The sequence below is a fragment of the Micromonospora globosa genome (assembly GCF_000717585.1).
Classification (GTDB): domain Bacteria; phylum Actinomycetota; class Actinomycetes; order Mycobacteriales; family Micromonosporaceae; genus Micromonospora; species Micromonospora aurantiaca.
In genome coordinates this window covers 1-55821 of record NZ_JNZR01000017.1, presented here as the reverse complement: position 1 = coordinate 55821, position 55821 = coordinate 1, and the positions used below count along the sequence as shown (strand labels likewise).

The window sequence follows — 55821 nt, the reverse complement described above, 5'->3', positions numbered from 1 at the left end:
TCGGCGCGGCGGCGTAGAACTCCACCATGTTGCCGAAGATGTCGCTGGTGGACTCGTTGAGGCCACCGGACTCACCGGAGTAGACCAGCCCGGCCAGCGCCTCGGTGACGCCGTGGCTCATCTCGTGACCGGCCACGTCCAGCGAGACCAGCGGGCGGGAGTTGCCCGAGCCGTCGCCGTAGGTCATCTGGGAGCCGTCCCAGAACGCGTTGACGTAGTTGTTGCCGTAGTGCACCCGGCTCGGCACGCCCTGGCCGTTGCCGAAGATGCCGTTGCGGCCGTGCACGTTCTTGAAGTAGTCGAACGTCTTGGCGGCGCCGAAGTGCGCGTCCACGGCGGCCGACTGCCGGTTCGAGGTGGCGCCGTTGCCCCACGCGTTGTCCGCGTCGGTGAACGTGGTGCAGGTGGAGGTCCCGTTGTTCATGTCGCAGGTGCGGCCGTTGCCGCGCACCGGGTCGATCATCTGGTACGTGCTGCCGGAGAGCGTCGTGTCGATGGTGACCGAGCCGCTGTAGACGCCCTGGCCGGTGCCGGCCACCGTCTCGATCTCGTCGTACGAGCCGATCACCTTGCCGGTGGTGGCGTCGGTGATGACGTGCAGCTTCGACGGCGTCTGCTTGTCCGCCTTCCAGCCGGTCGCGACGGTCTCCCAGGCGAGGCGGCCCTTGCCGCTGCTGGCGTCGACGAACAGTTCCGGCGCGCCGACCGAGGTGAGCGACCCGGAGAACGTCTTGCGGGCGCTGGCCTTGGCCGCGTCCGCGCCGACCTTCGCGGTGGTGCTCAGGGTCAGCGGGGCGGACAGGCTGACCGACGCGCTGGTCAGGGTGCCGTTCGGGGCGGTGTGGATGACGAAGTCACCGCCGTACACCCGGAGACCCTGGTAGGTCCGGCTGTACCGGGTGTGCGCCGCCCCGGAGGGGTCGACCTTGGTGCGGACGGCCTGGTAGGCCTCACCGCCGGCGCCCTGGACGACGCCGGGGTTGGCGCGCAGTAGGCTCGCGGCCTTGGCTGCGGCAGAGGTCTCGGGGCTGGGGGCGGTTGGCGCTGCCGCTTGCGCCGAGGTGGTGACGCAGGCCAGCACGCTGCTGGTGAGCAGCGCTGCGCTGACGGCGGCGACGGATCTTTTCACGGGCCCTCCTGGAAGGCGAAGTTGTGACGGGGGTAGTCACTGATGTAGATATAGCGATACATCGAAGAACGTGAAAGAGGCTGGCGAGATCCCGCCTGAGACATTGACCGAACGGATGAGGAGGACCGGTGGGCCGGAACCGGGTGGTCCCGTCGCGCGTCCGATCGGGTATGAGAGCTGCCTCCGCCGCGGCGGCCGTCGCCGCCCTTCTCCTCCCGCTCGCCGGCTGCGCCCGCACCGACGCCCCACCCGTCCTCACGGACGGACCCTCGCCGCTGGCCACCGAGGTCGTACTCGTGAAGTCGGGCGGCATCGCCGGGCTGTCCGACACCGTCCGGGTCGAGCCGGACGGCCACTGGACGAGGACCGACCGCGGCGGCGCCTCCCGCGAGGGACAGCTCGCCGCGGAGAAGCTCACCCGGCTGCGGCAGCTCGCGGCCGACCCCCGGCTCGCCGCCGAGGCCGCCGTCACCGTGCTGCCGACGATGTGCGCCGACGCGTTCACCTACCGGCTCACCATCGGGCCGAACCAGGTCGGCTACGTGGACTGCCCGCCGGAGACCACGCCACCGGCCGTCACCGCGCAGGTGGTGGACCTGCTCAACGGCGCCACCGGCTGACCGGCCCGTCAAACCCGTTCCGGCTGTGACATCGGCCTATGGCCGGGGCGGGCCGGCCGCGCCAGCATGGAAGCCATGACTCGCGCACTCATCGCCCTGACCAGTCACTCCGAGCTGGGCCGCACCGGCCGCTCGACCGGCTACTACGTCGGCGAGGCCGCCGAGCCGTGGGAGGTGTTCCGGGCCGCCGGGTACGACGTCGACCTGGTCTCCGTGGCCGGCGGGGAGCCGCCCGTCGACGGGCGGGACGAGAACGACAGCACCCAGAATGACTTCCTCGCCACCGCCGGCGTCACCGACACCCCGAAGGCCGCCGACGTCGACCCGGACGGGTACGACGTGATCCTCTTCGCCGGTGGTCACGGCACCATGTGGGACTTCCCCGACGACCCCGACCTGGCCCGGATCGCCCGCTCGGTCTACGAGCGCGGCGGCGTGGTGGCCGCCGTCTGCCACGGCCCGTCGGCGCTGGTGAACCTCACCCTCACCGACGGCTCCCGGCTCGTCGCCGGCAAGCGGGTGGCCGGGTTCACCAACAGCGAGGAGGCGGCCGTCGGCCTCACCGACGAGGTGCCGTTCCTGCTCGCCGACAAGCTCGGCGAAGCGGGCGCGCAGCACGTGCCGGCACCTGATTTCACCGAGCACGTGGTGGTCGACGGGCGGCTGGTGACCGGCCAGAACCCGCAGTCCGCCCGCGCCGTGGCCGACGCCGTGGTGAAGCTGATCGCCTGAGTCAGATCCGGTAGTCGTCGGGCAGGCCGGTGGCACGCAGCTCGGGCGGCAGGTGGGCGACGTCGTTGAACGCGACGAGCGCCGGCGGGCCGCCCGAGCTGTAGCGGATCACGGTCAACCCGCAGTTCTGCTGGTTCAGCCCGATCCACCGGCGCGCCGGCGCGTCTACCGCGTGCAGTACCAGCCACGCGACCAGGAAGTTGTGGGTGACGACCAGCTCGCGCACGTCACCCTCCGCGGGAGCGGCGGCGAACCGCGCCACCGACTCCGCGGTCACGCGCGGTCCGTCTCGCCGCTCCCGCTCGGAGAAACCGGCCAGGAAGGCCGCGTACGACTCCGGCAGGCCGGCCGGGTCGGTGTCGTGCGGCATGTGGTCGCCGGCGCGGTCGTCCTCGCGTACCGGAACACCCGGCAGCGACGCCGCGACCAGCGCGGCGGTCTCCGCGGCCCGCCGGGCCGGCCCATGGTGTACGGCGGCGAAGCGCGTGCCGCGCAGCCGCTCGCCCAGCAGCGTCGCCTGTCGGCGGCCGCGCTCGGACAGTCCGGTGTCCGCCTCCTCCTCCGGCCGGTCCTGCTCGCCGTGACGGACCAGGTAGAGCAGGCGGGTGGGCATCGGCACCTCCACGGTCGGGGACCGCGAGACTAGCCCGCTGAGCGCCGCCCGGGTGGCCCGCCGGTCACGGGTGCTGGTGCATCTGCCCGATCCGGATGCGGTTGCCGAACGGGTCACGGATGCCGAAGTCGATGCCGTACGGCCGGTCGGTCGGCTCGTCGGTCACCTCCACGCCCTTCGCGACCAGGTCCGCGTACGTCTTGTGCGCGTCGTCGGTGGTGAAGAACAGGAAACCGCCGGCGGCGCCCTTGGTGAGCAGTTCCCGGACCTGCTCGGCCGTCTTCGGGTCCAGAGCCGGCGGACCCGGCTTCTCCAGCAGGATCTCCCGGCCCGGGTCACCCGGCACGTTCACGGTGAGCCAGCGCATGAAACCGAGGTCCTGGTCGGTGCTGACCTCCAGGCCGAGCTTGCCGACGTAGAAGTCGAGCGCCTCGTCCTGGTCGAGCACGTAGATCTGGGAGCGGGAAGTCGAAGTCATCGTCATGCCGACGACGCTAGAGCAGCGCCCCGACCTGCTGCTTATCCGAAACTGCGCAGTCCCGCCGTCGAGCCACCTCGCCCGAGTTGCGTCGTTTGTCCGCGCGGGGACACCGCCCGGACATCCGCTGTTAACGTCCCCGTGACATAAGCCGGGGGGTTACTCGATGCAGCTGATGGTGGCCTGGGCCGCGACCGGGGCGTTGCCACAACCGCGCCTCGATGCCGCCGTGGCCCGGTTCGACAAGGCCGTGGCCGACCTCGTACCCGAAAGCTGGCACCGCCGGCGCTTCGGCGGCACCGACTGGGGCGTGCTGGTGCTGCACCCGGCCGATCCGGGCGGATACCGGTGGCCGCCCGTCGCCACCGACGGCCCCGTCACCGCCGTCTCCGTGGGCATCCCGGTAGGGGCCGACGGCGACGACCCGGTGACGCTCGCCAACCGCCTGCTCACCGGCGAGGACGTGCACCGGGACGTCGTACCGCCGTTCGCGCTGCTCGCACTCGACCGCGACCGTCTCGCCCTGCAACAGGACTGGCTGGGCATGGCCCGGGTGTTCACCGGCGCGGCCGACGGGATCACCGCCTGGTGCACCCGGCCCGGTCTGCTCGCCGACTTCCTGCACGGCGAGGCCCGCCCCGACCCGGCCGGCTGGACGTCGTACCTGCTCACCGGCCACTTCGGCGGCGACCTCTCGCCGCTCGCCGGCATCCGGCTGCTCCAGCCGGGCGAGCGGGTCACCGGCCGCCGCCGCGCCGACGGCGGCTGGCAGCTCACCACCGAGATCCGGTACGCCGCCGACGACGTGGTCCGCAGCGGCCTCGCCGACCGGGACCGGCCGACCGACGAGCGGCTGGACCTGGCCGCTGACGCGTTGACCCGATCCGTCGCCGGCCTGCACCGGCTGCACGACGGCGAGGTCACGCTCGGTCTCTCCGGCGGCAAGGACTCCCGGCTCATCGCCGCGACGCTCGTCGCCGCCGGCCGTACGCCGGACCTGGTCACCAACGACGACACCCCCGCCGAGGGCGACGTGGCCCGCGAACTGGTTCGGCTCCTGCGGGACCGGCGCGGCCTGGAGCTGCCGCACCGCCTCACACCCGCAGCGCCGCCGGAAACCGTCCTCGGCACCGGCCTCCGGGACCGGGCGCGACGGCTCGCCGCGCTGCACGACCACCAGTTCCCCTCGACCTACCTGACGCGCCCGGCGGCGCGGACCCGGCTGCCTGACGAGGTACGCCCGCCGAGCCTCACCGGAGCGGCAGGCGAACTGGTGGTCGGCTTCTGGTATCCCCGCCCCGACGCCGACCCGGCGCCCACGCCCGAGCAGGCGGCCATGAGCAAGCTGCTGGCGGCCGTGCCGCGCGGGACCACGACGCCCGAGGCGCTGGCCGCCGAACGGGACCGCGTCACCGCGCTGACGGCCCACGCCCGAGAGCTGGGCCTACGCGACGAGCACCTGATCGACTACGTCTACCTGGTCGAGCGGATGCGCCGCTGGTGCACAGCCGCGTACACCACGGGCATGGTCACCCCGTTCCTGGCGCCCGGCTTCGTCGCGGCCAGCTTCGCGTTCACCGCGGCCGAGAAGCGGGCGCGACTTCCGCACACCGCGCTGATCGCCCGGCTCGTACCGGAGTGGGCGGACGTGCCGTTCGTCAGCTCCGCCACCGGACCGTCCCGCGCCACCCGGATCTGGGAGGGCGACGGCGTCGCCGCCGTGGCCGACCTGCTGGACACCGTCCACGGGCCGCTCACCGAGCTGATCCGGCGTCCGGCCGTGGAGCGGGAGCTGCGTACCGCCGCCCGGGGCGGCCGGCCCGATCCGCGGGTGCTGGCCCAGTTCACCGCGCTGGCGGTCGCCTCCGAACGGCTGGAACCCGACTTCACCGGGCCGTCGACCGGCGCCACCTACGAGCGGGTCACCGCGCCGCCGCGCCCGCGTACGCCACCGGAGAGCCGGCTGGCCGGACTGCGCTGGCTACGGCGGACCCGGCTCGGTGACCGGCTCTGGGTCATGGTGCGGCGGAGGGTGCGGGGCCGCTGACCGCTGCGGCTTCCCCGGCGGCGGCCGGCTTGCGGGTGGCGACCGGCTGGCTGGCGGTGGCCGGCTGGCCGGCGGTGGCGCTCGGGCGCATCCAGGCCTTGGTGAAGCAGCTCGGGACGTCGGCCGGCGCGGCCTTGCGGCGCCGGTAGGCCGACGGCGACTCACCGACGATGCCGTGGAACGTCCGGCTGAACGTGCCCAGGCTGCCGAAGCCGACCAGGTGGCAGATCTCGGTGACCGGTTCGCCGGTGCACGCCAGCAGGTACATGGCGCGTTCCACCCGTCGGCGTTGCAGGTAGCGGTGCGGCGTCTCGCCGAAGGTGGCCCGGAAGGTGCGGATGAAGTGCGCCTCCGAGACGTGCGCGATCCGGGCCAGGGCGGGGATGTCGAGCGGCTGCGCGTACGCCCGGTCCATCGCGTCGCGGGCGCGCAGCATCGCCCGGTTGGACTCCTCGACCGCGCGACTCATCGCTGGTCAGCCTACTGCGCGTGCCGCGCCCCGCACCGTCTACGGCTGGTCCAGGAGGCTCTTGGCCATGATGTGCTCGCGGCGCACGCCGTCGGGCATCAGGCCGCCGACTTCGCCCGTGTCCCGGAAGCCGTTGCGCAGATACAGGGCCCACGCGGTGGGGTTGCCCTCCGCCACGGCGAGCCGCAGCGTCCGCGCGCCTGCCTGCCGGGCCCACTGCTCGACCTCCTGGACGAGGTGGTCGCCCACGCCCCGGCCGCGTCCGACGGGTGCCACGTACATCGAGATCAGCTCGACCACCCCGTCCTGCTCGGTCGGCATCCCGCTGGCCATCCCGACCGGTTGCCCGTCGAGCATCACCACGACGTTGTACGAGCCGGGGACGGCCAGCCGCCCGCGCCAGCGTTCCTCGCGGTCGCCGTCGCCCTGCCAATCAGCCAGTCGGGCGCCGAAGGCGTACCCGGCCTCGGCGAGCGCGGCGAGCCGCAGTTCCCGCCACACCTTCCAGTCGTCCTCGCCGAGGACGCGCGTTTCGAGCATGCGGAGAGGGTGGCGCAGGCCTGCCGAGCAGGCAACCGGTATCCGGCAACCGTGACGATCGGGTGTTGTCGAATCCCGCCCGAGTCGGGTCTAGCCTGAAGTCGGCAGGCTCAGCCAGGTCGAAGAGGGCACGGACAGTGCCCAGCGGGGAGAAGACATCGTGGAACGTGTGACGGGCATCGGCGGCGTCTTCTTCCGCGCCCACGACCCGGACCGGATCAACCGCTGGTACGCCACCCATCTCGGGGTCGAGCTGGCACCGGAGTCCTACGACGTGTCCTCCTGGTGGCAGAAGCCCGGTCCTACCGTCCTGGCGGCCATGTCGGCGGACTCCGAGCACTTCGGCGGCCCCGAGCACTCCTGGTCGCTCAACTTCCGGGTCGTCGACCTGGACGCGATGGTCGACCAACTGCGCGATGCGGATATCGACGTCGAGGTGGACCCCGAGGAGTACCCGAACGGCAGGTTCGCGAGCCTCAGAGACCCAGAGGGCAACATGATCCAGCTCTGGGAGCCCGCGGGGGCCGACGCCCGTGGGCCCGCCTGACCCCTCGCGGGTGTACCGTCAGGTCGCTGCTGACGGAGCCGGGCGTCCCGCGGCGACATCGGCCCCGGAACGCCTTGTGGAACTGGAGCCCCCGGCCGGGATCGAACCGGCGACATCTCGCTTACAAGGCGAGTGCTCTGGCCAGCTGAGCTACAGGGGCGCGTGCGTCGGGCTCAGCATAGCGACTGAGCCCCGGAATTCCCGCCTCGCAGGGCTCCCGAGCACGGAAAACGTCGGCATCCCGACCGGTACGACCGATGGATCATCGCTCGGCCGCGCTCACAGGTGGGGAGATTGATGCCTCACAGTGCCTTCCTGACCGTTATGCGTATGCCATCCGTCCCACCCGACGTGCCACGTCTTGGCACGATCGCGAAAGCCGTTTACCGTGCAGTGACACGGACGACACTCCGGTCGGCCTCGGCTGCCTGAGCGACGACCCCGTTGGCCGGTGCCTTGGGCGCCGGTCGCTCCTTCACTCGGATCGTCCGGCACGTTCCTGCCGGTGAAAGGAAGCGCTCCATCATGGCTACGGTCACCTACGCGAAGGCGTCCCGGATCTATCCGGGCACCGAGCGCCCCGCCGTCAACCAGCTCGACCTCCAGATCGGCGACGGGGAGTTCCTCGTCCTGGTCGGCCCGTCCGGCTGCGGCAAGTCCACCAGCCTCCGGATGCTCGCCGGCCTGGAGGACGTCGACGACGGCGCGATCTACATCGACGACCGGGACGTCACCCACCTCCCGCCGAAGGCCCGCGACATCGCGATGGTCTTCCAGAACTACGCCCTGTACCCGCACATGACGGTGTACGAGAACATGGCGTTCGCGCTCAAGCTGCGCAAGACCTCGAAGTCGGAGATCGACCGGCGGGTCAAGGAGGCGGCCGGGCTGCTCCAGCTGGAGGAGTTCCTCAGCCGCAAGCCGAAGGCGCTCTCCGGCGGTCAGCGCCAGCGTGTCGCCATGGGTCGCGCGATCGTCCGCGAGCCGCAGGTCTTCCTCATGGACGAGCCGCTGTCGAACCTCGACGCCAAGCTGCGCGTGCAGACCCGTACCCAGATCGCCTCGCTGCAGGCGAAGCTGGGCGTCACCACCGTCTACGTCACCCACGACCAGGTCGAGGCCATGACCATGGGTCACCGGGTGGCGGTCATGCTCGACGGCGTGCTCCAGCAGGTGGACACCCCGCGGGCGCTCTACGACACCCCTTCCAACGTCTTCGTCGCCGGCTTCATGGGCTCCCCGGCCATGAACATCAAGACGGTGAAGCTGACCGAGCAGGGCGGCGCGTTCGCCGAGATGATCGTGCCGCTGACCCGCGAGCAGGTCCAGGCGGCCGGCTCCGAGGGCGGCGACGGCAAGGTCACCGTCGGCTTCCGGCCGGAGGACTGCGACCTGGTCAGCCCGTCCGAGGGCGGCATGCCGGTCGTGGTCGAGCTGGTCGAGGACCTCGGCTCGGACGCCAACGTCTACGGCCACGCCGCGCTGGAGGGCCACAACGAGCGGTTCGTGGTCCGTACCGACCGCCGCAGCATGCCGAACATGGGCGACACCGTGTTCGTCAAGCCGCGTACCGGCCGCAGCCACGTCTTCCACGCCGCCACCGGCCAGCGGATCTGACGTACGCGAGAAAGGGGCGGCCCGCCACGGCGGACCGCCCCTTTTCGTTGCTCTCGATCAGGCCTCGACGGACCGGCGGCGGGCGACCTCGGCGAGCGTGACCGCGGCGGCGACGCTGGCGTTGAGCGACTCCACGTCGGAGACCATCGGGATGCTGACGGTCAGGTCGCAGGTCTCGCCGACCAGGCGGGACAGCCCGCGCCCCTCCGAGCCGACCACCACGACGAGCGGACCGACGGCGGCCTCCAGGTCGTACAGGTCGGTCTGTCCGTCGGCGTCGAGGCCGACCACGACGAAGCCGGCTTCCTTGCACGCCTTGAGCGACCGGGTCAGGTTGGTGACCTGGGCGACGGGCACACGCGCGGCTGCGCCGGCGCTGGTCCGCCAGGCGGTCGCGGTGATCCCGGCGGCACGCCGTTCGGGTACGAAGACACCCTGCGCGCCGAACGCGGCGGCCGACCGGATGACCGCCCCGAGGTTTCGCGGGTCGGTGACGCCGTCCAGCGCGACCAGCAGCGGTGCGGCCTGCTCCAGCGCGGCGGCTACCAGGTCGTCGAACGGCTCGTAGGCGAACGGCGGCACCTGGAGGCCGACGCCCTGGTGCAGCACCCCGCCGGTCATCCGGTCCAGCTCGGCGCGGCTGACCTCGAGGATCGCGATGCCCCGGTCGGCGGCGGTCCGGACGATCTCCTTGACCCGGTCGTCGACGTCGATGCCCTGCGCGGTGTAGAGCGCTGTCGCGGGCACCTGGGTGCGCAGCGACTCCAGCACCGGGTTGCGCCCGACCAGCAGTTCGGGGCTGTCCTTCGCCGGGTTGGCCTTGCGGCCCGGCGCGACCCGGGGACCGCCCCGGCCGCCGGGCTTGCCCTTGCCGCCCTTGAGCGGCACACCGGCCCGGCTGCCCTTGCCCCAGGTGGTGTCCTTGGTGCCGGGCTGGCCGATCTTGGGCGCGCGGCCCTCCTCGGCGGCGGCACGGCGCTCCTTGTCCTGCTTCCAGGCGGTGCGCTGGGGCAGCTTCTCGGTGCCCGAGTACGCCTTGTGCCAGGGCCGCTCGTCGGCGGGCAGCGTGCGACCCCGCCCGGCGAGCGAGTCCTTGTTCTTGCCACCGGTGCCCTTGGGGGCGCCCGCCTTCGGCGTCAGTCGCCGGCCACGGCGCTGCGAGTTGCCGGCCATCAGTCCTGCTCTCCAATAGTCCAACGCGGGCCCTGGGGGGTGTCCTCGACGACCACGCCGGCCTGCTTGAGCTGGTCGCGTACGGCGTCGGCGGCAGCCCAGTCCTTGCGGCTGCGGGCCTGCGCGCGCTGCTCCAGGGCCAGCGCGATCAGGGAGTCCACCACGCCGCGCAGGTCGTCCGTGCGGCCGCCGCCGGTCCAGGCCGGGTCCAGGGGGTCGACGCCGAGGATATCCAGCATCGCCCGGGTGGCGGCCAGCGTCGTGCGGACGGTCACATCGTCCCCGGCGGTGAGCGCGGTGTTGCCGTCGCGGACCACCTCGTGCAGCGCCGCCAGCGCCGCCGACGTGTTGAGGTCGTCGTCCATCGCGGCCACGAACCCGGCCGGCAGGTCGCCGGGCCGGCCCGGGCCGACCCGCTCGGCCGCCCGCTGCACGAAGCCCTCGATCCGCCGGTACGCGACGGCGGCCTCGCGCAGCGCGTCCTCGGAGTAGTCGATGCGGGACCGGTAGTGCGCGGCGACGTAGTAGTAGCGCAACTCCACCGGGCGGACGCCGAGCGCGGCCACGTAGTCGAGGTCGAGCGTGTTGCCGAGCGACTTGCCCATCTTGGTGCCGCCGATGCCGAGCAGGCCGTGGTGCACCCAGTAGCGGGCGAACGGCAGGTCCGCGGCCTGCGACTGGGCGATCTCGTTCTCGTGGTGCGGGAACGTCAGGTCGAGCCCGCCGCCGTGGATGTCGAACTCGGGACCGAGGTAGCGCCAGCACATGGCCGAGCACTCGATGTGCCAGCCCGGCCGGCCGCGGCCCCACGGCGACGGCCAGTAGGCGTCGGCCGGTTCGCCCGGCTTGGCGCCCTTCCAGAGCGCGAAGTCACGCGGGTCGCGCTTGCCCCGGTCGGGGGCGTCGCCGGCGGGCTGCATGTCCGCCGGGGACTGGCCGGACAGCGAGCCGTACGCGGGCCAGGAGGCCACGTCGAAGTAGACGTCGCCGGAGCCGTCGGTGGCCGGGTAGGCGTGACCGGTCTCGATCAGCCGGGCGATCAGCTCGTGCATCTCCGGGACGTGCCCGGTCGCCCGCGGCTCGTACGTCGGCGGGAGCACGTTCAGCGCCCGGTAGGAGGTGGTGAGGATCTGCTCGTTCGCGTACGCGATCGACCAGAACGGCCGGTCCTGCTCCATCGCCTTGGCCAGGACCTTGTCGTCGATGTCGGTCAGGTTGCGGATGAACGTGACCTCGAAGCCCTTGCTGAGCAGCCATCGGCGCAGCACGTCGTAGTTGACGCCGGAGCGAAGGTGACCGATGTGCGGCGGGGCCTGGAGCGTGAGACCACACAGGTAGACCCCCACCTTGCCGGCTTCCCGCGGGACGAAGTCCCGCACCGATCGGGTGGCGGTGTCATACAGGCGTAGCGTCACCTCACAAGGGTAGCCGTCCGCACATTTCCGGGTTGGCCGGAGCCGGGTCGTACGCTGCGTGCTGTGGACACGGCGGCGCGCACGGGAGAGACGGCACAGACCCTGGACCGGGGCCTGCGGCTGCTGCACCTGGTCGCGGACGCGCCGGGCGGGCTCACAGTCACCGAGGCGGCGCACCGGCTGGGCATCGGCCGGGCGGCCGTCTACCGGCTGGTCGGCGCGCTGACCGGCCACGGGATGCTCCGGCGTGACGGCAAGGGCCGCCTGCGCATCGGCGTGGGCGTGCTGCACCTGGCCCGCCGCGCCCAGCCGCTGCTGGCCGAGGGCGCGCTGCCCGCGCTGCGCCGGCTCGCCGAGGGCACCGGGGCGACCGCCCACCTCACGGTGGTCGAGGGCGGCGAGGGGGTGGCGCTCGCGGTGGTCGAGCCGAGCTGGACGTCGTTCCACGTGGCGTACCGGACCGGCACCCGGCACCCGCTGGAACGGGGCGCCGCCGGCCGGGCGGTACTGGCCGGGCGGGCCGGCGATCCGGGGCCGGTGAGTACCAGCGGCGAGCTTCAATCAGGCGCATACGGGGTGGCGGCGCCGGTGCTCGGCGTGCCCGGGCTGGAGGGGAGCGTCGGGGTGGTGTCGCTGACCCCGCTCGACGTGGCGGACGTCGGCGCCCAGGTCACCGCCGCCGCCGAGGCGGTCGCCGCCGCGCTCTCCTGACCCCGCATGCCCCCACGCCGTCACGCCAGCTCGGCGAAGTGGCTGGGAACCCGCCTTCCTCCACACACCCTCACGCCAGCTCGGCGACGTGGCTGCATCAACGCGGCCCGGATGCCGCCACCTCCCCGAAGTGGAGTCGATCAAGCCAGCTCAAGGCACCGGCGGCCACACGGCCCAGCCCACCCCGGAACCCTCACACCACCAGGCCGAAGTGGCTGGAACCCGCCCTTCTCCACACACCCTCACGCCAGCTCGGCGACGTGGCTGCATCAACGCGGCCCGGATGCCGCCACCTCCCCGAAGTGGAGTGGATCATGCGCTGATCGAGGGCCATAGCACACGGACAGGGGCGGTCGGGGGTTGTCCACAGGGCGCGGCGGGTGGCACGGCTGCGGCTGTCCACAGGGGTACCGATCTCGACCCGTGCCCCGCCACGCTCGTCACATGCCACCTCATCCTCATCGACCATCGGAGTTGGCCTGGCAGGTCTTCCGGGGCTCGGAAGCGATCCGGCGCGGGCTGCTGTCCCGGCACCATCTGCGGGGCGCGTCCTGGATCCGGCTCCGGCAGGACGTCTACGCCGACGCGCGACTCGACCGCGACCACGCGCTGGCCTGCCGCGCGGCGCTACTACGCATGCCACCCGGTGCGGCGATCGCCGGCCCTTCGGCGGCCTACCTGCACGGGGTCGAGCACGCCGCCGACTTCACCGACGACGTGCACGTCCTGCTGCCGGCCACGGTCCGGGCCGACTCCCAGCCGGGTGTCCGGGTGCACCACGCCCCGATGTCGAGCACCCGCAGCGGCCTCCTGGTCCCCGCCGCCGCCGCAGCCGCGCGAACGAGCCCACCCGCCGGCACCAACCCACCCGCCGACACGAACCCATACGCAGGCACGAACCCATACGCAGGCACGAGGTCGCCCACCGACACGAAGCCACCCGCAAGCACGAGGTCGCCCGCAAGCACGAGCCCACCCGCAAGCACAAGGTCGCCCGCCGGCACGAAGTCGCGCGCCGGCACGAGGTCGCCCGTCGCGGCGTCGTCCGCGGCGGACCGCCCACCGGGCACACCGGGCCGGACCAGATCGCCGAATCCGGCCGACTCCCGCAGGGCGCCCGGACCGCACGGCCCGGCCACCCCGCCGGCTTCAACCGCCGCATTGAACCCGTTCGCGGGGTCGTACCCCGGCGCGGAAATGATCCTGGCCGGGCCGCCGCCCCGCACCGAGCCGGCCGCCTGTGCCTGGGAGACAGCGGTCTGGGCCGATCCCGTCAAGGCGGTCGGCATCATCGACGGGCTGCTGCGTACCGGTTCGGTGAACCGGTCGGCGCTGGCGAGCGAGGCGGCCCGGAACGCCTGCCGCCCCGGTGGGCGGCGAGCCGCGTGGGTGTTCGGCCTGACCGACGGGCTGGCCCAGTCCCCGCCCGAGTCCCACCTGCGGGTCCGCCTCGTCCTCGCCGGCCTGCCCCGCCCGGTGGCCCAGTATCCGGTGCGGGTGCCGACCGGCCTGATCCTGCACCCCGATCTGGCCTGGCCGGAGTTCCGGGTCGCCGTCGAGTACGACGGTCAGTGGCACTCCGACGCGGACCGGATGCACCTCGACCGGCGGCGGCTCAACCAGCTCGTCTCGGCCGGCTGGCTCGTGTTGCACGTGACCGGCCGCCGTCTGCGTAAGGAGTTCCCCGCCCTGGTGCGGGAGATCCGGGCGGCACTGGTGGCCCGGGGGTGGCGGCCGTGACACCGGCCGGAACGCCGAGGTGGCGGCGTCCGGGAAACTCCGGACACCGCCACCTCGGGGAAACTGTCGTTACGGTCGAACGTTGGGCTTGACCGGGGTCTTCACTGCGGCGTAGGCGTCGACGATGCCGTAGCCGTAGAAGCCGTTGAAGTTCAGCGAGCCCGCGCAGTACGCGTCGAACTCGGCGTCCCGGCCCTCGTTGGTGTAGCTCTGCAGCCGCGGCTCCGGGCAGGCGTGCTCGGCCGCCGTCCGGTAGAGGTGCTGCTCGACCAGGTTCGGCGCCATGCCGTAGCCGTTGCGGCCCTGCTTCTTGCCGTGCTTGCTCACGATCAGCGCCGCCACGCCCGAGACGTGCGGGGACGCCATCGAGGTGCCCTGGAGGTAGGTGTAGTAGCCACACTCACCCTTGGCGGTGCACTGCTTGAACACCGAGTTCTCGAAGCCGGCGACGATGTCGCCGTTCTCGTCGACCGACCCCTCCTCCTGGAGCACCTTCTTCGGGTACGTGGAGAGGATCATGTTGGCGTCGGTGCGGTACGTGTCGGTGCCGAAGCCGTCCCGGAACCAGCCACCCGGCGCCGCCACCGAGATCTGCTCGGTGCCGTAGTTCGAGTAGTCCGACTTCTTGCCGGACGGGCCGACCGCCGACACGCCGATCACGTGCGGGCCCTCGACCGGCAGGTCCCAGCAGGTCGCGTTGTCGATCGGGCGCGGGTACGGGTCGGCGCCGTAGTCCGGGCTGCTCACGTCGGTGCGCGGCGCGCCCAGGTCCTCGTGGTTGTTGCCGAGCGAACCGACGAGCGTGACGCCCTTGTGGTGGGCGAAGTTCAGCGCCCGCTTCATCGCCTCGATGACGGTCCGCTGCTCGGCCTGCGCCTCCGGCGAGTCCGCCGGGTTGGCGGTGCAGTTGTAGAGCCACGGGTCGACGTAGAAGGACATGTTCACCACGTCCAGCCCGGAGCGGCCCGCGTGCACCAGGGAGTTCACCACCGGGTTGAGGAAGAAGTAGCCGCTGTCCTGGCCACCCTTCAGCTCGACCAGGGAGACGTTCGGGGCCACGCCGGAGAGGCCGAAGCCGTTCGCGGCGGCGCCGATGGTGCCGGCCACGTGCGTGCCGTGCCCGCCGTCGTCGGTGCCGACCGGGTCGAGGCAGCTCGCCACCTCGCACGGGCCGTCGACCTCGGGGATGTCCGGGGCGAAGTTGCGCGACAGCGCCCAGTTGAAGTTGGGCGCGAGGTCGGGCTGGCTGGCGTCGACGCCGGTGTCCAGGATGCCGACGGTGACCCGGCGGTCGCCCGGCTCGATCTTGCGGGCCTTGTCGGCCCGGATCATGTCCAGGCCCCAGAGCTTGTCGTCGAGCGGGTCCATCTTCTTGCCGTTGTTCCTGGCGGCCTTGCCCTTGGTCGCCGCGGCGGCCAGCAGGTGCTCCTGCTCGACCCGGTCCAGCTTCGGCTTGCGGCCGATCGCCTTCTCCTCGGCGGCGCCGACCAGCGCGCCGGCCGCGGTGGCCCGGCTGGCGAAGTCCGCCCGGTCGCTGGTGACCTGGAACAGGCCGACGTCGTCGGTGCGGGCGACGACCTTGCCACCGGCGGCGGCGATCGCGGCGATCGCGGCGTCGGTGGAGACGCCGCTCTCGGCCAGCACGGTGAAGGTCCGGGTGTCCGACGGCGCGGCGTTCGCCGGGATGCTCAGACCGGTCACCGTGAGTGCCAGCGAGGCCGCAGCCGCGACCGCGCCGACGGTGAAGCGCTTGCTCACCACATCAGATCCTCTCGTTGAGGGACGTGGTGTCATCCCACATCACGGGAGCGGGTTCCGCCAGATCGACGTCCGTTATCGGCGGCAACTAGGCATTCGCGTTCGCCACGGTGGTGAGCACCGTGGACAGTCCGGCGAGCGTGGACACTTCGGCGTCCGGTTCGAGGCCCCGCGGGCGGGGCAGTCCGGCCCGGTTGAGCCAGACGGCACGCAGTCCGGCCCGCTGGGCGGCGGCCACGTCGTGCTCCGGCGAGTCGCCCACGTGGACGATGCGCGCGGCGGGCAGCCCGGACGCCGCCACCACCGCCGTGAAGAACTCCGGCGCCGGTTTCTTGGGCACGCCGCCCTCGTGCGCGTACACCTCGAAGGCGAACTGCCCGGCGAGGCCGCAGCGTTCGGCGCGGCTGTTGCCGTTCGTGGCGAAGCCCAGCACGTGGTGCGGGCGCAGCGCCGCCAGCGCGGGCAGCACGTCCGGGAAGGGGCGGCTCAGCGCGTACCGGCGGGCGAAGAACAACGCCGCGAACTCGTCCAGGTCCGCCTCCAGCCCGGCCCGGGCCAGCGAACGGGCCAGGGCGGCCCGCCGGATCTCCTGCACCGGGGAGGCGCTGAGCGCGCCGAAGACCGCACCCCAGTCCCCCTCCAGGTCCGCGAGCGCCACGGCGGCCGCCGCCGGGGTCCGCCGCCGCATCTCGTCGAGTACGGCGACGAGCGCGCCGGTGACCGCCGGGCGCAGGTCGACGAGTGTCTCGTCGGCGTCGAAGACGACGGCGCCGCGCGGCCCGCTCATCGCTCGCCGGTCAGCACCGGCTCGGCCGGCGCAGTCGCCGAGGTGGACGGTGTGCCCCGCAGTTCGTCCGCCCGGACCAGGGCGACGCCGCCCAGGATGAGCGCCCCGCCGGCCAACTGGATCAGGCTGGGCAGTTCGTCGAGCACCAGCCAGGCGATCAGCACCGCGAACATCACCTCGGTCAGCCCCACGAAGGAGGACAGCCGTGCCCCGAGCAGCCGGGTGCCGGCGACACCGGCGAGGTACGCGACCACGGCGGCGATCAGCGACAGCCCGGCGATCGGCACCAGCCAGCTCACCCGGTGCCCGCCGAAGGTGACGTCGGCGGTGCCGGCCGCGAGCGGCAGCGCTCCGATGCCGCCGAGCAGCAGCAGCGCCACCGCGCCGACGGCCATGCCACCGCTGGCCATCACCACCGAGGGCAGGCCCGCGTCGATCCGCCCGGCGATGACGAAGTATCCGGCCAGCCCGACGCCCGCGCCGAGGCCCCAGAGCACGCCCACCGGGTCGAGTCGTCCGGCGCCGGTGAGGTCGAGGACGAGCCCCAGCCCGCACAGGGCGGTGACCGAACCGGCCACCGTGAGCAGCCGGGGGCGCTGACCGTGGACCAGCCACATCCATCCGACCACGAGCACGATGCCGAGGTATTCCAGCAGGAGCGCCACGCCGACCGGGAGGTAGCGGACCGCGTTGAAGAAGCAGGCCTGCGCCGTGGCCACGCCGAGCAGCCCGAACAGCACCACGCTTCCCGCGTTACGGCGCAGCACTGTCCACCTGCCGCGCAGCGCCAGCACGGCGGGGACGGCGAGCACCAGCGCGGCGATGCCGACCCGGGCGATCACCACGGCGACCGCCGACCACTCGCCGGTGATCAGCGGGCGGGCGAAGGTGCCCGAGGTGGCGAACGTGATCGCGGAGAGCAGTGCCAGGCCGAGCCCGACGCTTGACCGTTCACGCATCGGCATCTCCTGGTCATGAGTCAAGGGAGGTTATGCTGATGACGCTAGGCGTAGCCTCCGACAGGAGTCAAGTTGCTTTTCGCCCATGACACCGAATGCGCGCTGGTCAGCGTCGCCGCACTGGTGAACACCGCCGGCGACGACCGGGAAGGGCTGCCCGACGTGGCCGCCCTGGACGCCTTCTTCACCGCCCACGGGTGGAGCGGCCGGCACGAGCACACCGACGCCGAACTGCGCCAGGTCCGCGCGCTGCGGCCCCGGCTGCGCCGCATCTGGTACGCCGACACCGACGAGGTGGTGACGATCGTCAACACGCTGCTGCGCGAGTCGCACGCGCTGCCGCAGCTCGTCCGGCACGACGACGAGCCGTACCACCTGCACGCCGTGCCGCGGGACGCGCCGCTGGCGACCCGGATGGCGGTCGAGGCCGCGATGGCGATGGCCGACCTGGTCCGGATGGGCGAGCTGAGCCGGCTGCGGCACTGCGACCACCCCGACTGCGACAACGTGCTCGTCGACCTGTCCCGGAACCGGTCCCGCCGGTTCTGCGACGCCGGGTGCGGCAACCGGGCCGCGGTGAGCGCCTACCGGGCCCGCAGGGCCGCCGCGTCCCACTCCTGACGCGTCGCGGGCCAGGCGTCGCGGCGCAGCTCGTACTCCACCTCGCCGTGCTCCGTACCCGGGATCGGGTCGTCGAAGGCCAGGTGGAAGGTGCGGACGTAGCGCAACCCGGCGCGGGCCATGACCGCGCGGGAGCGGTCGTTGACGGCCATCGTCTGGGCCCACACCCGGCGGACGCCGACCGTGTCGAACGCGTGCCGCACCAGCGCCCGCGCGCCCTCGGTGGCCAGCCCGTGTCCCCACGTCGCGCGGCGCAGCCGGTAGCCCAGCTCCGCCTCGCCGCCGTCGTCGGACGGGTCGAGCGAGTGCCAGCCGAGGAACTCTCCGGTGAACCGGTCGAGCGTCGCCCAGCGGCCGAGCCCGGGATGCCGGGCGTACTGCGCGAGCACCCGGGGCAGCACCTCGTCCCGGTACGTCCCGGCCTGGGTCGGCGCGCCACCCGTCAGGAAGCGCATGACCTCCGGATCGGCGTCCAGCGCCACCAGCCGATCCACGTCGTCCATCGTGAACCGGCGCAGCGTCAGCCGCGCGGTCTCCAGCAACACGCCGCCGTCGTCACGCACGGTCGGATCATGCCGCGCCCACTGTGACGGGTCGAGGCAATTACCGGCGCCGACTCAGGGGTGGGTCATCCGGAGCAGGTCCAGGGCCTCGTCCAGCTGGGTCTCGGTGAGCGTGCCCGAGTCGACGTGCCCCCGGGCGATCACCACCTCGCGGATGGACACCTGCTTGGCCAGCGCCTCCTTGGCGATCGAGGCGGCCTCGTCGTACCCGAGGTGGCGGTTGAGCGGGGTGACGATCGACGGTGAGCCCTCCGCGTACGCCAGGCAGACCTCGGCGTCAGCGACCAGGCCGGCCACCAGCCGCTCGGCGAACAGGCGGCTGGACGCGGCGATCAGCTTGATCGACTCCAGCAGGTTGCGGCCCATCACCGGGAGCATCACGTTCAGCTCGAAGTCGCCCTGCGACCCGGCGAAGGCCACCGCGGCGTCGTTGCCGATCACCTGGGCGCAGACCTGCCGCATCGCCTCGGCCACCACCGGGTTCACCTTGCCCGGCATGATCGACGACCCCGGCTGGAGGTCGGGGATGCGCAGCTCACGCAGCCCGGCGCGAGGGCCGGAGCCCATCCAGCGCACGTCGTTGGCGATCTTGTAGAGGCCGACCGCGATGGTACGGAGCTGGCCGGACGTCTCCACCAGCGCGTCCCGGGCGCCCTGCGCCTCGAAGTGGTTGCGCGCCTCGGTCAGCGGCAGCCCGGTCGACTCCCGCAGCTTGCCGATCACCCGGTCGGCGAAGCCCAGCGGCGTGTTGATGCCGGTGCCCACAGCGGTGCCACCCAGCGGCAGCTCGGCCAGCCGGGGCAGCGCCGACTCCAGCCGCTCGACGCCGTAGCGCACCTGCGCGGCATACCCGCCGAACTCCTGCCCGAGCGTGACCGGCGTGGCGTCCATCAGGTGGGTACGCCCCGCCTTGACCACCGTCTCGAACTCGGCCGCCTTCTCCTCCAGCGCGCCCGCGAGCTGCTTCAGCGACGGGATCAGATCCTCCACCACGAACTGGGTGGCGGCCAGGTGGATCGAGGTGGGGAAGACGTCGTTGCTGGACTGCGACGCGTTGACGTGGTCGTTCGGGTGCACGTCACGGCCCAGCTCGCGGCTCGCCAGGGTGGCGATCACCTCGTTGGTGTTCATGTTGGACGACGTGCCGGAACCGGTCTGGAACACGTCCACCGGGAACTGGTCGTCGTAGCCGCCCTCGGCGACGTGCGCGGCGGCGGTGGCGATCGCCTGCGCCACGTCCGCGTCGATCACCCCCAGCTCACCGTTCACCAGGGCCGCCGCCCCCTTGATCTGCGCCAGGGCCTTGATCTGGGCCGGTTCCAGCCCGCGCCCCGAGATCGGGAAGTTCTGCACCGCGCGCTGGGTCTGCGCCCGCCACAGCGCCTCGGCGGGCACCTCCACCTCGCCCATCGAGTCGCGTTCGGTCCGGTAGCCGGTCGCCTCTGGAGTCGTCACGCGTTCCATCCTGCCGCGCCACCGGTCGGTGTGCAGGGAAAGTGGCGCGGCCCTCAGCCCAGCTCGGCGAGCAGCCTCTCGGTCTCCCGCCGGTCCGGCGACTCGACCTGGCGGAACAGCGCCAGCGCCCGCCCGGCGTACCGGCGGGCCTGGTCGGGGTCGGTGTGACGCAGGCAGCGGGCCATGCCGTCGAGCGCGCAGGCCTGCTCGTAACGGGCGCTGAGCCGGGTGGCGTCGGTGAGCACCCGGCGGTGCAGGTCCAGCGCGCTGGCGACGTCCCCCTGGTCCAGCATCGCCCGGGCCAGCAGGTTCCGGGACGCACACTGCCCGCCCAGATCCCCGGCGTCGTTCATCGCCATCAAGGCCTCCCGATGCAGCGCGGCGGCCTGCTCCGGCCGGCCCTCCTCGCGCTCCATCATGCCCAGCTCGTTGAGCAGCTCGCCCTCGCCGTAGCGGTTGCCGATCTTGCGCTTCAACGTCAGACCGGTACGCAGGAGCCGCCGGGCCGGTCCACGCTCGCCGCGCCGGTGCCGGACCATGCCCAGGTGGCCGACGGCGTTGCCGAGCTGACGCGGGTCGCCGACCTGCCGGGCGAGCGCCAGATGGTGGCGGCACTTCCGCAGGGCCTCGTCGTACCGCCCGGACCACATCAGGCAGAGCGAGAGGTTGTTCAGCATGTTGGTCAGCGCGAACGGATCGTCCAGCCGGCGGGCGAGCGCGGCCGACGCGTCGTACATCTCGATGGCCTGCCTGTGGTGCCCGTCCACCGCGTAGGCCGTGCCGAGGTTGTCGAGCGCCTTCCGCAGCTCGACCGGCCGGTCGAGCCGCCGGTAGATGCCGACCACCACCTCCATCCGCCGGATCACCTCGGCGAAGCGCGCCCGGCGGTAGTCGGCCGACGCGAGATAGTTGTGCATCGTCGCCACGGCCTCGTCGTCGCCCAGACGCTCGGCGGCCCGCAGGCCGATCTGGTGCGTCTCGATCAGGTCGTCGAGGTGGCCGCCGTAGAAGTTGACGGTCCAGCCCACCCGGGCCAGCTGCCAGCTCTGCCGGAGGAAACCCTCGGCCTCCGCCAACCGGACCAACGCGGTCAGCGTCGACCGGTTCTCCTCCAGCCACGGCCGGCCGAGAACGACGGTGGCCGCCACCAGGTCGGGCCGTACCGGCTCCGATCGGGCGAAAATGCCGTGCGGAGCGGTCTGCTCCAGAGTCAGCGCGATGGCGGCGGCGACGTGCAGGTGATGATCGAGCAGCCGGGCGATCGCCGCCCGTCGCTCGTCGCCGGTCTCGCGCTCCGCCCCGAGCGTGTGGGCGTACTCCCGGATGAGGTCGTGCAACCGGTACCGGCCGGGCTCCACCTCCTCGACGAGGTGCGCGTCGACCAGTTCGTCGAGTGCGTCCTGCGCCTCCGACAGCGACAGCTCCGCGAGCACGGCCGCCACCCGGTTGTCGATGCGGCTGCCCGGGTGGAGTCCGAGCAGCCGGAACACCCGCTGCACCACCGGCGGCACCTGCTCGTACGACAGCGCGAAGGCACGCGCGACCGAGCGCTCCCCGACGGTCAGCTCCGCCAGGGGATCGGCCGCCCCGGCCAGGCGTTCGGCCAGGTCGGCCATCCGCCACCGCGGCCGGTGCGCGAGCCGCGCCCCGGCCAGCCGCAGCGCGAGCGGAAGGTGTCCGCAACGGCGCGCCACCTCCGCCGCCGCCTCCGGCTCGGCGTCGACCCGTTCCGCGCCGGCCACCCGGGCCAGCAGCTCGACCGCCTCGTCGGCATCGAGTACCGGCAGGGAGGTGGGCCGCCCCGCGTCCACGCCGACCAGCCTGCGGCGGCTGGTGATCAGCACGGTGCAGTCCCGCCCGTTGGGCAGCAGCGGGACGACCTGCGCGGCGTCCGCGGCGTTGTCGAGCACCACCACGGCCCGCCGGTCGGCCAGTTCGGAACGCCACATCGCCAGCCGGCCCGCCAGGTCGGCCGGAACCCGCTCGGCCGGCACACCGAGCTGCTGGAGCAGGATGGCCGCCGCAGCGGCAGTGCTCAGCGGGCTGCGGTCGCTGTGCCCGTGCAGGTCGACGAAGAGCTGCGCGTCGGGGAACCGGTCGACGAGCGCGCTCGCCACCTGAACGGCCAGTGTGGTCTTGCCGCTGCCGGCCATACCGTCCAGGAGCTGGACCCGGCTTCCCTCCTCGGCGACCTCCTTGACCAGCCGGGCCACGGTCTGCTGGCGCCCGGTGAAGTCGCTGATCGCCCGGGGCAGCGCCCGGACCGGCGCGGTGACCCGGCTCTCCGGCACGCCCAGCACCAGGTCGCCGCCGAGCACCCGCTGGTGCAACTCCTGCAACGCCGCGCCGGGCTCGATGCCCAGCTCCTCGGCGTAGATCCGGCGGCCCTCCCGGTAGACGGCGAGCGCGTCCGCCTGCCGGCCGACCGCCGAGAGAGCCAGCATCAGCTGCCCTCGCAGCCGTTCCCGCAGCGGGTTGTGCTCGACCGCCTCGGTCAGCTCGTCGACCAGTTCGGTCCCCCGGCGCAGCCGCAACTCGACGTCGACGCAGTCCTCCAGCACGGCGAGCCGCTGCTCGTCGAGCGCCTGGGCCCGCAGTCGCACCAGCCGGGCCGGGATACCGGCGAGCGCCGGACCGCGCCACAGCGCCAGCGCCGCCCGGTAGTGACGGCGGGCCTCGGCAAACCGGCCGGCGGCGGCCTCGGCGCGGGCCGTCTCCACGGCGCGGGCGAACATGTCGGCGTCGAGGTCGTCCGGCTCGATCCGGATGCCGTAGCCCGCCGGGTCGGTGACGATGGTCCCGGCCGGCAGCCCGAGCGCCGCAAACCGCTGCCGCAGTCGCGACACACAGATCTGGAGCTGGGTCCGCGCGGTCGCCGGGGGACGCTCCTCCCAGACGGCGTCGACCAGATCCTCCACCGGCACCACCCGGCCGGGGCGCAGCAACAGCATGGCGAGCACGGTGCGATCCCGGCCCGCGGTGACGGTGGCTTCGCCGCCGCCGACCCGCAAGGGCCCCAAGATCCCGAATCGCATCCGCGCCCCCGCCTGCCGCCATGCAACTTCCAGCAGCGTAGCCCGGCGGTCACCGAGCGGCGCGGCGAGGCGATAGCGATCCGATAGCGACGGCGCACAGACTCGTCACCGGTTGTCGGTGACGACATCCGACGGGGGCGGTGCGCCTGTCCGGCCACCCTGCCGGGCAGGCGCACCGATGTCGATGCATGACGAACACGCCGAGGGGCGCCCGGACCATCCCGGGCGCCCCTCGTGTACGTCTGCCGTCAGCGCCGGCCGACGGTGAGGACCGGCTTGGTGACCTCGGCGAAGAAGTCGTTGCCCTTGTCGTCGACGACGATGAAGGCGGGGAAGTCCTCCACCTCGATCTTCCAGACCGCCTCCATGCCCAGCTCGGCGTACTCGAGCACCTCGACGTGCTTGATGCAGTCCTGCGCCAGGCGGGCGGCCGGGCCGCCGATCGAGCCGAGGTAGAAGCCGCCGTGGGCCTGGCAGGAGCGGGTGACCTGGGCGGACCGGTTGCCCTTCGCGAGCATCACCATCGAGCCGCCGGCCGCCTGGAACTTCTCCACGTACGCGTCCATCCGGCCCGCCGTGGTGGGACCGAACGAGCCGGAGGCGTAGCCCTCGGGGGTCTTCGCCGGGCCGGCGTAGTAGACCGCGTGGTCGCGGAGGTATTGCGGCATCGGCTCGCCCGCGTCCAGCCGCTCGGCGATCTTCGCGTGCGCGATGTCCCGGGCCACGACGAGCGGGCCGGTCAGCGACAGCCGGGTCTTCACCGGGTACTTCGACAGCTCGGCCCGGATCTCGTCCATCGGCCGGTTTAGGTCGACGCGGACGACCTCCTCGGTCTCCAGCGTCTCGTCGGTGACGTCGGGCAGGTAGCGCGCCGGGTCGGTTTCGAGGCGCTCCAGCCAGACGCCCGACGGGGTGATCTTCGCCACCGCCTGCCGGTCGGCCGAGCAGGAGACCGCGATCGCCACCGGGCAGGAGGCGCCGTGCCGGGGCAGCCGGACCACCCGTACGTCGTGGCAGAAGTAGCGCCCGCCGAACTGAGCGCCGATGCCGAAGTTGCGGGTCAGCTCCAGCACCTCGGCCTCCAGCTCCAGGTCACGGAAGCCGTGCGCGCTCATCGAGCCCTCGGTGGGCAGCGCGTCGAGGTACTTCGCGGAGGCGTACTTCGCGGTCTTCAGCGCGTACTCGGCGGAGGTGCCGCCGATGACGATCGCCAGGTGGTAGGGCGGGCAGGCCGCGGTGCCGATGAGCCGCAGCTTCTCCTCCAGGAACTGCATCATCCGCGTGGGGTTCAGCAGCGCCTTGGTCTCCTGGTAGAGGTAGGACTTGTTGGCCGAGCCGCCACCCTTGGCCATGAAGAGGAACTTGTACGCGTCGGCGTGGCCGTCCGGGTCCTCGGCGTACAGCTCCACCTGGGCGGGCAGGTTGCTGCCGGTGTTCCGCTCGTCCCACATGGTCAGCGGGGCGAGCTGGGAGTAGCGCAGGTTGAGCCGGGTGTACGCCTGGTAGACGCCGCGCGAGATCGCCTCCGCGTCGGTGCCGTCGGTGAGCACGTGCCGGCCGCGCTTGCCCATCACGATCGCGGTGCCGGTGTCCTGGCACATCGGCAGCACACCGCCGGCCGCGATGTTGGCGTTGCGCAGCAGGTCGAGCGCGACGAAGCGGTCGTTCGGCGAGGCCGCCGGATCGTCGATGATCGCGCGGAGCTGAGCCAGGTGGGCCGGGCGCAGGAAGTGGGCGATGTCGTGCATCGCCTCGGCCGTCAGCGCGGTCAGCGCGCCCGGATCCACTGTGAGGAACCGGCGGCCCCCGGGGCCGTTGACGACGTCCACGCCCTCGTCGGTGACCAGGCGGTATTCGGTCTGGTCGGGACCGGTCGGCAGCAGGGGTGCGTACGAGAAGGCGGCGGCACTGCTCATGACCGAAAAGCCTAGGGCAGAGCTGTCGATCGGTGGCACCCGCAGGTCGGTCCTGGGACGACGCTCTCACCCGCTGTCACTTGCCGTCGGCGCAGAGTTCCCGTTTCGGTCCGCAACTTCCCTGGTCGCTGGGTGGGCGCCAGCTGCCTCCGGGGTCCGGCGCCACCGGCGCGCCGTCCTGGCCCGGCCCCGGCGCCTCGGACGTGCCGGCGCCCCAGCGGACGTACCCGATCTCCCGCCCCTCGCCGATGATCATGCCGTTCGGGCCGACCGCCAGCGCGTTCGCCGAGGTACGCAGCTCGACCAGCACCCGGCCCTCCCGCGGCTCGACCGCGATCAGCCGCGACGGCTTCTCCTCGCTGATCACCGCCGCGTACGGGGTGAGCGCCGCACCGCTCTTGCCGCCCGCAGGCCGGGTCCAGCGGGTCCGGTCGGCCGACAGTTCCCGCCCGAGCAGCGAGCCCTTGTCGGCGCTGCGCACCACGGCGTACCGGTCGTCCACGGCGAGCAGCTTCTCGCCGTCCGCGCCGACCTGGAGCAGCCGGCCGTCGTACCCGTCGAGCACCGCCTCACGCCCGTCCGGGGCGACCCCGATGATCACGTTGCGCCCGCCCTGCGGATCCTCCCGCTGCACGCAGCCGGCGTAGTCGGCGGTGCGCAGGTTGATCCCGGTACGCCGCCACACCTGCTGACCGGTGGCCGGGTCCACGGCGGTCACGGCGTAGTAGCAGCTCCCGTCGCGGGAGGTGGCCGCGATCCGCAGCAGCCGGCCGCCGACCACCGCGAGCCGCTCCTCGCGGCCGGGCTGGACGTTCTGGAGCACCCGGCCGGTGGCGGTGTCCACCACGTGCACCCGCCCGTCGACCGGGAAGCCGAGCAGCGGCGGGACGGACTCCGGCCCGGCCACCCCGCCGTCGATCCGGGTGGCGCCGAGCCGCCGGGTGCCCAGTAGTTCCGGGTCGTCGGCGAGCACGCCGCTGTGCACGCCGGGCAGGAACGCGCTCCACAGCGGAGCGGTGCCGCGCGGCTCCCAGGCGCGCAGCGTGCAGTCGGTGGCCTGCACGCAGTACGCGTCCAGCAGCAGGTTCCGGTAGGTCCAGACGGCGATCGCGCGGTCGTCGCGGCGGCGGGTCACGCCGCTGACCGGGTCGAGCACCTCGTACCCCTTGTCGAGCAGCCGGCCCACGGCGACGACCGACTCCCGGCCGCTGCCCGCGACCGCCGACCAGTCGGCCTTGCGCTCCCACAACTGGCCGCCGTCGGCGAGGTTGCGCGCCTCGATGCGGGTGCGCTGCTCGACGATCACTGTGTCGCCGGCGATGGTGACGCTGCGCGGCGTGCCGCCGACGCGCTGCTGCCAGACCACGTCCGGCTCGGAGATCGGCTTGCTGCGGTCGACCCAGTCCCACAGCGCCGGGAACGGGTTCCAGACGCCTGTCGCGGCGAGTACGACCACGGTGACGAGCCCGAGCAGCAACCAGCCGCGTACCCCTAGGCCCTTCACACCGCACACGGTAGCGACGATCACCGGTCCCCCGGGCCGCGTGCGGTGCGTGTCGCGGCGCTTCTTGGGCGGTCCGGGGTGTTAATAAGGGGCCCTTCCACCTCCGAAGGCGTTAACAGGGGGCCCTTCCTTACCCGCGGGCGGCGGAGCGGACCAGCGGCAACGTCCGGTACGGGATCTGCTCGGCCAGCGCGATGATGGTGGACGCGCGCCGGATGCCCTCCGAGGCGACGATCTGGTCGATGACCCGCTGGAGGTCGGTGTTCGACCGGGCGACGATCCGGCAGAGCAGGTCGCTGGAGCCGGTGATGGTGTGCGCCTCCAGCACCTCGGGGATCGCGGCCAGGTGCGCGGTGACCTGGTCGTGGCCGTGCCGCTGGCTGATCTCCAGGGTGACGAAGCTGGTCACCCCGAAGCCGATCGCGGCGGGGGTGATGTCCGGCCCGAACCCGGTCACCACTCCCCGGCCGACGAGCTTGTCGAGCCGGGCCTGGACCGTGCCGCGGGCCACGCCGAGGCGGCGGGAGCACTCCAGCACGCCGATCCGGGGCTCCTCCGCGAGCAGTTCGATCAAGCGAGCGTCCAGCTCGTCGAGCTGTACATCCTGACCAGTGTTCATGGTGTCCGACCGTACCGAATGCACAACCTGACCAGGAATAACGTCAACTGTTGCCCAACTCACTGCGGTCCGTAGATCCTCGCCGGAAGAGCACATCCACGGCGGCCCACGAGGCCGGCCGGTACGCGAGGGAGGCCACCATGACCCAGGCGATCGACCGACCCCAGTCGACCGAGGAGGTCGACGTCGACGCTCTCGTCGGCGCAGTCGACCACGACATCACCCGCGACCCGTTCCCGGTCAAGGGCATGGACCACGTCCACTTCCTGGTGGGCAACGCCAAGCAGGCCGCGCACTACTACTCCACCGCGTTCGGTATGACGTGCGTGGCGTACCGGGGGCCGGAGCAGGGCTACCGCGACCACGCGCAGTACGTGCTGACCAGCGGTTCGGCCCGCTTCGTGCTGACCGGCGCGGTCCGCCCGGACGCCGACGGCGCCGAGCACGTGGCGAAGCACAGCGACGGCGTCTCCGACATCGCGCTGGAGGTGCCGGACGTGGACGCCGCGTACGCGCACGCCGTGGCGCAGGGCGCGACCGGCGTGGTCGAGCCGCACGACGTCAGCGACGAGCACGGCACCGTGCGGATGGCGTCCATCGCCGCGTACGGCGACACCCGGCACAGCCTGGTCGACAGGTCCCGCTACACCGGCCCGTTCCTGCCCGGCTTCGTCGCTCGCGGCCCGATCGTGGACCGGCAGCCGATGATCGACGCCGGCCTCCAGCCGAAGCGGTTCTTCCAGGCGGTCGACCACGTGGTCGGCAACGTGGAGCTGGGCCGGATGGACGAGTGGGTCGAGTTCTACAAGCGCGTCATGGGCTTCTCGAACATGGCGGAGTTCATCGGCGACGACATCGCCACCGACTACTCGGCGCTGATGAGCAAGGTCGTCGCCAACGGCACCCGCAAGGTGAAGTTCCCGCTCAACGAGCCGGCCGTGGCCCGCAAGAAGTCGCAGATCGACGAATACCTGGAGTTCTACCAGGGCCCCGGCGCCCAGCACATCGCCGTGGCCACCAACGACATCCTGGCCAGCGTGGACGCCATGCGCGCCGCGGGTGTCGAGTTCCTGGACACCCCGGACTCGTACTACGAGGACCCGGAGCTGCGCGCCCGCATCGGCAACGTCCGGGTGCCGATCGAGGAGCTTCAGTCCCGCAAGATCCTGGTCGACCGGGACGAGGACGGCTACCTGCTCCAGATCTTCACCAAGCCGGTGCAGGACCGCCCCACCGTCTTCTTCGAGCTGATCGAGCGGCACGGCTCGCTCGGCTTCGGCAAGGGCAACTTCAAGGCCCTGTTCGAGGCGATCGAGCGCGAGCAGGAGAAGCGCGGGAACCTGTAACACTGTCCGCGTGACCCAGCCTCCTCCGAACCCGATGCCGCCGCCCGCCGGACATCCAGCCGCGGGCGGCGGCTTCGCGCCGCCCGGCGGACCGGCGGTGCCCGCGCAGCACGTTCCCCCGGGGTACGCCGGCCCGCCCGGCTACCCGCCGCCCGGTTATCCCCCACCCGGGTACGCCCCGGCGCCCGTCCCGCCCCCGGTGGCGCCGAACGGGCAGCCGCTGGCGGGCTTCGGCGACCGGTTGCTCGCCTACCTGATCGACACCGCCGTCGCCATGGCGGTGACGATGGCGCTGTTCGTGCCGGTGTTCTTCCTCGTCTTCTTCCGGATGATCGACGAGATCGAGCAGGCCGGCCCGAACGGTCCCGACGCGGTCGAGGTCTGGACGAGCGTGTTCCTGCCGCTGCTCGCCGCCGAGCTCGGGGTCCTGCTGCTGATGCTCGCCTTCTACTGGGTCTACCACGTCGAGTACGCCCGCCGGACCGGGCAGACGCTCGGCAAGAAGGTGATGAAGCTGCGGATCGTGCCGGTGCAGCCGGACGCCGCGCTGACCCGGGGCATGCTCGGCAAGCGCTGGGCCGTCGAGTTCGCCGGCGGGATGTTCGTGCCGTTCCTCAGCTACCTCGACGGTTTCTGGCAACTGTGGGACAAGCCCTGGCAGCAGTGCCTCCACGACAAGTTCGCCGGTACGGTCGTCGTTAAGGTTGGCCCGTGAGCGCGAGGAGTGAGCCGGGTCTGCGAGCCCCGCAGTCGGGAACTAGGACGGCATCGTGAGTTTGGAACCCGGCTGGTACGTCGACCCCGCCGACACGGAGACCCGCAGGTGGTGGGACGGCGAGGGCTGGATCGGCGCGCCGATCCCGGTCGACGTCACCCCGCCCGACGGCCCGCCGCCCCCCGAACCGGAGCCCGCGCCGGCCACCCCGACGCCGGCCACCGAACAGCAGGCCGCCGGTCCCGGCGGCCGCCCCGACGCGACCCCGACGTCCGGCGCGCCCGGCCGGCCGGGCCCGTGGCCGGGACAACCGGGTCAGCCCGGCCAGGCCGGCCCGTGGCCGGGACAGCCGGGTCAACCGAACCCGTGGCCGGGTCAGCCGGGCCAGCCCGGGCAGCCGGGACAGGCCGGGCCGGGCATGCAGGGACCGCCGCCGGGCTGGCCGTACCCGCACTGGCCGGGCGCACAGCCGATCCCCCGCCCACACGGACTGCCGCTGGCGTCGTACGGCGCCCGGCTGATCGCGCGCCTGATCGACTTCGGCGTGGTGTTCCTGCTCAACGCCGTTGTCAACGGCTGGTTCGTCTGGCGCTACGTCGAGGCCGTCTCCCCGTACCTGCGTGAATCGGTGCGCCGGGCGCTCAACGGCGACACGTCCACCGAAGGGCTGCCCCAGATCGACGACCAGGCCGGCGGCCTCCAGATCGCCATTCTCGTGATCGCCACCGCGCTCTGGTACGCGTACGAGGTGCCGTCGATGGCGGCGCGCGGTCAGACCTTCGGCAAGCGGCTGATGGGCATTCGCGCGCTGCCGGTCGAGGCGGACCAGCCGCTCGGCTTCGGCCGGGCCACCCGGCGCTGGAGCACGCTCGGCCTGCCGACGCTGCTCTGGTACTGCTGCGGGCTGGGTCTGCTGCTCCAGCTCATCGACGCGATCTCGCCCCTGTTCGACCACCCGCTGCGCCAGGCCCTGCACGACAAGCGGGCGCAGACGGTGGTGGTCCAGCTCCCCCGCAAACGTGACACCGGTACCACCCCGCCCGAGAGCGCCGACACCCCGGGAGACACCCCATGACCGAGACCGGACGCCACCAGCCTGCGCCGCGGCTCACCCGCGCCGACCTGGACGCGCTGCCCAACTACGTTCCCGGCCGCAGCCCCGCCGACCTGGCCCGGGAGCTGGGCCTGGCCGAGGCGATCAAGCTGGCCAGCAACGAGGTGCCGTACGGCCCGCTGCCGGGTGTGGTGGAGGCGGTCGCCGAGGCGGTCGCCGGTTCGCACCGCTACCCGGACATGGGCGTGGTGGCGCTGCGCCAGGGGCTCGCCGAGCGGTACGGCGTGGACGCCGACCGGATCGCCACCGGCTGCGGTTCGGTGGCGCTGGCCGAGCACCTGGTCCGCGCCACCTGCCTGCCCGGTGACGAGCTGCTCTACTCGTGGCGCTCCTTCGAGGCGTACCCGATCATCGCGGCGACCAGCGGCGCGACAAGCGTGCGGGTGCCGAACGACGCCGGCCACGGCCACGACCTGGACGCGATGGCGGCGGCGGTGACCGACCGGACCCGGATGGTCCTGGTCTGCAACCCGAACAACCCCACCGGTACGGCGGTGCGCCGGGCCGAGTTGGACCGCTTCCTCGACGCGATGCCGGACGACGTGCTCGTGGTGATCGACGAGGCGTACCGGGAGTTCGTCACCGACCCGGAGGTGCCGGACGGCCTGACCTACCTGGACCGGCCGAACGTGGCGGTGCTGCGCACGCTGTCCAAGGCGTGGGGCCTGGCCGGTCTGCGGATCGGCTGGCTGGTCGCGGCGCCGGAGGTGGCCGCCGCAGTGCGCAAGGTGGTCACCCCGTTCTCCACCAGCATGGCCGCCCAGGCCGGCGCGCTGGCCGCGCTCGCGCAGGCCGACGAGGTGGAGCGGCGCTGCGCGCTGGTCGTGGCCGAGCGGGACCGGGTCACCGAGGCGCTGCGCAAGTTCGTCCCGGACGTGCCGGACAGCCAGGCCAACTTCGTCTGGCTGCCGCTGGGCGACCGGGCGGTGGAGTTCGGCCGGGCGTGCGAGGCGCGTGGCGTGATCGTGCGCCCGTTCCCGGGCGACGGCGTCCGGGTCACCATCGGCACCCCGGCCGAGAACGACGCGTTCCTGGCCGCCGCCGAGGCCGCTCTGGCCTGACCGGGCGCGCCCGGCGCCGGTCCGTCAACCCCCTACGGACCGGCGCCGGGCGTCTTCGTCCGACCGATCAGACAAGAGCACTATAGGTGCTTTTGTCCGTTTTTAGGCTTGACTCGCCAGATCAGGTCACTGCCAGCAACACCGGCTCGGCCATCAGGAAGTAGCCCTGGTCGTCGTCCTCCGGAGCGGCCTGCTCCCGCAGCCGCTCCACAGCGACGTAGCCGTCCACCGCGTACGCCCGGCCCGGCCGCCAGCCGATCCCGTCGCGGCCCAGGTCGAGCACGAAACCCGACCGGGTCGTACCGGTGAGCGGGTCGACGGTGACCAGTTCCCGCCGGTCGGTCAGCAGGTGCACCCGCCCCGGCTCGGTCGCGAGCACCCGGGCCGGATGGATGTCCGCCCGGCGCCACAGCTCCTCGCCGGTACGCGCCGAGCGCCCGACCACCACCGGGCCGGACGTGTCCACCGCCCGCTCACCGTCGAGCACCGTGTCCGGGTGGTCCAGGCCCGGCGCGGCGGCCGGCTCACCCGGGTCGGTCACCAGCCAGCCCCGGCTGCCCGCGCCGTCCGGCCCGGCGGTACGCAGCCCGCGGCAACCGGAGTGCCCGTCGCGGCAGCCCACCGGCGTGACGACGAGCTGTTCCGGCGCGCCCGGCGGCCGCCAGCGGGTCCGCACCACACCGGTCGCCGCGTCCCGCAGCTCGACCGCGGCCGGGCCGTCGCAGCTGTCCACGCCGACCAGCTCACCGCTGGCGGTCGTGCCCACGTCGGACCGGCAACCCCTGCTCACGTCCGCATGCCAGAGCCGGCGGCCGTCGGTGAGGTCGTACCCGCCGATGCCGCCCGGACCGGTCGCGAGCAGCACGGCCCGCCCCTCGGACGTGCGCGCCACGTGCAGTCCGGCCGGATCCCAGACCGTGGCGGCGAAGGTGCGTCGCGGCTCCGGCACGGACCCCGGCTGCGGGCCGTCGGCCCGCCAGGCCACCCGTCCGGTACGCGCGTCGAGCGCCACCAGCTTCCCGTCGGACCAGCGGCTGACCACCGTAGTGCCCTCGGCGAGCACTCCGACCAGCGTCGCCGGCCAGCGGCGGAAGGACCAGAACGGGGTGACCCGGTGCCGTCCGGTGACCGGCTGGTCCGCGTACACCTGACGGGTGCCCGCGTAGACGCGGAGCCGGCCGTCCACGACGAGGGGCGCCACCGGCAGCCGCGCGAGCACCCCGGCGGTCGGCGCGGGCGCCGCCGGGTAGGGCTTCCGGGCCGGGGTGTCGACCTCGGCGGGCGCCAGCACCCGGACGACCACGGCGACCGACGCCGCGACGGCGAGCACCGCCACCAGCGCCACCACGGCCCGCCGCCTCGCGGCCTTCGCCATCCGTCACCTCCGCCCCGGCACCCTACCGGCCGCGTGCGGGCCGGGTACGGGGAGCGGCCGGGTCGGCTCAGGCGGCCTCGGTGGATCGGGCGGAACCGGCGGCCAGCGCCAGGTCGGCCAGGTCGCGCCGGAGCGCGCCCTCGACCGCGCGGGCGGCCAGGCCACCGAGGATCAGGGCCAGCACCCGCCCGTACGCCCGGGTCGGCACCGCCTCCTGCTCGACGGTGACCTCGGTGCAGCCGCGCCGCCGCCGCTCGACGGTGCGCAGCGTCCAGGTGATCCGGTAGTCGGCGCCGGCACCGCGCGACCCGAGCACCAGGCGGCCGGGCGCGACCGCCTCGATCACCTCGAACTCCTCCGGTTCGGTGCCGCCGTCCGGCCGGACGCGGGTCTCCCGCCACACGGTGCCCGGCCCGAACCCGCCGGTGCCGAGGACCTCGACCGCGTCCACCGCCGAGAGCCAGTCGGCGCGGGCCGGGAGGTCGGTGAGCAGCCGCCACAGATCGGCGTCCTGCGCTTCGATGAATGCGGAAACCGTCACCGTCGACATGGCACCTCCCGTGTCGTACACGGTACGGGCCGTGACCGGAAACGGGGAGCCTCCCGGTGACATTTCCACCACCGGTGCCCCCGGCCGGGGCACCGGTGTGTGGCGCAGGAGCGGTCAACCGCGGAGCGCGCCGCCCCGCAGCGCGGTGACGAACGCGGCCCAGCCCGGCGGGCTCACCGCGAGCGCCGGACCGTCCGGGTCCTTCGAGTCGCGTACGCCCACCACGCCGTGCTCGGCGACCACGTTCGTCGCCACCTCGACGCAGAGACCCTGATCGTTCGAGCGGCTACTGGTGCGCCAGACGGCACCGGTCAACTCGGTCATGCTCGGTCCTTCCTGTTTCGGCTTCCGCGGGTACGCCCTGGCCCGGCACCGCGGGCGGCTCCCGGCTCGACCGGGAGCCACCGGCCGGGGCGTAGGTGATCCGGAGCGATCAACGCCGAAGGAAACGGCCCCGGTCGCACATCGGGTGCGACCGAGGCCGGTTCGGAAGGTCGGATCTCAGCGAGCCGAGAGGATCGTCCCGGTGACCTCGCCCAACGCGACTGCGGTGCCGTCCGGGCCGGGCGCGGTGGCGGTGATCGTCACCGTGTCGCCGTCCTCCAGGAACGTCCGCTCGCTGCCGTCGGCGAACTTGACCGGCTCGGACCCGCCCCAGGTCAGCTCCAGGAACGAACCGACCTGGCCGCGCTCCGGACCGGAGACGGTGCCGGAGGCGTAGAGGTCGCCGGTACGCAGCGACGCGCCGTTGACGGTGAGGTGCGCGAGCTGCTGAGCCGGGGTCCAGTACATGCCGGCGAACGGCGGCTCGGCGACCCGCTCGCCGTTCCACTCGACCGACAGCGTCAGGTCCAGCCCGAGGCGCGGGGTGTCGCGCAGGTAGTCCTGCACCGGCGGGTCCTGGTCCGGCGCGGGCACGAACGCGTCGGACAGCGCCTCCAGCGGCGTCACCCAGGCCGAGACGGAGGTCGCGAACGACTTGCCGAGGAACGGCCCGAGCGGCTGGTACTCCCACGCCTGGATGTCCCGGGCCGACCAGTCGTTGACGAGCACCACGCCGAAGACGTGGTCGGCGAAGTCGGCAACCGGCACCCGCTCGCCGAGCAGGCTCGGTACGCCCACCACGAAGCCCACCTCGGCCTCGATGTCCAGCCGGACCGAGGCGCCGGTGGTCGGGCCCTGCGCGCTGGCCCGCTGGCCGGTCGGGCGGGTCACCGGGGTGCCGGAGACGACCACGGTGCCGGCCCGGCCGTGGTAGCCGATCGGCACGTGCTTCCAGTTCGGCAGCAGCGGCGGCTGGCCGGGCCGGAAGATCTGCCCGACGTTCGAGGCGTGGTGCTCGGAGGAGTAGAAGTCGACGTAGTCGGCCACCTCGAACGGCAGCGCCATCTCGACCTCGCGCAGCGGCACCAGCAGCGGCTCGACCGCCGCCCGGTGCTCCGGCTCGGTGAGCAGCTCGACGACCCGCTGCCGGACCGCCGTCCACTGCGGGCGGCCGAGCGCCATGAAGGCGTTGAGCGTCGGCCGGCCCAGCGCGCCGCCGGCCAGCACCAGACCGGCGGCCTCCGCGCCGGCCAGGTCCAGCGCGAAGTCACCGATGCGGACGCCGACGCGCGGCTCGCCCTCGCCGTGCCGGAACACGCCGTACGGCAGGTTCGTGACCCCGTACGGCGACCCTGCCACACCCGGAACCCAGCTCATGCCTCAAAGCCTCCGTTCACCAGCCCCAGCCGGATCAGATCGGTAAGTGGTTCGGAGATGCTGCACGAGCCGTACCCGACCCAGAGCGGACGCTCGGCGTCGCGGTGCGCCCGGGCCGGCTCGACCACGCGTACCGGGTCGGTGGCGGCGAGCAGCTCGGCCACGCCGTCCACCTCGGCGCCCCCGACGGCGGCGAGCGTGGCGCCCAGCACGTTGACGAAACCGTGGTGGTTGAAGCCGGTCTCCGGGTCGCGGTGCCGGATCGCGTGGTGCAGTCCGGCGGTGAGCTTGAACGGCAGCTTACGGTCCCGGCACGCGCAGATCACCGCGGCCAGCTCGACCGGGGTGGGGAACAGTTCCGCGGCGAGCCCGCCGGTGCGGAACTTGGCGGCCACCGGCAGCCCGCCGGCGCGCGCCTCGGCGAGCGTGTCGAGCGCGCCCATCAGCCCGAAGGTCAGCGGGATCTCCGCGTACACGGCGGCGCCGTCGAGCCGGCCGGCGAGCGTCATCAGCTCGGACAGCCCGGGTTGCGGGTCCTCGCCGCGCTTGGCGACCGGCGCTTCGATCTGCCGGGCGGTCACCCCGTCGGGCGCGAGCGCGTCCAGCGCCTGCGGGAGCTGGTCCAGGCCGGTGTCGCCGATCAGCCCGATCACCAGGCCCTCGGCCGGGTCCACCAGGCCGTTCAACGACCCGCGCTGGATCTCCGAGGCGGGCAGCAGCAGCGGGCCGACCATGTCCGCGTACCACGCGGTTCGGTGGGTGCGGTGCGCGATCACCGCGTCGGGCAGCGCGGCGTTGCCGGGCGGGAAGACCGCGGCGTCGTCCACCAGGCCGGAGAGGAGGCGGGGCACCTGCGTTGACACGAGACAAGAATGTACGGGACGCTACGAGGAACGGACAACAGCGTCCGATTATCGGACGCCACCGGCCGGAGAACGGGACATATCGGGAGGCGAGATGCCGTACTACCGCAGCGTCGGCGACGTGCCGCGCAAGCGCCACACCCAGTTCCGCCAGCCCGAGGGCACTCTCTACGCGGAGGAACTGGTCGGCCAGGAGGGTTTCTCCTCCGACTCGTCGCTGCTCTACCACCGGCACGCGCCGACCGCGATCCTCGCCGCCGAGGAGTACGCCCCGCCCACAGTCACCCGCGTGCCCAACCTGCCGCTCAAGCCGCGCCACCTGCGCACGCACAAGCTCGACGGCACCGGCGCGGACCCGGTGCTCGGCCGGCAGTACCTGCTCGCCAACGACGACGTACGCATCGCGTACGTGCTCGCCGACCGGCCGTCGCCGCTGTTCCGCGACGCCACCGGCGACCACTGCCTCTACCTGGAGGCCGGGTCGATGCGGGTCGAGTCGCCGTTCGGCGTGCTCGACGCGGTGGCCGGCGACTACGTCGTCATCCCCACCTCGACCATCCACCGCCTGGTGCCCACCGGCGACGAGCCGACCCGGCTGCTCGCCGTCGAGGCGTCCGGCCACATCGGGCCACCCAAGCGCTACCTCTCCGTACGCGGCCAGTTCCTGGAGCACGCGCCCTACTGCGAGCGCGACGTCCGGGGACCGGACACCCCGCTGCTGGTCGACGGCGAAGAGGTCGAGGTGCTGGTCAGGCACCGCCGCGGATGGACGAGGTACGTCTACGCCAACCACCCGTTCGACGTGGTCGGCTGGGACGGGCACATGTACCCGTGGGCGTTCTCCATCCACGACTTCGAGCCGATCACCGGGCGGATCCACCAGCCGCCGCCGGTCCACCAGACGTTCCAGGGTCCGAACTTCGTGATCTGCTCGTTCGTGCCGCGCAAGGTGGACTACCACCCGGCCGCCATCCCGGTGCCGTACAACCATCACAACGTCGACTCCGACGAGATGCTGTTCTACACCGGCGGCAACTACGAGGCCCGGCGCGGCTCCGGCATCGAGCAGGGCTCGATCTCGCTGCACCCGTCCGGCTTCACCCACGGCCCCCAGCCGGGCGCGGCCGAGCGCTCGATCGGTGCGGAGTTCTTCGACGAGCTGGCGGTCATGGTGGACACGTTCCGCCCGCTCGACCTCTGCGACGCGGCCGCCGCCTGCGAGGACGACGGCTACGCCTGGACCTGGGCGCGCAGGTCCTGACGTACGCGAGAAGGGGCCGCGCCCGGCACGGACGCGGCCCCTTCGCACGCGGTCGTCAGAACGTGGACGCGTCGATGACGAAGCGGTAGCGCACGTCGGAGGCGAGCACCCGCTCGTACGCCTCGTTGATCTTCTCGGCCGGAATCACCTCGATCTCGGCGCCCAGCCCGTGCTCGGCGCAGAAGTCGAGCATCTCCTGGGTCTCCGCGATGCCGCCGATGTTCGACCCGGCGAACGACCGCCGGGCCGGGATCAGCGAGAACGCGTGCACCGACAGCGGCTTCTCCGGGGCGCCCACGTTGACCAGCGTCCCGTCCACGGCGAGCAGCCGCAGGTACGCGTCCATGTCGAGGGTCGCGCTCACCGTGTTGATGATCAGGTCGAACGAGCCGGCCAGCTCGGTGAACGTGTCCTCGTCGGAGGTCGCGTAGTAGCGGTCGGCGCCGAGCCGCAGCCCGTCCTCCCGCTTCTTCAGCGACTGCGACAGCACGGTCACCTCGGCGCCCATCGCGTGGGCCAGCTTCACGGCCATGTGGCCGAGACCGCCCATGCCGATTACCGCAACCCGGCGACCCGGCCCGGCGTTCCAGTGCCGCAGCGGCGAGTACGTGGTGATGCCGGCGCAGAGCAGCGGGGCTGCGGCGTCCAGCTCGATGCCGTCCGGGATGCGCAGCACGAAGTCCTCGGTGACCACGATGGCCTGCGAGTAGCCGCCCTGGGTCGGCTCGCCGTCCCGGCCCACCCCGCCGTACGTACCGGTGCTGCCCTTCAGGCAGTACTGCTCCAGGCCCTTGCGGCAGTTGTCGCACTCCCGGCAGGAGTCGACGAGGCAGCCGACGCCGACCCGGTCGCCGACGGCGAACTTCGTCACCGCGGAGCCGACCTCACGCACCACGCCCGCGATCTCGTGACCCACCACGATCGGGTAGCGGGTCGGACCCCACTCGCTGCGCGCGGTGTGGATGTCGGAGTGGCAGATGCCGGAGAACTTGATGTCGATGAGAACGTCGTCCGGTCCGAGATCCCGCCGCTCGATGGTGGTCGGGGCGAGCGGTTCGGTCGCGGACGTCGCCGCGTAGGCATTGACGGTGAGCACTGATTCCCGCTTCCTTCAGCCGGTGTTTCCGGTCCTCCTACCCTCTCACCGGCGAGCGAACGCGGTGAATCCGGCCACCACCGACGCGGTGATCGCCCCGACCAGCGGCAACGGGCCGCCGACCAGCGCGTACACGAGCAGCAGCACCACCGCGGCGGCGGCCGCGTAGACCGGGACGACCAGGCCGCGCGACATCGCCTCCCGCAGGCCGGGCTGCCACGTCGCCGGGCGCCGCAGCAGCACCGCCACCCCGGCCACCGCCAGCACCGCGAACAGCCGGGACGCACCCGGCGAGGCCGGGGCCAGCGCCGCGACCAGCACACTCGCGATCAGGGACAACCCGGCCACCGACAGCAGGAGACGCCGGATGCCGGCGTCCACGGTCCGGACCGGGTCGGGACGGGCCACCGGCAGGTCGGCCATCGCGGTCAGGTGTTCCAGCGTCTCGGCGTACCGGCGTCGTTCCAGCCGGGCCACGCCCATGTCCTGCCCCGCCTCGCCCAGCCCTGGGTCCAGCCGCAGCGCCTCCCGGTAGGCCCGCTCGGCCAGGTCGAACAGTTGCAGCCGCACCGCGACCAGGCCCAGCACGAGGTGCGCCTCCGGCTCGTCCGGCGACAGCTCCACACCCCGCCACGCTGCGTCCAGCGCCGCCTGCCCGTTGCGCGACGCGGAGAGGACGGCGGCGGCACTGCGCTGCGCGTACGCGTCACCCGGCGCACGCGCCAGGATCTCGTCGGCGGTGGCGGCGGCGGGCTTCCAGCGTTCGAGGTCGAGCAGCGCGAACCCGCGCGCCACGAGCGCCGGCACGACCTCCCCGGCGACGGGTGGCACGGTGCCAGGCGTGTCGCTGGCTGGCGTCTCCGCGGCCGGCGTCCCGAGGGCGGGCGGTTCAGTGGCGGGCGGGCCGCCGGCGGCGGCCACAGCGGCCTCGGCGGCGGCGAGCGCCTCGGACGGCCGGTCGGCGGCCAGGTGCATCCGGGCCAGCATGGTCAACGCGGGCACGTGCGCCGGCTCGGTCGCGATCAGCGCGGTGAGTTCGCCGATCCCCTCGTCGTAGCGCCCCAGCTCGGCGAGCAGGTGGGCGCGTTGCAGGTAACCGTCGGCGGCGGACTGGTCGGGGGCGGCGTCACTCGGCATCCCGGCGAGCGTATCCGCCCGGACCCACCGCGCCGAGGGTGCCCGGCGTCAGGCACTCCGGCAGGACACGCCGGCCCGGCCGCCGCACGTCCCCAGACTGCACCACCGGCGCAGCCCGCTCTCGTCCAGGAACAACCACCCGCACCGCCGGTCCGGGCAGACCCGCACCGTGAACCGGGCCGGATCGGCGAGCAGCTGCGCGCCGCTGAACGCGGCGGCGTGCACCGGCAGCCGCAGCCCGGCCGCCAGGTCCGGCCACCACCTGCCGCGTCCGTCGGTCTCGCGCCGGAAGACGAGCGTACGGGCGGCGGCCTCGGCGGCCCGCGCGACAGTCTCGAAGGCAGCGCCGTCGTCCGGGTCGACCAGGCTGGCGTAGAGCGCGGCGCGGAGCGTACGGGCCTCGTCGAGCACCGCCTCCGCCGCTACCGGGTCACGGCGTGCGAGGTGCAGCAGGCGGTTCGTCGAGACCTCGTCCACCAACCCGACGTGGCCGGCCCAGACGGCGAGGGTCCGGTAGCCGCGCAGCCACTCGGCGCCGGGCAACGGCGGCTCGTGCCCCCACCCGGCGAGGGTGTTGCAGAAGTCCAGGGCCGGGTGGCCGCCCACGCTCCACGGCAGGCTCTCGTCGCCGACCCGGATCTCGTGCATCGGCCGGGCGGCCCGGTCCAGCCGGTCGTCGCCCGCGAGCACCCGGCGCTGCACCTCCCGGAGGCGGGGCCCCGGCTCGACGCCGAAGTCGGCCGCGAGCAGGTCCCGGGTGGCGTTGTAGAGGCGCAGCGCGTCGGCCCGCCGGTCGCCCCGGTACAGGGCGGTCATCAGGACCGCCACGAGGTGTTCCCGCGTCGGGTGCTGGGCGGCCAGCGGCATCAGGTCGGCGACCGCGCGCGTGTGCCGGCCCAGCGCGAGCTGCGCCTCGGCCCGAAGCTCCACGGCGACCAGGCGAAGTTCCTCGACCGTGCCGTGCAGCCGGTCCCGCAGCTCGTCGTCCGCCGCGTCGGCGAGCAACGGCCCACGCCAGAGGGCGAGCGCCCGGTCGAGCGACCGCACCCGCTCGGCGGGATCGGCGGCCCGCCCGGCCGCCCGGACCAGGTCGGCGAACTCGTCGACGTCGACCCGGTGCCCGTCCTCCTCCACCGCGTAGCCCTCGCCCCGGGTGCTGATCCGCACCCCGTACGGGTTGAGCGAGCCCCGCAGCCGCCCGATGTACGTCTGCACCGCGCTCCGGGCCGTGGCCGGCGGCCGGCCGTTCCAGAGCAGGTCGATGAGGCGGTCGGTCGGCACCACCCGGCCCACGTCGAGCAGCAGCACCCCGAGCAGGCAACGCTCCTGACGCCGGCTGCCGACCTCGACCGGCCGGCCGTCGTAGCGGGCCTCGAACGGCCCGAGCAGGCGGAACTCCATACCGAACAGGACGGGTCGGCCCAAGCCCGGGGTTGTCGCCCGACGGTGATCGCGTGGTGAGGAACCCGGCCGGCCGGGTCCGCCCGCTCGACTGTTGCCGCTCGACGCGGTGATCCGGTGGTGACCGGGCCCGGTGATGCTCGCCGCCCGGACCGGCGAGGGATCCGGACCAGCGAGGGATGGAGTGGAATATGCGGTTCAGGATGAGCATCGCGGTGGCGAGCGTCGCGGCGGCGGTGGTCGCGGCCCTACCAGGCTCGGCGTCCGCCGCGCCGGAGCGGCATCCCGCCCCGGGTGCCTGGGAACCGGCGCCCCAGGCGCCGTTCGAGATGCCAGCGGGCGCGCGATGCGAGTTCGCGGTACGGGTCGAGCCGATCGTGGACGAGGTGCGGAAACTGACGATCGAGACCTACCCGGACGGCGCGCCGAAGCGGGAGTTGTTCACCGGCGCTCTGATCAACCGGGTCACGAACCTGGAGACCGGCGCCACCTCGACGGCGGACGCGAGCGGCACCGCCCTCGTCGTCTACGGCACCGACGGCTCGATGACCTGGTACGTGACCGGGCCGGTGCTGCTCGGCTTCCGGGAGAACGCCGGCACCCTGCCGAAGGGGCTGTGGATCGTCGACGGCCGGTTCCGGGTGGAGTTCTCCCCCACCTACGACAAGACGATCACGATGCTCCACGGCACTACCCACAACGTCTGCACCGACGTCGACTGATCGGGTGACGCGGTGGCCGGCGTCCCCGGTCACCGCGTCAGCCGGCCGGAGCCTTGTAGATCAGGGCCACCGCGATCCCGGCCAGCCCTTCCCCGCGCCCGGTGAAGCCGAGGCCGTCGGTGGTGGCCGCGGAGACGGTCACCGGCGCGCCCACCGCCTCGGAGAGCACCCGCTGCGCCTCCTCCCGGCGCGGCCCGATCTTGGGGCGGTTGCCGACGACCTGCACCGACACGTTGCCGATCTGGAAGCCCGCCGCCCGTACCCGGCGTGCGCTCTCGGTCAGCAGCGCCACCCCGGAGGCACCGGCCCACTCCGGCTGGTCCACGCCGAAGTTCGCGCCCAGGTCGCCGAGACCGGCAGCGGAGAGCAGGGCGTTGCAGGCGGCGTGCGCGGCAACGTCGGCGTCGGAGTGACCGGCCAGGCCGTCCTGGTCCGGCCAGTGCAGGCCCGCGACCCAACAGGGCCGCCCGGCCGCGAACGCGTGCACGTCGGTGCCGACAGCCACCCGAGGAACGATCATGACCAGAGGGTACGCACACCTCGGGAGAGATCTTGGTAGCAAAGGGCCCCCATGAGGGCCGTTTCGTACCAAGATCTCGAAGCCCGCGTGCCGCGCGGGCGGCGCGTCAGGCGCCTGTGGTCAGGAGGTGTTCGGCCAAGGCGAGGTCGAACGGGCGGGTGATCTTCAGGGCCAACTCGGAGCCGGGCACGCACATGACCGCGCCGCCCTGCTTCTCGATCAACCCGGCGTCGTCGGTCAGCGCGTCACCGGCGGACCGGTGGGCCGCGACCAGCACCGACCGGCGGAAGCCCTGCGGCGTCTGCACCGCCCGCAGCGCGGACCGGTCGACTGTGCCGAGCACCCGCTCGGTCGCGTCGACCTCCTTGATCGTGTCGACCACCGGCAGTACCGGGATCACCGCGTCGTGCCCGTCGCGGACCGCCGCAGCCACCGTCTCGACCAGGTGGGGCGGGGTGAGCGCGCGGGCCGCGTCGTGCACCAGGACGATCTCCGGACCGGCAGGAACTGCGGCGAGTGCCGCCGCCACCGACGCCTGGCGTTCGGCACCACCGGGGACCACTGTCACCGGGGCCACGGGGGCGAGCATCGCGCGTACCGCCTCGACCTCGGTCGCCGGCGCGGCCACCACGATCGTGTGCACGGAGGGCGCGGCGGCGATCCGGCGGACCGCGTGTACGAGCAGCGGCTCACCGGCGAGCAGCCGGAGCGCCTTCGGGGCGCCGGGTCCGAGGCGCACCCCGGCACCTGCCGCAGGAACGAGGACCGCGACGTCACCGCGCGGATTGAGCTGCGCGGTCACGTCGCGGTCCTCGGATTCGTTCGCTGCGGGGTGGGTAGAGGCAGAGGCGTGGATCAGGCCTCGGTCAGCACCTTGTCGAGCAGCGTCTCGGCCTCGTCCTTGGTGCTCTTCTCCGCCAGCGCGACCTCGCCGACGAGGATGTCACGGGCCTTGGCGAGCATCCGCTTCTCGCCCGCCGACAGGCCCCGCTCCCGCTCCCGGCGCCACAGGTCGCGGACGACCTCGGCCACCTTCAGCGGGTTACCGGAGGCCAGCTTCTCCAGATTCGCCTTGTAACGCCGCGACCAGTTGGTCGGCTCCTCGGTGTGCGGTGCACGGAGCACGTCGAAGACCTTGCCCAGGCCCTCTTCGCCAACCACTTCGCGCACACCCACGATCTCGGCGTTCTCGGCGGGCACCCGGACCGTCAGGTCACCCTGTGCGACCCTCAGGACGAGGTATTCCCTGGGCTCGCCCTTGATGACCCGAGTCTCGATTGCCTCGATGAGTGCGGCCCCGTGGTGGGGGTAAACAACGGTCTCGCCGACACTGAAAACCATAGGTTCGAAACCCCTTTCGCTGTGTCTAGGGTAACACGCTCAGGCACCGATGTCTCACCGCTGTCCTGATCGTTGGCGCAGCTCAGGGGCCCTGTGAGAGGTATTTCTTCAGCTTGACAGGCGGTCAAACCGATGCTTTCGACACGCTCCGTGAGGAACACGTGACAACCCGGTAAGGGGTGACGGGAGCGTCCAGATCTAGGGCAATGCGCTCCTTCCATGGTAGCTCCGCAAGTCCGTCCGCGCCCAGGTGTGGCGTTACGGCGGTCGGTGCGGGACGCTGGTGAGGGACGTGACGTCCGCTCACCGAGACGTTCCTGGGGGTCCGATGGGCGTGCCTGACGCTGACGGCCAGGGGCCGCCGGACGGGCTGCCCGGCCTGCCTCCGGAGTGGGGCCGGGTGGTCGTCCCGGACGACGCCTCGGCGCTCGCCGACGAGGCCCGGCAGGTCCGCCGGGAGCTGCGCCGCGCGCGGCAGGGCTCCGGCCGGCGTGCCGTTCCGGCCCGCCTCGGGCTGCCGGTGCTGATCCTGCTCGTGTCGGTGCTCGTCACGCTCGCCGGGCTGGCCGCCGTCACCTGGCCGCGCACCACCACGCGGTCCGGCGCGCCGACGGTGCTCCCCCGCTCCACCACCGCGCCGCAACCGGTCGGCCCGCTGCCCGCGCTGGACCTGGTCGGCGCGGACGACACGCCGGTACCGCTGCGCAGCCTGCTGCCCGCCATGATCATCCTGGTCGACGCCTGCGCCTGCGCCGAACAGGTCGGCACCGCGGCGCGCGCCGCGCCGCCCGGCGTCACTGTGGTCACCGTGACCGAGGGCCGCAGCGCCGGACCCGCGAGCGTCCCCGGGGTACGCCCGCTCGGCGACCCGGCCGGCGGCCTGCGCTCCTACCTGCACCTGTCCGCCCACCCCGGCACCGCCGCCGCGCTGCTCGTGGACCGGCAGGGCTCGCTGGTCCGTGTGGTGCCGGAGCTGGGTCCGCTGTCGGACTACGGCGCCGACCTGGCCCGGCTGGGCAGCTGACAGGCCGGTCCGGGAGCGCCGCCAGGGCGGCTGAGCTGCCGGCCCGAGGAGGCGGGAGCCGCCGGTGCCCGGCGCGCGACGGCTGTCAGTAGAGCGCTTCGAGCCGGGCGTCCAGCTCGGCCCGGCCGCGTACACCGGTGAACCGCACCAGCACCGGCGCGCCGGTGCCGCCCAGGAAGGGCAGCTCCAGTCGCCCGCCGCAGCGGAGGAACCGCCGCGCGTCGCCGGTCCCGGTGCCGGACAGCTGCACGGCGATCGACCCGTCCCCGGAGCAGCTCACCGTCAGCCGGTAGTCGTCGCCCCGCGAGGGATTCACCTGCCGTACGACGGGCGGCCCGTCCGGCGTCAGGTCGGACGTCTCCCGCCACACCACGTGCGACACCTGGAGCACACGCGAGGTGCCGTCGTCCTCGACCCGGATCACCACTGACCGGTCCGGCGCCGTCGCCGGGGCACGGAGTGCCCGGGGCGTCGGGTCGCGCCCCGGTCGTGCCGGCCAGGCGTCGCCGGTCGACGGGTCGACCCGCCAGGTTCGGGCGACGGGTTCGGCGCTCGCGGGCGGCGCCGGCACGGCCGTGACCGCACCCGGCTCGGGTGCCGCCGACCGCCACCAGGCCGCACCGGCCGCCAGCGCCAGAACGGTCAGGACGGTCAGCGGTACCCGTCCGTCCCGCTCGTCGAAGGCCATGACGGCAGCGTATCCGTGCGGCCCGGGCGGGGCGAGCCGTCAGCCCATCCGTTCCAGCAGCACCGCGTAGAGCGTCAGGCCCGGTCCGAACGCGAGCATCACCACCCAGCGCGGCGGCGACGGCTCCGTACGCCACAGCCGGTCCAGGATCAGCAGCACGGTCGGGGACGAGCAGTTGCCGTGCTCGGCGAGCGTCCCCCGGGAGGCGGCGAGCCCGTCCGATGGCAGCGCCAGCTCACGCTCCACCACGTTGAGGATCCGCGGACCGCCCGGATGCACCGCCCAGCCGTCCACGTCGGAGCGCTCGCACCCGTGCCGCGCCAGCAGCTCGTCGATCAGCGTCCGCACGTGCCGGGACAGGACCTGCGGCACCTTCGGCGACAGCCCCATCCGGAAACCGGTGTCGGTGACGTCCCAGGTCATGTGGTCGGCGGTGGAGGTGTCGGTGACCGAGGTGACCTCGCGCAGCGCGTACCCCCGGCCGCCGGGGACGACCACGGCGGCGACCGCGGCGTCCGAGAACAGCGCGTGGGAGACGATCTGCTGGGTGTCCACCCGGGCACCAGGCGGCTGGATGTGCAGGCTGGTCAGCTCCGCGCAGAGCAGCAGCGCCGGTCGCCCGCGGGCGGTGACGAAGTCGCTCGCCGCGCCCAGCCCGGGCAGGGCCGCGTAACAGCCCATGTGCCCGACGAACATGCGCTGGGTGCTCGGCGACATCCCCAGATCCCGGGCGAGCAGGATGTCCAGCCCCGGGGTGGCGTACCCGGTGCACGAGCAGACGATGAACAGCCCGATGTCGGAGGCGTCCAGGCCGGCGGCGGTGAGAGCCCGGCTGACCGCCTCCTTGCCCAGCGGCAGCGCCTCGACCTGGTAGCGGCGCATCCGGCGCTCGGTCGGCCACTCCGAGACGTCCTCCAGCAGCGGGTTGACCGCCGCCTGCCGCCGGGTCACGCCCGAGTTCGCGAAGATCCGCTCGGCCAGCGCCCGGGTGTTCCCCTGGAAGTGCTTCGCGAAGAAGCCCGTCCACAGTTCGTCCTGCATCGCAGCCGGCGGTTGTGCCGTACCCAGACCCGCGATCACCGGTATGCCCACGTCCCCCACCCCTGAGCCCTCCCTCACCTCTCGCACCGACTCCTGGTCACCGTGCCGCTTCTCGTTCGCGACTGCGGGGCTCGCAGAACCGGCTCACTCCTCGCGCTCACCGTGCCGCTTTTCGTTCGCGACTGCGGGGCTCGCAAAACCGGCTCACTCCTCGCGCTCACCAACGAGGGAGCGCGCTGTCCCGGTCCGGGTCGCCGCCCAGTGCGGCGATGCCGAGCCAGTCGGCGCACACGTCGGACGTGGCCGGATGCAGCGAGCCGCAGCGGGCGTCCCGGTAGAGCCGCTCCAGCGGATGCCCGCGGCGGGTCGCCGACGTACCGGCCGCCTCCAGCATGGAGGCCGCCACCTCGGCGGCTGTGGTGCCGGCGAGCAGCTTGGCCCGCCACACCCAGCGGTTCGTCTCGGCGTCGCCGGGCGCCTCGTCGACCCGGCGGGCCGCCTCGGCGACCACCAGTTCGGCGGCGGCGGTGGCCGCGTCGGCCCGGCCCAGGCGGGCCCGCACCGCAGGCAGCCCGGCGAGGTTGCGGGCGTTGAGGTGCTCGGCCGCGGCGTCGATGGCGGCCCGGGCCACGCCGACGTAGACCGCCGCGTAGCTCGCCACCAGCCAGTGCGGCATGAGCTGGGCGACGACCAGGGCCAGCCCTTCGACGCCGCCGAGCAGCCGGTCGGCCGGGACCGCCACGTCCAGGTGCACGTCGTGCGAGGAGGTGGCCCGCATGCCGAGCGAGTCCCAGGTGGGCTCGACGGTGATCCCCTCTCCGGCCGGGACCAGGAACTGCGACACCACGGACTGGTCGGCGGCGCTGCGGGCGGCCACCAGGTAGCCGTCCGGGTGGCCGGCGCCGGAGCAGAACGTCTTGCTGCCCTTGATGTGCCAGCCGCCGTCGACCGGCTCGTAGACGGTGCTGAGCTGGGACAACCGGGCGCCGGCGCCGCGTTCGCTCATCGCGACCGCGTACCAGGCGCCGTCGGCCGCCGCGCGCAGCAGCCGGTCCCGCGCCGCCAGCGCCTCGTCCGGTACGCCGAGCGCCTCGGCCAGTTCCTCGGTGACCGCGCCGAGCGCCCCGGTGACCGAGGCGTGCATGTTGAACACCAGCGCGGTCGCGCCGTTGCCACGGGCCAGTTCGGTGGCGACAGCGGCGTACTCGGCGAAGCTCGCGCCCGTACCGCCCAGCTCGGGGGGCACCATCAGGCCGAACAGCCCTGCTGCCCGCAGGTCCGCGAAGTCGTCCACGGGGAACGAGCCGTCGCGGTCGTGCTCGGCCGCGCGGGCGGCCAGTCGCGGCGCCAACCGGCGGGCCGCCTCCAGCGCGTGCACAGTCATGTCGCCCCCTTCTCGGCGTCCTTTACCCCGGGCGGCCCCGGCTACCCGCCCCGGCGCCCCCAGCCCTGGTACAGCACCGCCGTCGACCGGGTCGGCACGATGCGCGGTTCGGTCCTGCCCGGACGGTCGGCACCGCCGCGCATGCGGCGCAGCAGCCAGGCCAGCGTGCCGCCCAGCTCCGGCCGGACCCCGCGCACCGTCAACGACACGCCGTGCCGGGCACACTCGGCGACCAGCGCGCGGGCGTCGACGAACAACCGCGGATCGTGGATGCCGCGCGGCACTGTGGGCAGCCGTTCGCCCAGCTCCACAGCGATCAGCCGGGCCGGCAGCGTGTCGTTGAGCGTGTCCAGCACCAGCAGGCCGCCCGGGCGCAGCAGCCGGCACGCCTCGGCGACCGCCCGCCGCCAGTCCGGTACGTGCTCCAGCAGCTCACCGGCGGAGACCACCGCCGCGCAGCCGTCGGCCAGCGGCACCGCCGTCGCGTCGGCCTGGACCACCGTCACGCCGTGCGCGGCGGCCTGGTCGAGCGCGGAGCGGGTCAGGTCGACGCCGACGTGGCGGTAACCCTTGCCGGCCAGGTGCGGCGCCAGCAGCCCGGCGCCACAGCCCAGGTCGACGAGCAGGTCGTCCGGCGTGGACGCCGCTGGTACCAGCGCCGCCCGGGCCCGGGCCAGCCAGTGCAGCATCGCGAACGCGCCGTCCGGCCGCCACCACTCGCCGGCCAGGTCGTCGTACTGCCGGGGGTCGTTCGGCGGCAGCACCCGGTACGGAGTGGACACCGGCGACGCGTCGGGCATGCGTCGAGCGTGGCACGACTGCCCGGTAACGACCAGACTTCCCTTATGTCGACACGGGTGTTAGGGCTGGTCAGGGCGAGCCATCCGGAGCCCGCGGCGGCGGTCACCGTGGTCGCCGCGCTGCTCGCCGCCGGTGTCGGGCACTCGGCGGCGGGTGTCGTGCTCGTGGCGCTGACGGTGCTGGCCAGCCAGCTCGCGGTCGGGTGGAGCAACGACCTGATCGACGCCGAGCGGGACGCCGCTGTGGGGCGTACCGACAAACCGGTGACCACCGGCGAGGTCGCCCGGACGACGCTGGCCCGGGCCACGGCGGTGGCCGCCGTCGCCGTGCCGGTGCTCGCGCTGGCCGGCGGCCCGGCCGCGGCGGCCTGCGCCACGCTGGGCCTCGTCTCCGCGCTGCTCTACAACCGGCCGCTGAAGTCGACGCCGGTGTCGGTGCTGCCCTACGCGGTCTCGTTCGGCGCGCTGCCCGCGTTCGTGGTGCTGGCGCTGCCCGGCTCGCCGGTGCCCCCAGCCTGGCTGGTGGCAGCCGCCGCGCTGCTCGGCGCCGGCGCGCACTTCGCGAACGTGCTGCCGGACCTGGCCGACGACGCCCGGACCGGGGTGCGCGGCCTGCCGCACCGGCTCGGGCCGGTGGGCAGCCGGCTGGCCGCCGCCGGGCTGCTGCTCGCGGCCACCGTCGCGCTGGTCCTCGGCCCGCCCGGGCCGCCGTCGTGGACCGGCCTGTCGGCGGTCGCCGCCGCCGTGGCCGTGCCGGCGGTCGGCTGGTACGCGGGACGCGCGACAGCCGGACGCTCGGCGACCGCCTTCCGGGCGGTCCTGGTGGTGGCGCTCATCGATGTGGTGCTGCTGGTGACGAGCGGCCGGGTGGTCTGAGGAGTCCACTCCGAGGTGGCATTGCCGGGTCCGCGTGCGGGCCTCGATCAGCTCCAACTACCCTGGAGCGCGGTCTGCGCGGGTATGGCCACCCCGTGCCCGGTGGTCGACCGGGCGGGGATCGTGACGAGGAGGACCGACGTGACGCGCTCGATCAGGGGTTCCCGGGGGCCGGCCCTGCTGCTGGCCGGCACGGCGGCGGCGAGCCTGCTGCTGTCCGGGTGCGGCGCCGGGCAGATTTCCGAGACCGCCAACAAGATCCCGTCGGTACAGGGCGTCAACGTCCAGACCTCCGACAACCTCTTCAAGGTACGCGGGCTCTACGTGCAGTTCCCGGGCCCGAAGGGCTACGAGGCCGGGTCGAACGCGCCGGTCAACGTGGTGATCTACAACGACAGCGAGAAGCCGGTGACAGTGACGGTCACCACCGACAGCGCGCGGGAGATCGTGCTCACCGGCTCCGGCGCGGGTGAGAGTGGCGCGGCCACCCCGACCGGTTCGCCCACCGAGCCGGTCACCACCTCGCCGACCGCGAGCGACCCGAGCGCGTCGCCGAGCCAGTCGCTGGAGGTGACCGGGTCGCCGTCGGCCAGCCCGTCGCCGAGCGAGAGCGAGTCCGCGCCCGCCGGTCAGCCGGCCCGGATCGAGATCCCGGCCCTCAGCTACGCCCAGCTCAACGCCGGCAACCCGCGGTTCCTCCAGCTCGTCGGCCTGAACGAGAAGCTGCTCGTCGGCCAGCAGGTCAACCTGACCTTCGACTTCGGCGACGGCAAGGTCGTCAAGACCCCGGCGCCGATCGGCATCCCGCTGACCCCGGAGGCCACGCCGTCGAAGATCGTGAACCCGCGTGAGCACGCGGGTGAGGACGGCGGCGCCGAGGGCGGCCACTGACCTCTCCCCTCCTTCCGTCGGCACCGCCGCCGTGGCCAGCGCCACGCCGGCGGTGTCGCCGTTTCGGGTGGGCTTTCGTCGTACGGGCCGGTTAGCGTCCGGTGGTGACCACGCCCCGATCGACCCCCTCCCGTGCCGGCGCCGGCCGCGGTCGCGCCGCCACCCGCGAACCCCGCCCGGCCTACGAGTGCGACGCCTGCGGCCACCAGCCCCCGAAGTGGGTGGGCCGGTGCCCCGAGTGCGGCGAGTGGGGTTCGGTGGTCGAGTGCACGGTCACCGGCCCGATGGTCTCCGGCCGGGTGGTCAGCTCGCGGATGCCGGCCGAACCGGCCCGGCCGATCGCCACGATCAGCGCCGCGCCCGCCCGGGCCCGTCCCACCGGTGTGAGCGAGCTCGACCGGGTGCTCGGCGGCGGCCTGGTCCCCGGCGCTGTGGTGCTGCTCGCCGGTGAGCCCGGGGTGGGCAAGTCGACGCTGCTGCTCGACGTGGCCCAGCAGTGGGCGGCCGGTGCCGGCAGCCCGTCGCTGGTGGTCAGCGGCGAGGAGTCGGTCAGCCAGGTGCGGCTGCGCGCCGAGCGGATGGGCACCCTGCACGACCAGCTCTATCTGGCCGCCGAGAGCGACCTGTCGGCGGTGCTCGGCCACCTCGACGCGGTCAAGCCGGGGCTGCTGGTGCTCGACTCGGTGCAGACCATCTCGACCACCGGCACCGAGGGCGTGCCGGGCGGCGTCACCCAGGTCCGCGCGGTCACCGCCGCCCTGGTCGCGGTGGCCAAGGAGCGCGGCATCGCCACCGTGCTGGTCGGGCACGTCACCAAGGACGGCCAGGTGGCCGGTCCTCGCGTGCTGGAGCACCTGGTCGACGTGGTGCTGCACTTCGAGGGCGACAAGCACTCCTCGCTGCGCATGGTGCGCGGCGTGAAGAACCGCTTCGGCGCGGCCGACGAGGTGGGCTGCTTCGAGATGCACGAGGGCGGCATCAGCAGCCTGGCCGACCCGTCCGGCCTGTTCCTGACCCGCTACTCCGAACCGGTGCCGGGCACCTGCGTGACGGTGGCGATGGAGGGGCGCCGGGCGCTGGTGACCGAGGTGCAGGCGCTGATCGGGGCCACCGTGGCCGGCTCGCCGCGGCGTACCGTCTCCGGCCTCGACAGCGCCCGGCTGGCGATGGTCCTCGCGGTGCTCCAGCGCCGCACCGAGCGGCTCACGCTGCACGACCGGGAGGTCTTCGCCGCCACCGTCGGCGGCATCCGGGTGGTGGAGCCGGCAGCCGACCTGGCGGTGGCGCTCGCTGTCGCCTCCGGCGGGCTCAACCTGGCGCTCAACCCGCATCTGGTGGCCATCGGCGAGGTGGGTCTCACCGGCGAGGTCCGTCGCGTCGGCGCGGTGCCCCGGCGGCTGGCCGAGGCCGCCCGGCTCGGCTTCCGGCTGGCCCTCGTGCCGCCCGGGTGCGGGCCGGAGAGCAGCGGCGCCGGGCCGGAGAACATGCGCGTGATCGAGGTCACTGACGTGCGTGCCGCACTCCAGGCGGCCGCCCGCGCGTCGGCGGAGTGACACGGTGGCATCCGCCGGGCGTTTCCGGGCAGGCCACGCAGGCCGCGCCGACCCGCCCGAGCCGGGCATCGTGACACATCACAGTAACCACGAGAGCACCCACCGCATGGCAGTCCGTAGACTGTGCCCGTGCCGATCGACCGCGATGCCACCAAGCCCGCAACGGCGACGCCGCACGCCCGTACCGGCGCCGTGAGCGGCAACCCCGCTCGTGCCATCAGCGTGAGCGTCAACGGAAGCGTCGGCGGCGGGGCCGGCGCCGATCCGCTGCGCGCCAACCTCGCCCTGATGGCTCCCGGCACCGCCCTGCGGGACGGCCTGGAGCGGATCCTGCGCGGCCGCACCGGCGCGCTGATCGTGCTCGGCTACGACAAGGTGGTCGAGCAGATCTGCACCGGCGGCTTCCCGATGGACGTGGAGTTCTCCGCCACCCGGGTCCGTGAGCTGTGCAAGATGGACGGCGCGGTGGTGCTGTCGAGCGACGGCACCCGGATCGTGCAGGCCGGCGCGCACCTGATGCCGGACCCGTCCATCCCCACCGAGGAGTCCGGCACCCGGCACCGCACCGCCGAGCGGGTGGCCCGGCAGACCGGATACCCGGTCATCTCGGTCAGCCAGTCGATGCGGATCATCAGCCTCTACGTCAACGGTCAGCGGCACGTGCTCGACGACTCGGCGGCCATCCTGTCCCGCGCCAACCAGGCGCTCGCCACGCTGGAGCGCTACAAGCTGCGGCTGGACGAGGTCTCCGGCACGCTCTCCGCGCTGGAGATCGAGGATCTGGTCACCGTCCGCGACGCGGTGGCGGTGGTGCAGCGGCTGGAGATGGTCCGGCGGATCGCCGACGAGATCGCCGGCTACGTGGTGGAGCTGGGCACCGACGGCCGCCTGCTGGCCCTTCAGCTCGACGAGCTGATGGCCGGCGTGGACGCCGACCGCACCCTGGTCATCCGCGACTACCTGCCGACCGGCCGCAAGTCGCGCACGCTCGACGAGGCGCTCGTCGAGCTCGACCTGCTCAGCGCCACCGAGCTCATCGACCTCGTGGCCGTGGCGAAGGCGATCGGCTACCCGTCCGCCTCAGACGCGCTCGACGCGGCGGTCAGCCCGCGCGGGTTCCGCCTGCTGGCCAAGGTGCCCCGGCTGCCGGTCGCCGTCGTCGACCGGCTGGTGGTGCACTTCGGCAGCCTCCAGCGGCTGCTCGGCGCGACAGTGGAAGACCTCCAGGCGGTCGAGGGCGTGGGCGACGCCCGTGCCCGTGGCGTCCGCGAGGGCCTGTCCCGGCTCGCCGAGGCCAGCATCCTCGAACGGTACGTCTGACCGACCGCTCAGCCGGTGATGGTCAGCTTCACCGGCTCGCTGATCTTGGTGCCGACGCGGGCGAACACCTGGTACGCGCCGATCGCGGCGAAGTCGCCGCCGGCCAGCCCGCTCGCGCACCTGTTGTCCAGCCGGCCGTTCCAGCCCAGCTCGTAGGAGCGCTCGAAGTTCGGCGTGAACGACTGGACGTCCGAGCCCTTGCCTGTGCCGCAGGTGTCCGACGACCAGATCTTCTCCGCGCCCGACTTGACGTACAGCTCCTGGAGGTCGGCGCCGACGTCGCGGCTGCACGTACGGTTCGACACGTTCTTGACCTTCAGGCGCAGCGTGACCACAGTGCCCCGCTGGGCGGTCGGCGGCACCGCCACCGGCGTCACCAGCAGCTCGGAGTCGGTGCAGGTGCCGTCGTCGGAGACCGGCTGACCGGTCGCGCCACCGTTGCCGGTGCCGCCCCCGTTGTTCGCGCCCCCGCCGTCGTTCCCGCCGCCGGTGTTCCCGCCGCCGTTGTTCGCGCCGCCGCCCCCGGTGTCGCCCGGTGCCGGTGACGGGCTGCCCGACTGCGGAGTCAGCACCGAGCCGGACGGGTCGGGCTGAGCCCCGGCGGAACCGGTCGGGGACGGGTCGGTGCCCGGCGCGCCGGTGTTGCGATCCGTACCGGTGCAGGAATACAGCAGGACAATCAGGAAGAGCAGCCCCGCTCCGAGCACGACGGCACGACGCCGCCAGTACACGGCAGGGGGCAGGGGGCCGACCGTCAGACGCATGATGCGCCTACCGTAGCCGCGCGGCGCACGGCTCGCCGGTCCGACGCGCCGGGAACCCGCCGCCGTACGGCCACCGTCGTCCACACTGGATTCCTACCGCCACCGTCAGAGGTAGACCTTGCGCTGGTAGATCGCGTGCGCGCCGGCCACCCGGTCGAGGAAGAGCAGCCCCGCGCAGTGGTCGATCTCGTGCTGGAGCGCCCGCGCCTCGAAGCCGTCCGTCACCAGGCGGACCGGCTCGCCGCTGCCGGGAAGCGCACCCTCGACGACCAGGCGGCTGGCCCGCTTCACGTCGCCGGTCAGGTCCGGCACCGACATGCAGCCCTCCCGGCCGGCCTTCCACCGGGACGCCTCCACCACGCGCGCGTTGCAGAGCACGAACGTGCCGTGCACGGTGACCGCCTTCGGATGCCCCGTCACGTCCACCGCGAACACCTGCGCGCTCACCCCGACCTGCGGCGCCGCCAGTCCCACGCAACCGGGCGAGACGCGCATGGTGGCCACCAGGTCGGCGGCGAGGCGCACCACCTCGGCAGACGTCGGGTCGACCTCCGGGCCCGGTCGGCTCAGCACCGGCTCCGGCGCGGTGACCACCGCCCGTACCGCGCCGGGGATGCCGAGCTTCTCCGGGGTCCAGCCGCCCAGGCCCGCGTACTCCGGCCCGGTCACAGCAGATCCGTGTCCGCCGGGCGGAGGCTGACCCCCACGCCCAGCTCCGCGGCGACCCGGGTGAGCCGGCCGGCCACCTCGTCCGACACACCGGGCGGCAACTCAACCTCGGCCACCACCACGTAGAGCGAACCGGTGAGCCGGGTGCTCAGGTCGGTCACGTTCCCGCCCGCGTCGGTGAGCACCCGGGTCATCGCCGCGACGATGCCCATCCGGTCGGCGCCGTGCACCGCGAGCACGTACGGCTCCCCGGTGGGCTCGCTGCCGCCGTCGGGCGTGACCGCGCGTACGGTCGCCAGCAGGTGCCCGTCGGCGGCGAGCGGGGCCAGCGCGGCCTCGACGTCGGCGGCGGCCGGGCCCACGCAGATCAGCGTCATCGCGAAGTGTCCACGCAGCCGGGTCATCGTCGAGTCGGTGAGGTTCGCGCCGAGCCGGGCGAGGACCTCCGCGACGTCGGCCACGATGCCCGGCCGGTCCCGGCCGATGACGGTGATCGCGAGCTCGTTCATTCGGACATTCTGCCCCGTCGCCCATGATCGATCGCGCCCGGCCACCCGGCCCGCCCAACCTGCGGGAAAGACAGCCGTGACATGATCGGCGACGCGATGTCCGATCCCACATTCGCCACCCAGGTCAGCCGGTGGTACGAGCGCAACGCCCGCGACCTGCCCTGGCGCAAGCCCGGCATCGGCGCCTGGGCGATCCTGGTCAGCGAGGTCATGCTCCAGCAGACCCCCGTGGTCCGGGTGGTACCGGCCTGGGAGGCGTGGCTGGCGCGCTGGCCCGAGCCGCGCGCCCTCGCCGAGGACACCCCGGCCGAGGCGATCCGGATGTGGGGACGGCTCGGCTACCCCCGCCGGGCGGTACGCCTGCGCGAGTGCGCGGCGGCGATCGTGGAGCGCCACGGCGGCGTGGTGCCCGACCGGCTCGATCAACTGCTGGCGCTACCCGGTGTCGGCACGTACACGGCCCGCGCGGTCGCCGCGTTCGCGTACGGGCAGCGGCACCCGGTGGTGGACACGAACGTCCGGCGCGTGGTGTGCCGGGCGATCGCCGGAGAACCCGACGCCGGCCCCACCACCCGCCCGGCCGACCTGGTCGCCACCGAGGAACTGCTGCCGATCGAGCCGGCTGACGCCGCGCTGGCCAGCGCCGCCTTCATGGAACTCGGCGCTGTCGTCTGCACCGCCCGCGCGCCGCGCTGCGCGATCTGCCCGATCGAGTCGAGCTGTGCCTGGCGGGCTTCTGGACAGGCCGCTCCCACGGGACCGACCCGTCGGCCGCAGCGTTACGCCGGCACCGACCGGCAGGTACGCGGACTGCTGCTCGCGGTGCTGCGGGAGTCCACCGGCCCGGTGCCGCACCAGCGGCTGGACCAGGTCTGGCACGACGACGTGCAGCGGGCGCGAGCGCTGGCCGGCCTGGTCACCGACGGCCTGGTGGAACCGGTGGGCCAGGAGTCGTTCCGCCTGGCCGGAGACGGCCCCGCCGTCCCCCTCCCCTGACCGCCCCCGCCCCACCCCCGCCCGCCCTCGGCTCGCCCCCCGCCCCGCCCTCGGC

Annotated in this window: 54 protein-coding genes and 1 tRNA gene (1 of these 55 only partly in view); 20 read left to right on the top strand and 35 right to left on the bottom strand. The window is 73.3% G+C overall.

The window, feature by feature from the left end:
- Window positions 1-1129, bottom strand: the beginning of a protein-coding gene (locus tag IF06_RS0116665) for a M4 family metallopeptidase (protein WP_013475056.1). 1271 nt of this gene lie to the left of the window's left edge; 1129 of the gene's 2400 nt are visible here — the first part of the coding sequence; its start codon is at window positions 1127-1129; its stop codon lies off the left edge, out of view.
- A gap of 170 nt (window positions 1130-1299) precedes the next feature.
- Here IF06_RS0116665 and IF06_RS0116660 point away from each other — a divergent pair, with 170 nt between their 5' ends.
- Window positions 1300-1749 carry a hypothetical protein gene (locus IF06_RS0116660; RefSeq protein ID WP_030272068.1) on the top strand — a complete coding sequence of 150 codons (450 nt, stop codon included), beginning with the start codon at window positions 1300-1302 and terminating at the stop codon, window positions 1747-1749.
- Between the two features lie 75 nt (window positions 1750-1824).
- The gene (locus IF06_RS0116655; protein WP_232236698.1) at window positions 1825-2481 is read left to right on the top strand and encodes a type 1 glutamine amidotransferase domain-containing protein; all 657 of its coding nucleotides are present in this window, start codon (window positions 1825-1827) and stop codon (window positions 2479-2481) included.
- Window position 2482: 1 nt separating this feature from the next.
- Here the strand turns inward: IF06_RS0116655 and IF06_RS0116650 are convergent, their stop codons facing one another.
- The gene (locus tag IF06_RS0116650) at window positions 2483-3094 is read right to left on the bottom strand and encodes a histidine phosphatase family protein (protein ID WP_030272065.1); all 612 of its coding nucleotides are present in this window, start codon (window positions 3092-3094) and stop codon (window positions 2483-2485) included.
- A gap of 64 nt (window positions 3095-3158) precedes the next feature.
- Window positions 3159-3578: a VOC family protein gene (locus IF06_RS0116645; RefSeq protein WP_013288900.1), complete on the bottom strand. Its 420-nt coding sequence runs from the start codon at window positions 3576-3578 to the stop codon at window positions 3159-3161.
- 160 nt (window positions 3579-3738) lie between these two features.
- On the opposite strand from IF06_RS0116645, the gene IF06_RS0116640 reads away from it, so the two are divergent.
- Window positions 3739-5619, top strand: coding sequence for a hypothetical protein (locus tag IF06_RS0116640; protein WP_030272063.1), 1881 nt, complete (start codon window positions 3739-3741; stop codon window positions 5617-5619).
- On the opposite strand, the gene IF06_RS32180 is transcribed toward IF06_RS0116640, so the two are convergent.
- Together IF06_RS32180 and IF06_RS0116630 are read right to left on the bottom strand one after the other, a co-directional pair.
- Complete coding sequence (locus IF06_RS32180; RefSeq protein WP_013288902.1) at window positions 5588-6088, bottom strand: helix-turn-helix domain-containing protein; 501 nt, start codon at window positions 6086-6088, stop codon at window positions 5588-5590. The two genes, IF06_RS0116640 and IF06_RS32180, sit on opposite strands and share 32 nt — an antisense overlap.
- A gap of 39 nt (window positions 6089-6127) precedes the next feature.
- Entirely contained in the window at window positions 6128-6628 is a 501-nt protein-coding gene (locus IF06_RS0116630) for a GNAT family N-acetyltransferase (RefSeq protein ID WP_013288903.1), read from the bottom strand.
- 160 nt (window positions 6629-6788) lie between these two features.
- On the opposite strand from IF06_RS0116630, the gene IF06_RS0116625 reads away from it, so the two are divergent.
- Window positions 6789-7175, top strand: a complete 387-nt coding sequence (locus IF06_RS0116625) for a VOC family protein (protein ID WP_013288904.1) — start codon at window positions 6789-6791, stop codon at window positions 7173-7175.
- A gap of 83 nt (window positions 7176-7258) precedes the next feature.
- Here IF06_RS0116625 and IF06_RS0116620 read toward each other — a convergent pair.
- Window positions 7259-7335 (bottom strand) — tRNA-Thr (locus IF06_RS0116620).
- Window positions 7336-7700: 365 nt separating this feature from the next.
- On the opposite strand from IF06_RS0116620, the gene IF06_RS0116615 reads away from it, so the two are divergent.
- Window positions 7701-8792, top strand: a complete 1092-nt coding sequence (locus tag IF06_RS0116615; RefSeq protein WP_013288905.1) for an ABC transporter ATP-binding protein — start codon at window positions 7701-7703, stop codon at window positions 8790-8792.
- Window positions 8793-8849: 57 nt separating this feature from the next.
- On the opposite strand, the gene rlmB is transcribed toward IF06_RS0116615, so the two are convergent.
- Together rlmB and cysS are read right to left on the bottom strand one after the other, a co-directional pair.
- Complete coding sequence (gene rlmB, locus IF06_RS0116610; RefSeq protein ID WP_013288906.1) at window positions 8850-9965, bottom strand: 23S rRNA (guanosine(2251)-2'-O)-methyltransferase RlmB; 1116 nt, start codon at window positions 9963-9965, stop codon at window positions 8850-8852.
- Window positions 9965-11380, bottom strand: coding sequence for a cysteine--tRNA ligase (gene cysS, locus IF06_RS0116605; RefSeq protein WP_013288907.1), 1416 nt, complete (start codon window positions 11378-11380; stop codon window positions 9965-9967). Before cysS ends, rlmB begins: the two co-directional genes overlap by 1 nt.
- Window positions 11381-11443: 63 nt before the next feature.
- Here cysS and IF06_RS0116600 point away from each other — a divergent pair, with 63 nt between their 5' ends.
- Together IF06_RS0116600 and IF06_RS34390 are read left to right on the top strand one after the other, a co-directional pair.
- Window positions 11444-12091, top strand: a complete 648-nt coding sequence (locus IF06_RS0116600) for an IclR family transcriptional regulator (RefSeq protein ID WP_030272059.1) — start codon at window positions 11444-11446, stop codon at window positions 12089-12091.
- A gap of 1161 nt (window positions 12092-13252) precedes the next feature.
- Window positions 13253-13831, top strand: coding sequence for an endonuclease domain-containing protein (locus IF06_RS34390; protein WP_232236697.1), 579 nt, complete (start codon window positions 13253-13255; stop codon window positions 13829-13831).
- 69 nt (window positions 13832-13900) lie between these two features.
- On the opposite strand, the gene IF06_RS0116590 is transcribed toward IF06_RS34390, so the two are convergent.
- From IF06_RS0116590 to IF06_RS0116580, 3 genes are all read right to left on the bottom strand, one after another.
- On the bottom strand, window positions 13901-15589 hold the full coding sequence (locus IF06_RS0116590) for a S8 family serine peptidase (protein WP_030272055.1): 1689 nt from the start codon (window positions 15587-15589) through the stop codon (window positions 13901-13903).
- Window positions 15590-15677: 88 nt separating this feature from the next.
- A complete protein-coding gene (locus IF06_RS0116585; RefSeq protein WP_030272053.1) occupies window positions 15678-16376 on the bottom strand; it encodes an HAD family hydrolase in 699 nt (232 codons plus the stop codon).
- Complete coding sequence (locus IF06_RS0116580; protein ID WP_091332117.1) at window positions 16373-17335, bottom strand: EamA family transporter; 963 nt, start codon at window positions 17333-17335, stop codon at window positions 16373-16375. The genes IF06_RS0116585 and IF06_RS0116580 overlap by 4 nt, the downstream gene beginning before the upstream one ends.
- A 72-nt stretch (window positions 17336-17407) precedes the next feature.
- Between IF06_RS0116580 and IF06_RS0116575 the strand changes: the two genes are divergently transcribed.
- Entirely contained in the window at window positions 17408-17956 is a 549-nt protein-coding gene (locus IF06_RS0116575) for a CGNR zinc finger domain-containing protein (protein ID WP_013288914.1), read from the top strand.
- Here the strand turns inward: IF06_RS0116575 and IF06_RS0116570 are convergent.
- From IF06_RS0116570 to IF06_RS0116545, 6 genes are all read right to left on the bottom strand, one after another.
- On the bottom strand, window positions 17920-18519 hold the full coding sequence (locus IF06_RS0116570) for a GNAT family N-acetyltransferase (protein ID WP_013288915.1): 600 nt from the start codon (window positions 18517-18519) through the stop codon (window positions 17920-17922). The two genes, IF06_RS0116575 and IF06_RS0116570, sit on opposite strands and share 37 nt — an antisense overlap.
- Before the next feature lie 54 nt (window positions 18520-18573).
- Window positions 18574-19974 carry a class II fumarate hydratase gene (locus IF06_RS0116565; RefSeq protein ID WP_036310969.1) on the bottom strand — a complete coding sequence of 467 codons (1401 nt, stop codon included), beginning with the start codon at window positions 19972-19974 and terminating at the stop codon, window positions 18574-18576.
- A 53-nt stretch (window positions 19975-20027) separates the two neighbouring features.
- Complete coding sequence (locus IF06_RS0116560) at window positions 20028-23009, bottom strand: AfsR/SARP family transcriptional regulator (RefSeq protein WP_013288917.1); 2982 nt, start codon at window positions 23007-23009, stop codon at window positions 20028-20030.
- Window positions 23010-23257: 248 nt separating this feature from the next.
- Window positions 23258-24925, bottom strand: coding sequence for a fumarate hydratase (locus IF06_RS0116555; RefSeq protein ID WP_013288918.1), 1668 nt, complete (start codon window positions 24923-24925; stop codon window positions 23258-23260).
- Between the two features lie 76 nt (window positions 24926-25001).
- A complete protein-coding gene (locus tag IF06_RS0116550; RefSeq protein ID WP_084588822.1) occupies window positions 25002-26438 on the bottom strand; it encodes a PQQ-binding-like beta-propeller repeat protein in 1437 nt (478 codons plus the stop codon).
- A 121-nt stretch (window positions 26439-26559) separates the two neighbouring features.
- Window positions 26560-27048, bottom strand: a complete 489-nt coding sequence (locus tag IF06_RS0116545; protein ID WP_013288920.1) for an Lrp/AsnC family transcriptional regulator — start codon at window positions 27046-27048, stop codon at window positions 26560-26562.
- A gap of 140 nt (window positions 27049-27188) precedes the next feature.
- Here IF06_RS0116545 and hppD point away from each other — a divergent pair, with 140 nt between their 5' ends.
- From hppD to hisC, 4 genes are read left to right on the top strand one after another with little or no spacing between them, the layout of a single operon-like run.
- A complete protein-coding gene (gene hppD / locus IF06_RS0116540) occupies window positions 27189-28394 on the top strand; it encodes a 4-hydroxyphenylpyruvate dioxygenase (protein WP_030272046.1) in 1206 nt (401 codons plus the stop codon).
- Between the two features lie 10 nt (window positions 28395-28404).
- On the top strand, window positions 28405-29109 hold the full coding sequence (locus IF06_RS0116535) for an RDD family protein (protein ID WP_225319507.1): 705 nt from the start codon (window positions 28405-28407) through the stop codon (window positions 29107-29109).
- Window positions 29110-29164: 55 nt separating this feature from the next.
- A complete protein-coding gene (locus tag IF06_RS0116530; protein WP_030272045.1) occupies window positions 29165-30184 on the top strand; it encodes an RDD family protein in 1020 nt (339 codons plus the stop codon).
- Window positions 30181-31284 (top strand): histidinol-phosphate transaminase, encoded by a 1104-nt coding sequence (gene hisC, locus IF06_RS0116525; protein ID WP_030272043.1) that lies wholly within the window; start codon window positions 30181-30183, stop codon window positions 31282-31284. Before IF06_RS0116530 ends, hisC begins: the two co-directional genes overlap by 4 nt.
- A 121-nt stretch (window positions 31285-31405) precedes the next feature.
- Here hisC and IF06_RS0116520 read toward each other — a convergent pair whose 3' ends face one another.
- From IF06_RS0116520 to IF06_RS0116500, 5 genes are all read right to left on the bottom strand, one after another.
- Complete coding sequence (locus tag IF06_RS0116520; RefSeq protein ID WP_030272041.1) at window positions 31406-32659, bottom strand: PQQ-binding-like beta-propeller repeat protein; 1254 nt, start codon at window positions 32657-32659, stop codon at window positions 31406-31408.
- 67 nt (window positions 32660-32726) lie between these two features.
- Window positions 32727-33209, bottom strand: coding sequence for an SRPBCC family protein (locus tag IF06_RS0116515; RefSeq protein ID WP_013288926.1), 483 nt, complete (start codon window positions 33207-33209; stop codon window positions 32727-32729).
- A 114-nt stretch (window positions 33210-33323) separates the two neighbouring features.
- The gene (locus IF06_RS0116510; protein WP_013288927.1) at window positions 33324-33533 is read right to left on the bottom strand and encodes a DUF397 domain-containing protein; all 210 of its coding nucleotides are present in this window, start codon (window positions 33531-33533) and stop codon (window positions 33324-33326) included.
- A 177-nt stretch (window positions 33534-33710) separates the two neighbouring features.
- On the bottom strand, window positions 33711-34910 hold the full coding sequence (gene fahA / locus IF06_RS0116505) for a fumarylacetoacetase (protein WP_030272039.1): 1200 nt from the start codon (window positions 34908-34910) through the stop codon (window positions 33711-33713).
- A complete protein-coding gene (locus IF06_RS0116500; RefSeq protein WP_030272037.1) occupies window positions 34907-35773 on the bottom strand; it encodes a hypothetical protein in 867 nt (288 codons plus the stop codon). Before IF06_RS0116500 ends, fahA begins: the two co-directional genes overlap by 4 nt.
- Before the next feature lie 94 nt (window positions 35774-35867).
- Here IF06_RS0116500 and IF06_RS0116495 point away from each other — a divergent pair, with 94 nt between their 5' ends.
- Window positions 35868-37034, top strand: a complete 1167-nt coding sequence (locus IF06_RS0116495; RefSeq protein WP_030272035.1) for a homogentisate 1,2-dioxygenase — start codon at window positions 35868-35870, stop codon at window positions 37032-37034.
- Between the two features lie 55 nt (window positions 37035-37089).
- Here IF06_RS0116495 and IF06_RS0116490 read toward each other — a convergent pair whose 3' ends face one another.
- Genes IF06_RS0116490 through IF06_RS0116480 form a run of 3 tightly spaced genes read right to left on the bottom strand, consistent with a single transcriptional unit; the run spans window position 37090 to window position 40692 of the window.
- Entirely contained in the window at window positions 37090-38130 is a 1041-nt protein-coding gene (locus IF06_RS0116490; protein ID WP_030272033.1) for an NAD(P)-dependent alcohol dehydrogenase, read from the bottom strand.
- A 45-nt stretch (window positions 38131-38175) separates the two neighbouring features.
- Window positions 38176-39267 (bottom strand): tetratricopeptide repeat protein, encoded by a 1092-nt coding sequence (locus IF06_RS0116485; RefSeq protein ID WP_030272031.1) that lies wholly within the window; start codon window positions 39265-39267, stop codon window positions 38176-38178.
- A 48-nt stretch (window positions 39268-39315) separates the two neighbouring features.
- Window positions 39316-40692 (bottom strand): BTAD domain-containing putative transcriptional regulator, encoded by a 1377-nt coding sequence (locus IF06_RS0116480; RefSeq protein WP_232236696.1) that lies wholly within the window; start codon window positions 40690-40692, stop codon window positions 39316-39318.
- Between the two features lie 167 nt (window positions 40693-40859).
- Between IF06_RS0116480 and IF06_RS0116475 the strand changes: the two genes are divergently transcribed.
- Window positions 40860-41390: a hypothetical protein gene (locus IF06_RS0116475; protein WP_030272028.1), complete on the top strand. Its 531-nt coding sequence runs from the start codon at window positions 40860-40862 to the stop codon at window positions 41388-41390.
- A 37-nt stretch (window positions 41391-41427) separates the two neighbouring features.
- On the opposite strand, the gene ispF is transcribed toward IF06_RS0116475, so the two are convergent.
- The 3 genes from ispF to IF06_RS0116460 form a co-directional block, all read right to left on the bottom strand.
- Window positions 41428-41910, bottom strand: coding sequence for a 2-C-methyl-D-erythritol 2,4-cyclodiphosphate synthase (ispF, locus tag IF06_RS0116470; RefSeq protein ID WP_030272026.1), 483 nt, complete (start codon window positions 41908-41910; stop codon window positions 41428-41430).
- Window positions 41911-42016: 106 nt separating this feature from the next.
- Entirely contained in the window at window positions 42017-42712 is a 696-nt protein-coding gene (gene ispD / locus IF06_RS0116465) for a 2-C-methyl-D-erythritol 4-phosphate cytidylyltransferase (RefSeq protein ID WP_030272024.1), read from the bottom strand.
- A 53-nt stretch (window positions 42713-42765) separates the two neighbouring features.
- The gene (locus tag IF06_RS0116460; RefSeq protein ID WP_013288937.1) at window positions 42766-43251 is read right to left on the bottom strand and encodes a CarD family transcriptional regulator; all 486 of its coding nucleotides are present in this window, start codon (window positions 43249-43251) and stop codon (window positions 42766-42768) included.
- A gap of 328 nt (window positions 43252-43579) precedes the next feature.
- Between IF06_RS0116460 and IF06_RS0116455 the strand changes: the two genes are divergently transcribed.
- Entirely contained in the window at window positions 43580-44275 is a 696-nt protein-coding gene (locus tag IF06_RS0116455; RefSeq protein ID WP_030272022.1) for a hypothetical protein, read from the top strand.
- An 85-nt stretch (window positions 44276-44360) separates the two neighbouring features.
- Here IF06_RS0116455 and IF06_RS0116450 read toward each other — a convergent pair whose 3' ends face one another.
- The 4 genes from IF06_RS0116450 to IF06_RS0116435 form a co-directional block, all read right to left on the bottom strand.
- Window positions 44361-44963: a hypothetical protein gene (locus IF06_RS0116450; RefSeq protein WP_030272020.1), complete on the bottom strand. Its 603-nt coding sequence runs from the start codon at window positions 44961-44963 to the stop codon at window positions 44361-44363.
- 39 nt (window positions 44964-45002) lie between these two features.
- Entirely contained in the window at window positions 45003-46064 is a 1062-nt protein-coding gene (locus IF06_RS0116445) for a type III polyketide synthase (RefSeq protein WP_084588819.1), read from the bottom strand.
- Between the two features lie 157 nt (window positions 46065-46221).
- The gene (locus IF06_RS0116440; protein ID WP_030272018.1) at window positions 46222-47388 is read right to left on the bottom strand and encodes an acyl-CoA dehydrogenase family protein; all 1167 of its coding nucleotides are present in this window, start codon (window positions 47386-47388) and stop codon (window positions 46222-46224) included.
- A gap of 41 nt (window positions 47389-47429) precedes the next feature.
- A complete protein-coding gene (locus IF06_RS0116435) occupies window positions 47430-48188 on the bottom strand; it encodes a methyltransferase domain-containing protein (protein ID WP_013475022.1) in 759 nt (252 codons plus the stop codon).
- Window positions 48189-48233: 45 nt separating this feature from the next.
- Between IF06_RS0116435 and IF06_RS0116430 the strand changes: the two genes are divergently transcribed.
- From IF06_RS0116430 to disA, 4 genes are all read left to right on the top strand, one after another.
- A complete protein-coding gene (locus tag IF06_RS0116430; RefSeq protein ID WP_030272017.1) occupies window positions 48234-49064 on the top strand; it encodes a UbiA family prenyltransferase in 831 nt (276 codons plus the stop codon).
- 141 nt (window positions 49065-49205) lie between these two features.
- On the top strand, window positions 49206-49955 hold the full coding sequence (locus tag IF06_RS0116425; protein ID WP_013288944.1) for a hypothetical protein: 750 nt from the start codon (window positions 49206-49208) through the stop codon (window positions 49953-49955).
- A gap of 104 nt (window positions 49956-50059) precedes the next feature.
- Window positions 50060-51508 carry a DNA repair protein RadA gene (gene radA / locus IF06_RS0116420; protein WP_030272015.1) on the top strand — a complete coding sequence of 483 codons (1449 nt, stop codon included), beginning with the start codon at window positions 50060-50062 and terminating at the stop codon, window positions 51506-51508.
- Window positions 51509-51637: 129 nt separating this feature from the next.
- Window positions 51638-52828 (top strand): DNA integrity scanning diadenylate cyclase DisA, encoded by a 1191-nt coding sequence (gene disA, locus IF06_RS0116415; protein ID WP_013288946.1) that lies wholly within the window; start codon window positions 51638-51640, stop codon window positions 52826-52828.
- An 8-nt stretch (window positions 52829-52836) separates the two neighbouring features.
- Here the strand turns inward: disA and IF06_RS0116410 are convergent, their stop codons facing one another.
- The 3 genes from IF06_RS0116410 to IF06_RS0116400 form a co-directional block, all read right to left on the bottom strand.
- Window positions 52837-53592 carry a hypothetical protein gene (locus IF06_RS0116410; RefSeq protein WP_030272013.1) on the bottom strand — a complete coding sequence of 252 codons (756 nt, stop codon included), beginning with the start codon at window positions 53590-53592 and terminating at the stop codon, window positions 52837-52839.
- A 105-nt stretch (window positions 53593-53697) separates the two neighbouring features.
- Window positions 53698-54261, bottom strand: a complete 564-nt coding sequence (locus IF06_RS0116405; protein WP_013288948.1) for a peptide deformylase — start codon at window positions 54259-54261, stop codon at window positions 53698-53700.
- Window positions 54258-54770, bottom strand: coding sequence for a glycine cleavage system protein R (locus IF06_RS0116400; RefSeq protein WP_013288949.1), 513 nt, complete (start codon window positions 54768-54770; stop codon window positions 54258-54260). Before IF06_RS0116400 ends, IF06_RS0116405 begins: the two co-directional genes overlap by 4 nt.
- A 96-nt stretch (window positions 54771-54866) precedes the next feature.
- Here IF06_RS0116400 and IF06_RS0116395 point away from each other — a divergent pair, with 96 nt between their 5' ends.
- Window positions 54867-55766: an A/G-specific adenine glycosylase gene (locus tag IF06_RS0116395; protein ID WP_030272010.1), complete on the top strand. Its 900-nt coding sequence runs from the start codon at window positions 54867-54869 to the stop codon at window positions 55764-55766.
- Window positions 55767-55821 lie beyond the last annotated feature (55 nt).

Excerpts from the sequence above, each read along its gene's own strand:
- IF06_RS0116660 (WP_030272068.1), top strand. The coding sequence starts at position 1,300 with ATGAGAGCTGCCTCCGCCGCGGCGGCCGTCGCCGCCCTTCTCCTCCCG.
- IF06_RS0116655 (WP_232236698.1), top strand. The coding sequence starts at position 1,825 with ATGACTCGCGCACTCATCGCCCTGACCAGTCACTCCGAGCTGGGCCGC.
- IF06_RS0116650 (WP_030272065.1), bottom strand. The coding sequence starts at position 3,094 with ATGCCCACCCGCCTGCTCTACCTGGTCCGTCACGGCGAGCAGGACCGG.
- IF06_RS0116645 (WP_013288900.1), bottom strand. The coding sequence starts at position 3,578 with ATGACGATGACTTCGACTTCCCGCTCCCAGATCTACGTGCTCGACCAG.
- IF06_RS0116640 (WP_030272063.1), top strand. The coding sequence starts at position 3,739 with ATGCAGCTGATGGTGGCCTGGGCCGCGACCGGGGCGTTGCCACAACCG.
- IF06_RS32180 (WP_013288902.1), bottom strand. The coding sequence starts at position 6,088 with ATGAGTCGCGCGGTCGAGGAGTCCAACCGGGCGATGCTGCGCGCCCGC.
- IF06_RS0116630 (WP_013288903.1), bottom strand. The coding sequence starts at position 6,628 with ATGCTCGAAACGCGCGTCCTCGGCGAGGACGACTGGAAGGTGTGGCGG.
- IF06_RS0116615 (WP_013288905.1), top strand. The coding sequence starts at position 7,701 with ATGGCTACGGTCACCTACGCGAAGGCGTCCCGGATCTATCCGGGCACC.
- rlmB (WP_013288906.1), bottom strand. The coding sequence starts at position 9,965 with ATGGCCGGCAACTCGCAGCGCCGTGGCCGGCGACTGACGCCGAAGGCG.
- IF06_RS0116585 (WP_030272053.1), bottom strand. The coding sequence starts at position 16,376 with ATGAGCGGGCCGCGCGGCGCCGTCGTCTTCGACGCCGACGAGACACTC.
- IF06_RS0116580 (WP_091332117.1), bottom strand. The coding sequence starts at position 17,335 with ATGCGTGAACGGTCAAGCGTCGGGCTCGGCCTGGCACTGCTCTCCGCG.
- IF06_RS0116560 (WP_013288917.1), bottom strand. The coding sequence starts at position 23,009 with ATGCGATTCGGGATCTTGGGGCCCTTGCGGGTCGGCGGCGGCGAAGCC.
- IF06_RS0116555 (WP_013288918.1), bottom strand. The coding sequence starts at position 24,925 with ATGAGCAGTGCCGCCGCCTTCTCGTACGCACCCCTGCTGCCGACCGGT.
- IF06_RS0116545 (WP_013288920.1), bottom strand. The coding sequence starts at position 27,048 with ATGAACACTGGTCAGGATGTACAGCTCGACGAGCTGGACGCTCGCTTG.
- hppD (WP_030272046.1), top strand. The coding sequence starts at position 27,189 with ATGACCCAGGCGATCGACCGACCCCAGTCGACCGAGGAGGTCGACGTC.
- hisC (WP_030272043.1), top strand. The coding sequence starts at position 30,181 with ATGACCGAGACCGGACGCCACCAGCCTGCGCCGCGGCTCACCCGCGCC.
- IF06_RS0116520 (WP_030272041.1), bottom strand. The coding sequence starts at position 32,659 with ATGGCGAAGGCCGCGAGGCGGCGGGCCGTGGTGGCGCTGGTGGCGGTG.
- IF06_RS0116515 (WP_013288926.1), bottom strand. The coding sequence starts at position 33,209 with ATGTCGACGGTGACGGTTTCCGCATTCATCGAAGCGCAGGACGCCGAT.
- IF06_RS0116510 (WP_013288927.1), bottom strand. The coding sequence starts at position 33,533 with ATGACCGAGTTGACCGGTGCCGTCTGGCGCACCAGTAGCCGCTCGAAC.
- fahA (WP_030272039.1), bottom strand. The coding sequence starts at position 34,910 with ATGAGCTGGGTTCCGGGTGTGGCAGGGTCGCCGTACGGGGTCACGAAC.
- IF06_RS0116495 (WP_030272035.1), top strand. The coding sequence starts at position 35,868 with ATGCCGTACTACCGCAGCGTCGGCGACGTGCCGCGCAAGCGCCACACC.
- IF06_RS0116485 (WP_030272031.1), bottom strand. The coding sequence starts at position 39,267 with ATGCCGAGTGACGCCGCCCCCGACCAGTCCGCCGCCGACGGTTACCTG.
- IF06_RS0116475 (WP_030272028.1), top strand. The coding sequence starts at position 40,860 with ATGCGGTTCAGGATGAGCATCGCGGTGGCGAGCGTCGCGGCGGCGGTG.
- ispF (WP_030272026.1), bottom strand. The coding sequence starts at position 41,910 with ATGATCGTTCCTCGGGTGGCTGTCGGCACCGACGTGCACGCGTTCGCG.
- IF06_RS0116460 (WP_013288937.1), bottom strand. The coding sequence starts at position 43,251 with ATGGTTTTCAGTGTCGGCGAGACCGTTGTTTACCCCCACCACGGGGCC.
- IF06_RS0116455 (WP_030272022.1), top strand. The coding sequence starts at position 43,580 with ATGGGCGTGCCTGACGCTGACGGCCAGGGGCCGCCGGACGGGCTGCCC.
- IF06_RS0116450 (WP_030272020.1), bottom strand. The coding sequence starts at position 44,963 with ATGGCCTTCGACGAGCGGGACGGACGGGTACCGCTGACCGTCCTGACC.
- IF06_RS0116440 (WP_030272018.1), bottom strand. The coding sequence starts at position 47,388 with ATGACTGTGCACGCGCTGGAGGCGGCCCGCCGGTTGGCGCCGCGACTG.
- IF06_RS0116435 (WP_013475022.1), bottom strand. The coding sequence starts at position 48,188 with ATGCCCGACGCGTCGCCGGTGTCCACTCCGTACCGGGTGCTGCCGCCG.
- IF06_RS0116430 (WP_030272017.1), top strand. The coding sequence starts at position 48,234 with ATGTCGACACGGGTGTTAGGGCTGGTCAGGGCGAGCCATCCGGAGCCC.
- IF06_RS0116410 (WP_030272013.1), bottom strand. The coding sequence starts at position 53,592 with ATGCGTCTGACGGTCGGCCCCCTGCCCCCTGCCGTGTACTGGCGGCGT.
- IF06_RS0116400 (WP_013288949.1), bottom strand. The coding sequence starts at position 54,770 with ATGAACGAGCTCGCGATCACCGTCATCGGCCGGGACCGGCCGGGCATC.
- IF06_RS0116395 (WP_030272010.1), top strand. The coding sequence starts at position 54,867 with ATGTCCGATCCCACATTCGCCACCCAGGTCAGCCGGTGGTACGAGCGC.